At 58.2% G+C, this 53,580-nt stretch carries 65 protein-coding genes (1 of these 65 cut by a window edge); 49 read left to right on the forward strand and 16 right to left on the reverse strand.

Annotation, left to right across the window (positions count from 1 at the left end):
• From J1W56_RS10820 to J1W56_RS10965, 30 genes are all read left to right on the forward strand, one after another.
• Window positions 1-164 (forward strand): EF-Tu C-terminal domain-related protein (locus tag J1W56_RS10820; protein ID WP_450091437.1); only part of this gene is annotated, 164 nt, incomplete at its 5' end.
• Window positions 165-226: 62 nt separating this feature from the next.
• Complete coding sequence (gene rpsJ / locus J1W56_RS10825) at window positions 227-535, forward strand: 30S ribosomal protein S10 (protein ID WP_008124902.1); 309 nt, start codon at window positions 227-229, stop codon at window positions 533-535.
• A 25-nt stretch (window positions 536-560) separates the two neighbouring features.
• Window positions 561-1,298: a 50S ribosomal protein L3 gene (gene rplC, locus J1W56_RS10830; RefSeq protein WP_105732685.1), complete on the forward strand. Its 738-nt coding sequence runs from the start codon at window positions 561-563 to the stop codon at window positions 1,296-1,298.
• Window positions 1,298-1,918: a 50S ribosomal protein L4 gene (rplD, locus tag J1W56_RS10835; protein ID WP_223613264.1), complete on the forward strand. Its 621-nt coding sequence runs from the start codon at window positions 1,298-1,300 to the stop codon at window positions 1,916-1,918. Before rplC ends, rplD begins: the two co-directional genes overlap by 1 nt.
• Window positions 1,915-2,208 carry a 50S ribosomal protein L23 gene (locus J1W56_RS10840; protein ID WP_223613265.1) on the forward strand — a complete coding sequence of 98 codons (294 nt, stop codon included), beginning with the start codon at window positions 1,915-1,917 and terminating at the stop codon, window positions 2,206-2,208. Before rplD ends, J1W56_RS10840 begins: the two co-directional genes overlap by 4 nt.
• A 20-nt stretch (window positions 2,209-2,228) precedes the next feature.
• Window positions 2,229-3,062: a 50S ribosomal protein L2 gene (gene rplB / locus J1W56_RS10845; RefSeq protein WP_112526650.1), complete on the forward strand. Its 834-nt coding sequence runs from the start codon at window positions 2,229-2,231 to the stop codon at window positions 3,060-3,062.
• A gap of 15 nt (window positions 3,063-3,077) precedes the next feature.
• Entirely contained in the window at window positions 3,078-3,356 is a 279-nt protein-coding gene (gene rpsS / locus J1W56_RS10850) for a 30S ribosomal protein S19 (RefSeq protein WP_008124912.1), read from the forward strand.
• A gap of 2 nt (window positions 3,357-3,358) precedes the next feature.
• On the forward strand, window positions 3,359-3,748 hold the full coding sequence (gene rplV, locus J1W56_RS10855) for a 50S ribosomal protein L22 (protein WP_106716807.1): 390 nt from the start codon (window positions 3,359-3,361) through the stop codon (window positions 3,746-3,748).
• Window positions 3,748-4,455: a 30S ribosomal protein S3 gene (rpsC, locus tag J1W56_RS10860; protein WP_223613266.1), complete on the forward strand. Its 708-nt coding sequence runs from the start codon at window positions 3,748-3,750 to the stop codon at window positions 4,453-4,455. Before rplV ends, rpsC begins: the two co-directional genes overlap by 1 nt.
• 41 nt (window positions 4,456-4,496) lie before the next feature.
• Window positions 4,497-4,910 carry a 50S ribosomal protein L16 gene (rplP, locus tag J1W56_RS10865; protein ID WP_091877000.1) on the forward strand — a complete coding sequence of 138 codons (414 nt, stop codon included), beginning with the start codon at window positions 4,497-4,499 and terminating at the stop codon, window positions 4,908-4,910.
• A 12-nt stretch (window positions 4,911-4,922) separates the two neighbouring features.
• Window positions 4,923-5,123: a 50S ribosomal protein L29 gene (gene rpmC, locus J1W56_RS10870; protein WP_105732690.1), complete on the forward strand. Its 201-nt coding sequence runs from the start codon at window positions 4,923-4,925 to the stop codon at window positions 5,121-5,123.
• Window positions 5,124-5,134: 11 nt separating this feature from the next.
• Window positions 5,135-5,377, forward strand: a complete 243-nt coding sequence (rpsQ, locus tag J1W56_RS10875; protein WP_099999158.1) for a 30S ribosomal protein S17 — start codon at window positions 5,135-5,137, stop codon at window positions 5,375-5,377.
• A gap of 85 nt (window positions 5,378-5,462) precedes the next feature.
• Window positions 5,463-5,831, forward strand: coding sequence for a 50S ribosomal protein L14 (rplN, locus tag J1W56_RS10880; RefSeq protein ID WP_008124924.1), 369 nt, complete (start codon window positions 5,463-5,465; stop codon window positions 5,829-5,831).
• A gap of 11 nt (window positions 5,832-5,842) precedes the next feature.
• A complete protein-coding gene (rplX, locus tag J1W56_RS10885; protein WP_105732691.1) occupies window positions 5,843-6,157 on the forward strand; it encodes a 50S ribosomal protein L24 in 315 nt (104 codons plus the stop codon).
• Window positions 6,150-6,713, forward strand: a complete 564-nt coding sequence (rplE, locus tag J1W56_RS10890) for a 50S ribosomal protein L5 (protein ID WP_223613267.1) — start codon at window positions 6,150-6,152, stop codon at window positions 6,711-6,713. The genes rplX and rplE overlap by 8 nt, the downstream gene beginning before the upstream one ends.
• 25 nt (window positions 6,714-6,738) lie before the next feature.
• Complete coding sequence (gene rpsN / locus J1W56_RS10895) at window positions 6,739-7,044, forward strand: 30S ribosomal protein S14 (RefSeq protein ID WP_223613268.1); 306 nt, start codon at window positions 6,739-6,741, stop codon at window positions 7,042-7,044.
• Between the two features lie 12 nt (window positions 7,045-7,056).
• Entirely contained in the window at window positions 7,057-7,455 is a 399-nt protein-coding gene (rpsH, locus tag J1W56_RS10900) for a 30S ribosomal protein S8 (RefSeq protein ID WP_091876988.1), read from the forward strand.
• Between the two features lie 25 nt (window positions 7,456-7,480).
• Entirely contained in the window at window positions 7,481-8,014 is a 534-nt protein-coding gene (gene rplF, locus J1W56_RS10905) for a 50S ribosomal protein L6 (protein WP_223613269.1), read from the forward strand.
• Window positions 8,015-8,026: 12 nt separating this feature from the next.
• Window positions 8,027-8,389, forward strand: a complete 363-nt coding sequence (gene rplR, locus J1W56_RS10910; RefSeq protein WP_105732695.1) for a 50S ribosomal protein L18 — start codon at window positions 8,027-8,029, stop codon at window positions 8,387-8,389.
• A gap of 101 nt (window positions 8,390-8,490) precedes the next feature.
• Window positions 8,491-9,054, forward strand: a complete 564-nt coding sequence (gene rpsE, locus J1W56_RS10915; protein WP_105732696.1) for a 30S ribosomal protein S5 — start codon at window positions 8,491-8,493, stop codon at window positions 9,052-9,054.
• Window positions 9,055-9,120: 66 nt separating this feature from the next.
• Window positions 9,121-9,321, forward strand: a complete 201-nt coding sequence (gene rpmD / locus J1W56_RS10920) for a 50S ribosomal protein L30 (protein WP_105732697.1) — start codon at window positions 9,121-9,123, stop codon at window positions 9,319-9,321.
• 20 nt (window positions 9,322-9,341) lie between these two features.
• Entirely contained in the window at window positions 9,342-9,818 is a 477-nt protein-coding gene (rplO, locus tag J1W56_RS10925; protein WP_105732698.1) for a 50S ribosomal protein L15, read from the forward strand.
• Between the two features lie 217 nt (window positions 9,819-10,035).
• Window positions 10,036-11,376, forward strand: a complete 1,341-nt coding sequence (secY, locus tag J1W56_RS10930) for a preprotein translocase subunit SecY (RefSeq protein WP_223613270.1) — start codon at window positions 10,036-10,038, stop codon at window positions 11,374-11,376.
• Entirely contained in the window at window positions 11,373-12,023 is a 651-nt protein-coding gene (locus tag J1W56_RS10935) for an adenylate kinase (protein ID WP_223613271.1), read from the forward strand. The genes secY and J1W56_RS10935 overlap by 4 nt, the downstream gene beginning before the upstream one ends.
• Window positions 12,024-12,234: 211 nt before the next feature.
• Window positions 12,235-12,603 (forward strand): 30S ribosomal protein S13, encoded by a 369-nt coding sequence (gene rpsM / locus J1W56_RS10940; RefSeq protein ID WP_008124949.1) that lies wholly within the window; start codon window positions 12,235-12,237, stop codon window positions 12,601-12,603.
• 130 nt (window positions 12,604-12,733) lie between these two features.
• Window positions 12,734-13,123 carry a 30S ribosomal protein S11 gene (rpsK, locus tag J1W56_RS10945; protein WP_008124952.1) on the forward strand — a complete coding sequence of 130 codons (390 nt, stop codon included), beginning with the start codon at window positions 12,734-12,736 and terminating at the stop codon, window positions 13,121-13,123.
• 109 nt (window positions 13,124-13,232) lie between these two features.
• Window positions 13,233-14,246: a DNA-directed RNA polymerase subunit alpha gene (locus J1W56_RS10950; RefSeq protein WP_112526662.1), complete on the forward strand. Its 1,014-nt coding sequence runs from the start codon at window positions 13,233-13,235 to the stop codon at window positions 14,244-14,246.
• A gap of 67 nt (window positions 14,247-14,313) precedes the next feature.
• Window positions 14,314-14,742, forward strand: coding sequence for a 50S ribosomal protein L17 (rplQ, locus tag J1W56_RS10955; protein ID WP_223613272.1), 429 nt, complete (start codon window positions 14,314-14,316; stop codon window positions 14,740-14,742).
• 253 nt (window positions 14,743-14,995) lie between these two features.
• Window positions 14,996-16,423, forward strand: coding sequence for a DegQ family serine endoprotease (locus J1W56_RS10960; RefSeq protein ID WP_404928117.1), 1,428 nt, complete (start codon window positions 14,996-14,998; stop codon window positions 16,421-16,423).
• A 17-nt stretch (window positions 16,424-16,440) separates the two neighbouring features.
• The gene (locus J1W56_RS10965) at window positions 16,441-17,751 is read left to right on the forward strand and encodes a replication-associated recombination protein A (RefSeq protein WP_223613273.1); all 1,311 of its coding nucleotides are present in this window, start codon (window positions 16,441-16,443) and stop codon (window positions 17,749-17,751) included.
• Between the two features lie 91 nt (window positions 17,752-17,842).
• Here the strand turns inward: J1W56_RS10965 and J1W56_RS10970 are convergent, their stop codons facing one another.
• The gene (locus tag J1W56_RS10970; RefSeq protein WP_223613274.1) at window positions 17,843-19,621 is read right to left on the reverse strand and encodes a glucan ABC transporter ATP-binding protein/ permease; all 1,779 of its coding nucleotides are present in this window, start codon (window positions 19,619-19,621) and stop codon (window positions 17,843-17,845) included.
• Between the two features lie 205 nt (window positions 19,622-19,826).
• Between J1W56_RS10970 and crcB the strand changes: the two genes are divergently transcribed.
• The 3 genes from crcB (at window position 19,827) to J1W56_RS10985 (ending at window position 22,109) form a co-directional block, all read left to right on the forward strand.
• Window positions 19,827-20,204, forward strand: coding sequence for a fluoride efflux transporter CrcB (crcB, locus tag J1W56_RS10975; RefSeq protein WP_223613275.1), 378 nt, complete (start codon window positions 19,827-19,829; stop codon window positions 20,202-20,204).
• Between the two features lie 36 nt (window positions 20,205-20,240).
• Complete coding sequence (locus tag J1W56_RS10980) at window positions 20,241-21,233, forward strand: RluA family pseudouridine synthase (RefSeq protein ID WP_223613276.1); 993 nt, start codon at window positions 20,241-20,243, stop codon at window positions 21,231-21,233.
• An 81-nt stretch (window positions 21,234-21,314) separates the two neighbouring features.
• Window positions 21,315-22,109, forward strand: coding sequence for an ATP12 family chaperone protein (locus J1W56_RS10985; RefSeq protein ID WP_223613277.1), 795 nt, complete (start codon window positions 21,315-21,317; stop codon window positions 22,107-22,109).
• A 536-nt stretch (window positions 22,110-22,645) separates the two neighbouring features.
• Here J1W56_RS10985 and glnA read toward each other — a convergent pair.
• The 4 genes from glnA to uvrA form a co-directional block, all read right to left on the reverse strand.
• A complete protein-coding gene (glnA, locus tag J1W56_RS10990) occupies window positions 22,646-24,055 on the reverse strand; it encodes a type I glutamate--ammonia ligase (protein WP_223613278.1) in 1,410 nt (469 codons plus the stop codon).
• 73 nt (window positions 24,056-24,128) lie between these two features.
• Window positions 24,129-24,467 (reverse strand): P-II family nitrogen regulator, encoded by a 339-nt coding sequence (locus J1W56_RS10995; RefSeq protein ID WP_008123000.1) that lies wholly within the window; start codon window positions 24,465-24,467, stop codon window positions 24,129-24,131.
• Window positions 24,468-24,725: 258 nt separating this feature from the next.
• Window positions 24,726-25,526 carry a DUF72 domain-containing protein gene (locus tag J1W56_RS11000; RefSeq protein ID WP_223613279.1) on the reverse strand — a complete coding sequence of 267 codons (801 nt, stop codon included), beginning with the start codon at window positions 25,524-25,526 and terminating at the stop codon, window positions 24,726-24,728.
• Window positions 25,527-25,604: 78 nt separating this feature from the next.
• Window positions 25,605-28,526 (reverse strand): excinuclease ABC subunit UvrA, encoded by a 2,922-nt coding sequence (uvrA, locus tag J1W56_RS11005; protein WP_223613280.1) that lies wholly within the window; start codon window positions 28,524-28,526, stop codon window positions 25,605-25,607.
• A 435-nt stretch (window positions 28,527-28,961) separates the two neighbouring features.
• Between uvrA and J1W56_RS11010 the strand changes: the two genes are divergently transcribed.
• Both J1W56_RS11010 and J1W56_RS11015 read left to right on the forward strand, forming a co-directional pair.
• On the forward strand, window positions 28,962-29,489 hold the full coding sequence (locus tag J1W56_RS11010; RefSeq protein ID WP_223613281.1) for a single-stranded DNA-binding protein: 528 nt from the start codon (window positions 28,962-28,964) through the stop codon (window positions 29,487-29,489).
• A gap of 31 nt (window positions 29,490-29,520) precedes the next feature.
• Complete coding sequence (locus J1W56_RS11015; protein WP_223613282.1) at window positions 29,521-29,958, forward strand: YqaA family protein; 438 nt, start codon at window positions 29,521-29,523, stop codon at window positions 29,956-29,958.
• Between the two features lie 8 nt (window positions 29,959-29,966).
• On the opposite strand, the gene J1W56_RS11020 is transcribed toward J1W56_RS11015, so the two are convergent.
• The gene (locus J1W56_RS11020) at window positions 29,967-30,374 is read right to left on the reverse strand and encodes a DUF2000 family protein (protein WP_223613283.1); all 408 of its coding nucleotides are present in this window, start codon (window positions 30,372-30,374) and stop codon (window positions 29,967-29,969) included.
• 19 nt (window positions 30,375-30,393) lie between these two features.
• On the opposite strand from J1W56_RS11020, the gene J1W56_RS11025 reads away from it, so the two are divergent.
• Window positions 30,394-31,287 carry an AraC family transcriptional regulator gene (locus J1W56_RS11025; RefSeq protein ID WP_223613284.1) on the forward strand — a complete coding sequence of 298 codons (894 nt, stop codon included), beginning with the start codon at window positions 30,394-30,396 and terminating at the stop codon, window positions 31,285-31,287.
• Window positions 31,288-31,338: 51 nt separating this feature from the next.
• Complete coding sequence (locus J1W56_RS11030; protein WP_223613285.1) at window positions 31,339-32,634, forward strand: NAD(P)/FAD-dependent oxidoreductase; 1,296 nt, start codon at window positions 31,339-31,341, stop codon at window positions 32,632-32,634.
• A 1-nt stretch (window position 32,635) separates the two neighbouring features.
• Here the strand turns inward: J1W56_RS11030 and J1W56_RS11035 are convergent, their stop codons facing one another.
• On the reverse strand, window positions 32,636-33,265 hold the full coding sequence (locus tag J1W56_RS11035; protein WP_223613286.1) for a MarC family protein: 630 nt from the start codon (window positions 33,263-33,265) through the stop codon (window positions 32,636-32,638).
• Between the two features lie 229 nt (window positions 33,266-33,494).
• Here J1W56_RS11035 and gyrA point away from each other — a divergent pair, with 229 nt between their 5' ends.
• Complete coding sequence (gene gyrA, locus J1W56_RS11040; protein WP_223613287.1) at window positions 33,495-36,305, forward strand: DNA gyrase subunit A; 2,811 nt, start codon at window positions 33,495-33,497, stop codon at window positions 36,303-36,305.
• Here gyrA and J1W56_RS11045 read toward each other — a convergent pair.
• Window positions 36,302-36,457, reverse strand: a complete 156-nt coding sequence (locus tag J1W56_RS11045; RefSeq protein ID WP_223613288.1) for a hypothetical protein — start codon at window positions 36,455-36,457, stop codon at window positions 36,302-36,304. The genes gyrA and J1W56_RS11045 overlap by 4 nt on opposite strands.
• A 197-nt stretch (window positions 36,458-36,654) precedes the next feature.
• Here J1W56_RS11045 and coaD point away from each other — a divergent pair, with 197 nt between their 5' ends.
• From coaD to tgt, 5 genes are read left to right on the forward strand one after another with little or no spacing between them, the layout of a single operon-like run.
• Window positions 36,655-37,146, forward strand: coding sequence for a pantetheine-phosphate adenylyltransferase (gene coaD / locus J1W56_RS11050; protein WP_223613289.1), 492 nt, complete (start codon window positions 36,655-36,657; stop codon window positions 37,144-37,146).
• A gap of 38 nt (window positions 37,147-37,184) precedes the next feature.
• Window positions 37,185-37,769, forward strand: coding sequence for a peptidylprolyl isomerase (locus tag J1W56_RS11055; RefSeq protein ID WP_223613290.1), 585 nt, complete (start codon window positions 37,185-37,187; stop codon window positions 37,767-37,769).
• 22 nt (window positions 37,770-37,791) lie between these two features.
• On the forward strand, window positions 37,792-38,301 hold the full coding sequence (locus J1W56_RS11060) for a peptidylprolyl isomerase (protein WP_223613291.1): 510 nt from the start codon (window positions 37,792-37,794) through the stop codon (window positions 38,299-38,301).
• Between the two features lie 17 nt (window positions 38,302-38,318).
• Window positions 38,319-39,398 carry a tRNA preQ1(34) S-adenosylmethionine ribosyltransferase-isomerase QueA gene (gene queA, locus J1W56_RS11065; RefSeq protein ID WP_223613292.1) on the forward strand — a complete coding sequence of 360 codons (1,080 nt, stop codon included), beginning with the start codon at window positions 38,319-38,321 and terminating at the stop codon, window positions 39,396-39,398.
• Entirely contained in the window at window positions 39,395-40,528 is a 1,134-nt protein-coding gene (gene tgt, locus J1W56_RS11070) for a tRNA guanosine(34) transglycosylase Tgt (protein WP_223613293.1), read from the forward strand. The genes queA and tgt overlap by 4 nt, the downstream gene beginning before the upstream one ends.
• Here the strand turns inward: tgt and J1W56_RS11075 are convergent, their stop codons facing one another.
• Window positions 40,529-41,107: a TetR/AcrR family transcriptional regulator gene (locus J1W56_RS11075; protein WP_223613294.1), complete on the reverse strand. Its 579-nt coding sequence runs from the start codon at window positions 41,105-41,107 to the stop codon at window positions 40,529-40,531.
• Window positions 41,108-41,280: 173 nt separating this feature from the next.
• On the opposite strand from J1W56_RS11075, the gene J1W56_RS11080 reads away from it, so the two are divergent.
• Together J1W56_RS11080 and J1W56_RS11085 are read left to right on the forward strand one after the other, a co-directional pair.
• Window positions 41,281-42,504, forward strand: a complete 1,224-nt coding sequence (locus J1W56_RS11080; protein WP_223613295.1) for an efflux RND transporter periplasmic adaptor subunit — start codon at window positions 41,281-41,283, stop codon at window positions 42,502-42,504.
• Entirely contained in the window at window positions 42,501-45,584 is a 3,084-nt protein-coding gene (locus J1W56_RS11085; RefSeq protein WP_223613296.1) for an efflux RND transporter permease subunit, read from the forward strand. The genes J1W56_RS11080 and J1W56_RS11085 overlap by 4 nt, the downstream gene beginning before the upstream one ends.
• A 78-nt stretch (window positions 45,585-45,662) precedes the next feature.
• Here the strand turns inward: J1W56_RS11085 and J1W56_RS11090 are convergent, their stop codons facing one another.
• The 3 genes from J1W56_RS11090 to J1W56_RS11100 all read right to left on the reverse strand — a co-directional run bounded on the left by J1W56_RS11090 (window position 45,663) and on the right by J1W56_RS11100 (window position 46,828).
• Window positions 45,663-45,917 carry a GlsB/YeaQ/YmgE family stress response membrane protein gene (locus J1W56_RS11090; protein WP_105732726.1) on the reverse strand — a complete coding sequence of 85 codons (255 nt, stop codon included), beginning with the start codon at window positions 45,915-45,917 and terminating at the stop codon, window positions 45,663-45,665.
• Between the two features lie 347 nt (window positions 45,918-46,264).
• A complete protein-coding gene (locus J1W56_RS11095; protein ID WP_223613297.1) occupies window positions 46,265-46,492 on the reverse strand; it encodes a hypothetical protein in 228 nt (75 codons plus the stop codon).
• A gap of 42 nt (window positions 46,493-46,534) precedes the next feature.
• Window positions 46,535-46,828 (reverse strand): hypothetical protein, encoded by a 294-nt coding sequence (locus J1W56_RS11100; RefSeq protein ID WP_223613298.1) that lies wholly within the window; start codon window positions 46,826-46,828, stop codon window positions 46,535-46,537.
• Between the two features lie 247 nt (window positions 46,829-47,075).
• On the opposite strand from J1W56_RS11100, the gene J1W56_RS11105 reads away from it, so the two are divergent.
• Together J1W56_RS11105 and J1W56_RS11110 are read left to right on the forward strand one after the other, a co-directional pair.
• Window positions 47,076-47,792 (forward strand): response regulator, encoded by a 717-nt coding sequence (locus J1W56_RS11105; protein ID WP_105732728.1) that lies wholly within the window; start codon window positions 47,076-47,078, stop codon window positions 47,790-47,792.
• Window positions 47,789-49,201, forward strand: coding sequence for a sensor histidine kinase (locus J1W56_RS11110; protein WP_223613299.1), 1,413 nt, complete (start codon window positions 47,789-47,791; stop codon window positions 49,199-49,201). Before J1W56_RS11105 ends, J1W56_RS11110 begins: the two co-directional genes overlap by 4 nt.
• A gap of 3 nt (window positions 49,202-49,204) precedes the next feature.
• On the opposite strand, the gene J1W56_RS11115 is transcribed toward J1W56_RS11110, so the two are convergent.
• The gene (locus J1W56_RS11115) at window positions 49,205-49,744 is read right to left on the reverse strand and encodes a TetR/AcrR family transcriptional regulator (protein WP_223613300.1); all 540 of its coding nucleotides are present in this window, start codon (window positions 49,742-49,744) and stop codon (window positions 49,205-49,207) included.
• A gap of 119 nt (window positions 49,745-49,863) precedes the next feature.
• Here J1W56_RS11115 and J1W56_RS11120 point away from each other — a divergent pair, with 119 nt between their 5' ends.
• Window positions 49,864-51,345: an MFS transporter gene (locus tag J1W56_RS11120; RefSeq protein WP_223613301.1), complete on the forward strand. Its 1,482-nt coding sequence runs from the start codon at window positions 49,864-49,866 to the stop codon at window positions 51,343-51,345.
• Window positions 51,346-51,354: 9 nt separating this feature from the next.
• Here the strand turns inward: J1W56_RS11120 and J1W56_RS11125 are convergent, their stop codons facing one another.
• From J1W56_RS11125 to J1W56_RS11135, 3 genes are all read right to left on the reverse strand, one after another.
• A complete protein-coding gene (locus J1W56_RS11125; protein WP_223613302.1) occupies window positions 51,355-51,732 on the reverse strand; it encodes a nuclear transport factor 2 family protein in 378 nt (125 codons plus the stop codon).
• Window positions 51,733-51,812: 80 nt separating this feature from the next.
• Window positions 51,813-52,601, reverse strand: coding sequence for an SDR family oxidoreductase (locus J1W56_RS11130; protein WP_223613303.1), 789 nt, complete (start codon window positions 52,599-52,601; stop codon window positions 51,813-51,815).
• A 26-nt stretch (window positions 52,602-52,627) separates the two neighbouring features.
• The gene (locus tag J1W56_RS11135; RefSeq protein WP_223613304.1) at window positions 52,628-53,092 is read right to left on the reverse strand and encodes a RidA family protein; all 465 of its coding nucleotides are present in this window, start codon (window positions 53,090-53,092) and stop codon (window positions 52,628-52,630) included.
• Window positions 53,093-53,182: 90 nt separating this feature from the next.
• Between J1W56_RS11135 and J1W56_RS11140 the strand changes: the two genes are divergently transcribed.
• On the forward strand, window positions 53,183-53,580 hold the 5' end (the start) of the coding sequence (locus tag J1W56_RS11140; RefSeq protein ID WP_223613305.1) for a LysR family transcriptional regulator. The gene runs 454 nt beyond the window's last position; the window shows 398 of its 852 coding nt (coding positions 1-398); it begins with the start codon at window positions 53,183-53,185; the stop codon falls past the right edge of the window.

Here is a 53,580-nt window from a genome sequence, read left to right on the forward strand (position 1 = left end):
TGGTGACGCTGCCGGAAGGCACGGAAATGGTCATGCCCGGCGACAACATCTCGGTTGATGTGACGCTGATCGTGCCGATCGCAATGGAAGAGAAGCTGCGCTTCGCTATCCGTGAAGGTGGCCGCACCGTCGGTGCAGGCATCGTCGCTTCGATCATTGAATAATATTAAGGTTTTATGCAGAGGCGCCTGCTATAGGCGTCTCCGCTAAACAAGGAAAAGATGAAATGAACGGTCAAAACATCCGCATTCGCCTCAAGGCGTTTGATCATCGGATCCTTGACGATTCGACGCGGGAAATCGTGTCGACTGCCAAGCGTACCGGTGCCAATGTGCGCGGACCGATCCCGCTTCCTACACGGATCGAGAAGTTCACAGTAAACCGCTCGCCGCACATCGACAAGAAGAGCCGCGAACAGTTCGAGATGCGCACTCATAAGCGTCTTCTCGATATCGTAGACCCAACCCCGCAGACAGTAGACGCGCTGATGAAGCTCGATCTTTCCGCTGGTGTTGATGTCGAGATCAAGCTGTAAGGCTTGAGGACGGAAGGACGAACCGATGCGTTCAGGTGTAATTGCACAGAAGCTGGGCATGACTCGCGTCTACAATGACGCAGGCGAGCATGTACCTGTGACAGTTCTTCGTATGGAGAATTGCCATGTCGTGGCTCAGCGTACAGTCGAGAAGAATGGCTACACAGCTGTTCAGCTCGGTGTTGGACTGGCCAAAGTAAAGAATACAACGCAGGCATTGCGCGGTCATTTCGCGAAGGCCTCCGTTGAGCCAAAGGCGAAAGTGGCTGAGTTCCGCGTTTCTGCCGACAACCTCTTGGATGTCGGTGTTGAGATCACGGCCGAGCATTTCGTTGCTGGTCAGAAGGTTGATGTGACGGGTACGTCGATCGGTAAAGGTTTTGCCGGTTCGATGAAGCGCCACAACTTCGGTGGTCACCGCGCCACACACGGTAACTCGGTAACACACCGCGCTCACGGTTCGACCGGTCAGCGTCAGGACCCGGGTAAAGTGTTCAAGGGCAAGAAGATGGCCGGTCACATGGGTCAGACCCGCGTGACGACCCAGAACATCGAAGTCGTTTCGACGGATCTGGATCGTGGTCTTATTCTCGTTCGTGGTGCTGTTCCTGGCTCCAAGGGTGCATGGATCCTGGTACGCGATGCCGTCAAGGTAGCGCTGCCGGCAACGGCCCCCAAGCCAGCTGGTGTTCGCCAGGCCGCAAACGCCGCAGCAGCTGTGTCTGATGCAGAAGTAGCTCAGACGACTGAGGGAGCCGTATAATGGATCTCACAATTACAACACTTGAAGGCAAAGACGCCGGCAAGGTGAAGCTCTCGGAAGAGATTTTCGGCCTTGAGCCACGCGACGACATCCTTCAGCGCATGGTCCGTTACCAGCTCGCCCGCAAGCAGCAGGGAACACACAAGGCAAAGGGTCGTTCGGAAATCGCACGCACCGGCGCCAAGATGTACAAGCAGAAGGGTACGGGCCGCGCCCGTCACCATTCGGCACGTGCTCCGCAGTTCCGCGGCGGTGGTAAGGCGCATGGTCCGGTTGTTCACAGCCACGAACATGACCTGCCGAAGAAGGTACGCGCTCTTGCGCTCCGTCATGCCCTGTCTGCCAAGGTAAAGGCTTCCGAGCTCATCATCATCGATGAGCTGGCCGCTACCGATGCCAAGACAAAGGTACTTGTTTCGCAGTTCGCCAAGCTGGGCTTCGAAAATGCGCTTCTCATCGGCGGTGCCGAGATTGATGCGAATTTCCGTCGCGCTGCTTCGAACATCCCGAACATCGATGTTCTGCCAATTCAGGGCATCAATGTTTATGACATCCTGCGTCGCGGCAAGCTCGTGCTTTCCAAGGCTGCAGTTGAAGCTCTCGAGGAGCGTTTCAAATGACCGATCTTCGCCATTACGACGTGATCGTCAGCCCGGTTATCACCGAAAAGTCGACCCTGGTTTCCGAACATAACCAGGTCGTCTTCAACGTGGCCCGCAAGGCAACGAAGCCGGAAATCAAGGCCGCAGTCGAAGCGCTGTTTCGCGTGAAGGTAACTGCAGTCAATACAGCTGTGCGCAAAGGCAAGGTGAAGCGGTTCCGCGGCATCGTCGGGCGCCAGAGTGATGTCAAGAAAGCTATCGTGACGCTTGCCGAAGGGCAGTCGATCGATGTTTCGACTGGTCTCTGAGGGGCCGTGGAGTAAAGACAATGGCACTCAAACATTATAATCCAACCACACCAAGCCAGCGTCAGCTGGTCATCGTGGATCGCTCGGAGCTCTACAAGGGCAAGCCTGTCAAGGCGCTGACCGAAGGTCTTCATTCAAAGGGTGGTCGTAACAACTCCGGTCGCGTCACTGCACGCTACCAGGGTGGTGGTCACAAGCGCACATACCGCTTTGTAGATTTCAAGCGCCGCAAGCATGACGTGGCTGCCAAGGTTGAACGCCTTGAATACGATCCGAACCGGACCGCATTCATTGCGCTCATCCGCTACGAAGACGGTGAGCTGAGCTACATCCTGGCTCCGCAGCGTCTGGCTGTCGGCGACAGCGTTATCGCTGGCGCACAGACGGACGTGAAGCCAGGCAATGCGATGCCATTGTCGTCGATCCCGGTGGGCACCATCATCCACAATGTGGAGATGAAGCCAGGCAAGGGCGGTCAGATCGCCCGTTCCGCCGGTACCTATGCGCAGCTCGTCGGCCGCGACCAGGGCATGGCAATCCTTCGCCTGAATTCGGGTGAACAGCGCCTCGTCCACGGTTCGTGCTTCGCCACGGTCGGTGCAGTATCCAATCCTGACCATGGCAATATCAGCCTTGGTAAGGCCGGCCGCAGTCGTTGGCTTGGCAAGCGCCCGCACGTTCGCGGTGTTGCCATGAACCCGGTTGATCACCCGCACGGTGGTGGTGAAGGTCGTACGTCAGGTGGTCGTCATCCTGTTTCTCCGTGGGGCAAACCCACGAAGGGCAAGAAGACGCGCTCCAACAAGTCGACGGACAAGTTCATCGCTCGTTCGCGTCATCAGCGCAAGAAGTAAGAGAGGTAGTCTGAAATGGCTCGTTCAGTTTGGAAAGGCCCGTTCATCGATGGCTATCTTCTCAAGAAGGCTGAGAAGGTACGTGAGGGCGGTCGCAGTGAAGTTATCAAGATCTGGAGCCGTCGCTCCACGATCCTGCCACAGTTCGTCGGTCTGACCTTCGGTGTGTATAATGGTAACAAGCATGTGCCGGTTTCGGTCAACGAAGAGATGATCGGACACAAGTTCGGTGAATTCGCTCCGACGCGTACCTATTACGGTCACGGCGCGGACAAGAAAGCGAAGAGGAAATAAAGATGGGCAAGGCTAAGGCTCCGCGCCAGCTTAAGGACAACGAGGCGAAAGCCGTTGCCCGTACGCTCCGCATCAGCCCTCAGAAGCTAAATCTGGTGGCTGCTCTGATCCGTGGCAAGAAGGTTAACGCCGCTCTTGCCGATCTGGAATTTTCGCGCAAGCGGATTGCAGGAACGGTGAAAAAGACTCTCGAATCAGCTATCGCCAACGCTGAAAACAACCATGACCTGGATGTTGACACACTGGTTGTTGCTGAAGCCTACGTAGGCAAGTCAATCGTGATGAAGCGTTTCCACGTTCGTGGCCGCGGTCGTGCAAGCCGGATCGAGAAGCCATTCTCGCATCTGACGATCGTTGTCCGCGAAGCAGAGGAAAAAGGGGAGGCCGCATAATGGGCCAGAAGATTAATCCGATTGGTTTCCGCCTTGGCATCAATCGGACCTGGGACTCGCGTTGGTACGCGAACACGGGTGAATACGGCAAGCTGCTGCATGAAGACCTGAAGATCCGCAAGTATCTGATGGACGAGCTGAAGCAGGCTGCCATTTCCAAGGTGGTGATCGAGCGTCCGCACAAGAAGTGCCGCGTGACGATCCACGCTGCACGTCCGGGTCTGATCATCGGCAAGAAGGGCGCCGATATCGAGAAGTTGCGCCGCAAGCTGTCAGAAATGACGAATGCAGACACAACGCTCAATATCGTTGAAGTCCGCAAGCCGGAAACAGATGCAGTCCTGGTTGCGCAGTCTATCGCTCAGCAGCTGGAACGCCGTGTTGCATTCCGCCGTGCCATGAAGCGTGCCGTTCAGTCGGCCATGCGTCTTGGTGCAGAAGGCATTCGTATCAATTGCTCGGGTCGTCTCGGCGGCGCGGAAATTGCGCGTATGGAATGGTACCGTGAAGGCCGTGTGCCTTTGCATACACTTCGTGCCGATATCGACTACGGAACTGCTGAAGCACACACCGCCTACGGCATCTGCGGCGTCAAGGTCTGGGTATTCAAGGGCGAGATCCTTGAGCATGACCCAATGGCCTCCGAACGTCGCGCTGTTGAAGGTGATGGTCATCAGGGTCAGAACCGTCGCCGCGAAAACGCTTAAAATAGCGTCTTTCCGGAAAGAGAATTTTGGAGTAGAGAACAATGCTGCAGCCTAAGCGCACAAAGTTCCGCAAGCAGTTCAAGGGCCGTATCCACGGCGCGTCGAAAGGCGGCACGGATCTTAATTTTGGTGCTTTCGGCCTGAAGGCCCTCGAGCCGAACCGCGTTACCGCGCGTGAGATCGAAGCCGCTCGCCGTGCAATTACCCGTCACATGAAACGTGCCGGCCGTGTGTGGATCCGGATTTTCCCGGATGTGCCCGTAACATCGAAGCCTACCGAAGTCCGCATGGGTAAAGGTAAGGGTTCCGTGGACTACTGGGCATCTCGTGTAGCACCAGGCCGCGTCATGTTTGAACTCGACGGCGTTCCGGAAGATGTGGCTCGTGAGGCTCTTCGCCTTGGTGCTGCCAAGCTTTCGGTCAAGACGCGCTTTATTCAGCGCATCGCAGAATAAGGGGTGGATGCTATGAAATCCGCAGAAGTCCGGGCCTTGAGCCTCGATCAGTTGAATGAAGAGTTGGCTACGCTGAAGAAAGAGCAGTTCAACCTGCGCTTCCAGAAGGCGACTGGCCAGTTGGAAAAAACCGCACGTGTCCGGCAGATCCGCCGTGATATCGCGCGCATCAAGACAGTCGCCCGCCAGAAAGCGGTCGAGAGCAAGGCTTAAGGAAGAAAACCATGCCTAAACGCATTCTGCAGGGCGTTGTCGTCAGCGACAAAAACGACAAGACCGTCGTGGTCAAGGTCGAGCGGCGCTATTCGCACCCGCTCCTCCAGAAGACTGTGCGCCAGTCCAAGAAGTACAAGGCGCACGACGAGAATAACCAGTTCAAAGTCGGCGATGCCGTTTCCATCCAGGAATCGAAGCCGATTTCGAAAGACAAGCGTTGGGTTGTCGTTACAGACGCCCCAGCAAGTTAATATTAATTATCTGTATGTAAGTACGCAACAATCGCGAGGGGCAAGGAAAGCCCAGTCCGGTTGAACAAGAAGAAGGCGGCTAGTCATGATTCAGATGCAAACAAACCTCGACGTCGCGGATAATTCCGGCGCACGTCGTGTCATGTGCATCAAGGTGCTGGGCGGCTCGAAGCGGAAATATGCTTCGGTCGGCGACATTATTGTCGTTTCGATCAAGGAAGCAATTCCGCGCGGCCGTGTTAAAAAAGGTGACGTGATGAAGGCGGTGGTTGTTCGTACCGCCAAGGATATCCGTCGCGCGGATGGGAGCGTTATTCGTTTCGACAAGAACGCCGCCGTCCTGATCGACAACAAGAAAGAGCCTATCGGCACGCGTATCTTCGGACCGGTTCCGCGCGAACTCCGCGCAAAGAGCCATATGAAGATCATCTCGCTGGCTCCAGAAGTACTCTAAAGGAGCAGACGATGCAGAAGATCCGTAAAGGCGACCGCGTTGTCGTTCTTGCTGGTAAGGACAAGGGCCGTACCGGCGAAGTAATCAAAGTTTTGCCGAAGGACGAGCAGGCGCTCGTTCGCGGCGTTAATGTTGTCAAGCGTCACCAGAAGCAGACACAGACCCAGGAAGCCGGCATCATTTCGAAAGAAGCGCCGCTCCATCTGTCGAACCTCGCGATCGCCGACCCCAAGGATGGCAAGCCGACCCGCGTTGGCTTCAAGGTTCTTGAAGACGGCAAGAAGGTACGTGTAGCAAAGCGCTCAGGAGACCTGATCGATGGCTAATACCAGTGCAAAGATCGAACCACGCTTGAAGAAGCAGTACCTGGAAGTGGTACGTAAAGACCTTCTCGAGCAGTTCAAATATGACAACGAGATGCAGATTCCCCGCATCACCAAAGTTGTTCTCAACATGGGCGTTGGTGAAGCTACGGCTGATTCCAAGAAGCCAACTGTCGCAGCTGAAGATCTGGCATTGATTGCTGGTCAGAAGCCGGTTATTACCCGGGCGCGTAATTCGATCGCTACCTTCAAGGTACGTGAGAATATGCCGATCGGCACGAAGGTTACCCTTCGTAAAGAGCGCATGTATGAATTCCTGGATCGCCTGATCACGATCGCGCTGCCGCGCGTTCGAGATTTCCGCGGTCTGAACCCGAAGAGCTTTGACGGTCGTGGCAACTTCGCCATGGGCATCAAGGAACACATCGTGTTCCCGGAGATCAACTACGATAAGGTTGATCAGATCTGGGGCATGGACATCATCGTTTGCACGACTGCAAAGACGGATGATGAAGCCCGCGCTCTCCTGCGCGCCTTCAACTTCCCTTTCCGGCAGTAACGGCAAGCGTAGCGAGGTATTTGAAATGGCAAAGACTAGCGCAGTCGAAAAGAACAAGCGCCGTGGTTTGCTCGTCAAGCAGTATGCTGCAAAGCGTGCCCGTTTGAAGGCAATCGTGATGAACCAGTCGCTTCCGCTGGATGAGCGCTTCCGCGCGACAATCCAGCTGGCAGAACTGCCACGGAATTCGACCAAGGTTCGCATTCGCAATCGTTGCGAAGTATCCGGTCGTCCACGCGGTTATTACCGCAAACTGAAAATGTCGCGTATCGCATTGCGCCAGCTGGGTTCGCTCGGCCAGGTGCCCGGCGTCGTGAAGTCGAGCTGGTAAGGGAGAAGACGGATGTCTATGACAGATCCTCTCGGCGATATGCTGACACGTATCCGCAACGCCATCATGCGCAAAAAGGGCAAGGTTTCCACACCTGCCTCCAAGCTGCGCGCACGCGTTCTGGATGTTCTGCAGTCTGAAGGTTATATCCGCGGATACAGCCAGGTAGATTTTGAAAACGGCAAGTCCGAGATCGAAATCGAACTGAAGTATTTTGAGAACGTACCTGTAATCCGTGAGATTACCCGTATTTCGAAGCCTGGCCGTCGCGTTTACGTTTCGGTCAAGTCGATTCCGCAGGTTGCTAACGGTCTTGGTATTTCGATCCTGTCGACGCCGAAGGGCGTGATGGCAGACCACGAGGCACGTGAACAGAATGTCGGCGGCGAATTGCTCTGCCGTATATTCTAACCGCTGGCTTGAAAAGGTTTGAAAAATGTCTCGTATCGGTAAAAAACCAGTGGCAGTCCCGCCAGGCGTAACAGCCAGCGTTGACGGCCAGACCATTAAGGCCAAGGGCCCCAAAGGTGAACTGAGCTTTGTCGCCAACGACGAAGTTCTGGTCAAGTTCGAAGATAATGCCGTTCGCGTTGATCCGCGTGACAGCAGCAAGACCGCCCGGTCGAAGTGGGGCATGAGCCGCACGATGATCGTCAACATCTTCGCAGGTGTTAAGGACGGTTTTGAAAAGCGCCTTGAGATCAACGGCGTTGGTTATCGTGCGGCCATGCAGGGCAAGAACCTGCAGCTGTCGCTCGGTTTCAGCCACGAAGTGATCTATGACGTACCAGCTGGCATCACAGTTGCTGTACCGAAGCCGACGGAAATCGTCGTCACGGGCATCGACAAGCAGCAGGTCGGCCAGGTCGCCGCTGAGATCCGCGAATATCGTGGTCCAGAACCCTACAAGGGCAAGGGCGTTAAATATGCGGGCGAGAAGATCGTTCGCAAAGAAGGTAAGAAGAAGTAAGGAATTCGTGTCATGGCATCGCCGAAAGAAATTATTCAGCGTCGCGCTGCGCGTGTTCGCCGCCAGCTCAAGGCGGTTGCCGGTGACCGTCCGCGGCTCAGCGTCCACCGTTCTTCAAAGAATATCTATGCGCAGATCATCGATGATGCGCGTGGACATACGATTGCATCCGCATCGACACTTGATCTTGACCTGAAGGGTCAGCTCAAGACCGGTGCAGACCAGGGTGCAGCAGCACTCGTCGGCAAGCTCGTTGCAGAGCGTGCCGTCAAGGCTGGCATCAAGGAAGTTGTCTTCGATCGTGGCGCCTACATTTACCACGGCCGTGTAAAGGCACTTGCTGAAGCTGCTCGCGAAGCTGGTCTCAGCTTCTAAGGCAAGACATCCGAAATCCGGAACTGCAGGAGCTTGTCTCCTGCAAGCCGGATTTCGTTACTATCATTCGTGCTACCGGAAAAGAAAAAGGAATTAGGAGCATGGCACAGGAAAAACGGAACCGCGAGGATCGCGGCCGCAACGAAGAGCGCGATAGCGAATTCGTTGACAAGCTTGTTCACATCAACCGCGTCGCCAAGGTCGTCAAGGGCGGCCGGCGTTTTGGTTTCGCAGCTCTCGTCGTCGTTGGCGACCAGAAGGGTCGCGTTGGTTTCGGTCATGGCAAGGCGCGCGAAGTGCCGGAAGCCATCCGCAAGGCAACCGAATCCGCCAAGCGCGAAATGATTTTCGTACCGCTGCGTTCGGGCCGTACCCTTCACCACGATGTTGAAGGCCGTCATGGCGCCGGCAAGGTTCTGCTTCGTGCAGCCACAGCTGGTACAGGTATCATCGCCGGCGGTCCAATGCGCGCTGTCTTCGAGACACTGGGCGTACAGGACGTTGTTGCCAAGTCGCTCGGCTCGTCGAACCCATACAACATGGTTCGTGCGACATTCGATGCCTTGAAGCACCAGATGCACCCCAAGGACATCGCTGCCCAGCGCGGTATCAAGTACTCCACACTGCAGGCTCGTCGCCGCGACGTGGTCGGTTCGGAAGAATAGGCCAGAAGCTGGCGCAGCAGGGCAGGGATCTCGGTCCCGCTAGCTGTAGACTAAAGGATATAAGTCATGGTTGAGAAGAAGAAGGGTAAGACGGTTACGGTCGAACAGATCGGCAGCCCTATCCGCCGTCCGGCAGAACAGCGCGCAACGCTGATCGGCCTGGGCCTCAATAAGATGCATCGTCGCCGGGTTCTGGAAGATACGCCTTCCGTCCGTGGCATGATTGCGAAAGTTCAGCATCTCGTCCGCGTTGTGGACGAGGCTTAAGAACTCCGGAGATTGATCAAATGAAACTCAATGATCTGAGTGAAAACCCAGGCGCCACCAAAGCGCGCAAGCGCGTTGGCCGTGGTATCGGCTCCGGCTCCGGCAAGACTGCCGGTCGCGGTGTGAAGGGCCAGAAGTCGCGTTCCGGCGTTGCCATCAACGGCTTCGAAGGCGGCCAGATGCCGGTTTACCGTCGCTTGCCAAAGCGCGGCTTTACCAACATCTTCATGAAGAACTTCAATGAAGTATCCGTTGGCCGTATCCAGACAGCCATCGATGCCAAGAAGCTCGATGCCAAGGTTGCGATCACGATTGAAACCCTGAAGGCTGCCGGTGTTATCCGCCGCGCCAAGGACGGCGTTCGCCTGCTTTCCGGTGGTGATATCACAACTGCGGTAACGATCGAAGTTGCTGGTGCCTCCAAGGCCGCGATCGAAAAGATCGAAAAGGCCGGCGGTTCGGTCAAGCTTCCTGCTGTTGCAGCGGCTGCAGAATAATTCTATTGAATGAGCGGCGGCCCTCCGGGTCGCCGCTTGTATCTTGTCTTCCCCGATCATATTTACCAAAACAATCCGCATCATTCTTTTGGTAAATATGATGGGTAAATCCTAGTGTTGATGCATTCCCTGCACGTTTTGGGAAAGCACGGCGCAGTAACGGCACATATCTGGGTAGGACCGTCAGTGCCTGACGGGCGCAGACCGGAGATTACTTATGGCATCAGCCGCTGAACAGCTCGCCTCCAATCTTAATTTCTCTGCTTTTTCCAAAGCTGAAGAGCTTAAAAAGCGCATCTGGTTTACACTTGGGGCATTGCTGGTTTACCGGCTTGGCACCTATATCCCGCTTCCGGGTATCAATCTCGGCGCCTATGCCCAGGCCTTCAACCATCAGGCGCAGGGCATCCTCGGCATGTTCAACATGTTCGCCGGCGGTGCCGTGGCCCGTATGGCGATTTTTGCCCTGGGCATCATGCCCTACATCTCCGCATCGATCATTGTTCAGCTGATGACCTCGGTCATCCCGGCTCTGGAACAGCTGAAGAAAGACGGAGAGCAGGGCCGCAAGGTCATCAATCAGTATACGCGCTATGGCACCGTGCTTCTGGCAACGGTCCAGGCCTATGCGATTGCGGTCGGCCTGCAGGGAAGTCAGGGTATCGTGACCAATCCCGGACCGTTCTTCCTGTTTTCCACCGTTATCACGCTCGTCGGCGGAACCATGTTCCTGATGTGGCTGGGCGAACAGATCACGGCGCGCGGTATCGGCAACGGTATTTCGCTGATCATCTTCTCCGGTATTGTCGCCAACCTGCCGCAGGCCATTTCCGGCACGCTGGAACTCGGCCGTACCGGCGCCCTGTCCACTCCGGTTATTCTGGCGATCATCATCCTGACCATCGCCGTCATCGGTATCATTGTCTTCGTCGAACGCGCACAGCGCCGCCTGCTGATCCAGTATCCGAAGCGCCAGGTCGGCAACCGCATGTTCCAGGGCGATACGTCGCACCTGCCGCTGAAGCTCAATACGGCGGGTGTTATTCCTCCGATCTTCGCGTCCTCGCTGCTGCTGTTGCCTGCGACCATTGCCGGCTTTGCCAAGAGTGAGGGTCTTCCCGGCTGGGCGACGACGATTCTTTCCTCGCTTGGCCATGGCCAGCCGCTCTATATGGCGTCCTATGCCGCGATGATCGTGTTCTTTGCCTTCTTCTACACAGCGCTCGTCTTCAACCCGAAGGACACCGCCGATCAGCTGAAGAAGCATTCCGGCTTTATTCCCGGCATTCGCCCCGGCGAACGCACTGCCGAATATATCGACTACGTTCTGACCCGCATTACAGTTCTTGGCGCAGCCTATCTCGTGTTGATCTGCATGCTGCCGGAGTTCCTGATTTCCTGGGCTGGCGTTCCTTTCTATCTCGGCGGTACATCGCTGCTGATTGTCGTGAGCGTTACGCTCGATACGGTTGCACAGATCCAGGGTCACCTGATCGCGCATCAATATGAGGGGCTTATCAAGAAGTCTAAGCTCCGTGGAGGGAAGCGGAACAGATGAGATTAATACTTCTCGGACCACCGGGGGCAGGTAAGGGAACTCAGTCTCAGCGCTTGGTAGAAAAACTAGGGATACCGCAGCTCTCCACCGGGGACATGTTGCGGGACGCAGTCAAAGCCGGAACCGATGTCGGTTTGCGCGCCAAGGCTGTGATGGATGCCGGCAAGCTGGTATCCGACGAAATTGTCAATGCGATCGTTTCAGAGCGCATTGATCAGCCCGATGCAGCCAATGGCTTCATTCTCGATGGTTACCCGCGGACACTTGTCCAGGCGGATGCGGTCGAGGACATGCTGTCGGACAAGGGATTTGAGCTGGATTGCGTCATCGAGCTCGAGGTCGACGACAATGTGCTCGTCGAGCGGATCTCGGGTCGATATACCTGTGCCAAGTGCGGTACCGGTTATCACGACACCAACAAGCAGCCCAAGGTACCGGGTGTGTGCGACAAATGCGGTTCGACGGAATTCAAGCGGCGTCCCGATGACAATGCTGAAACGGTCCGCACGCGGCTCGAGGCTTACTACAAGCAGACTTCGCCCCTGATCGGCTATTACTACGCCAAGGGCAAGTTGAAGAAGGTCGATGGCATGGCGGACTTCGAAGAAGTCACCAAATCGATCGAAAAGATTTTGGCGGAACTTTAGATTCCGACAAAAATGTACGGGAGGAGTTGACTTTTCGGAGCGATTCCTTCAAAGACGGCGGAAATTCGCTTGGATATGAAGCGATCGGCGCCGATCCGGTAAAGCAGGTTCGGGGCTGATCGTTTGTGTTTGTCCCGGATATCATTTTCATCCCGTCATCTGGCCGGTCGCGTTGACTGCCCAGCTCTGCCGGTTAACAAGGAGAACAGACGTGGCTCGTATTGCTGGCGTCAACATCCCGACGAACAAGCGCGTTGTTATCGCGCTTCAGTACATTCACGGGATTGGTCAAAAGTTTGCACAGGAAATCGTCGAGAAAGTCGGCATTCCTGCAGAGCGTCGTGTCAATCAGTTGACCGATGCCGAAGTCTTGCAGATTCGTGAAACGATCGACCGCGATTACCACGTTGAGGGTGATCTGCGTCGTGAAGTTTCGATGAACATCAAGCGTCTGATGGATCTGGGCTGCTACCGCGGTCTGCGTCATCGCCGCTCCCTGCCGGTTCGCGGCCAGCGTACGCATACCAATGCGCGTACCCGCAAGGGTCCTGCCAAGGCAATCGCCGGCAAGAAGAAGTAAGATCACGCCGGCGCGGTTCGCTGCGCCGGTTCTGCTGTTGCAGAGACAAGTGCCGGTTTCGCACTTTAACTGAAACCATGGTGGAGCCTCTGGAAATACGGAGGCGTCGAGATCAACTGAAAGGACTACTATGGCCAAGGAAGCCACACGCGTTCGCCGCCGCGAGCGTAAAAATATTTCGTCGGGTGTTGCCCACGTTAATTCGACATTCAACAACACGATGATCACCATCACGGATGCGCAGGGCAATGCGATTGCCTGGTCCTCCGCCGGTGCGCAGGGCTTCAAGGGTTCGCGTAAATCCACGCCTTTCGCTGCACAGATGGCTGCTGAAGATTGTGCCAAGAAGGCACAGGAACATGGCATGCGTTCGCTCGAAGTTGAAGTTTGCGGACCGGGCTCCGGCCGTGAATCGGCTCTGCGCGCGCTCCAGGCTGCTGGTTTCACGATCACGTCGATCCGCGATGTGACCCCGATCCCGCACAATGGCTGCCGCCCGCGCAAGCGTCGCCGCGTCTAATCTGTTTCGACAAGATTTGGCCGCATGAGCTGACATTCAGCTCCTCTGCGGTTTCCACGCTTCATTGCCACGATTGGATGGTGGCAAGGCAAGGATAGGGAAAAACTAGATGATCCAGAAAAACTGGCAAGAACTGATCAAGCCGAACAAGGTCGAGTTTCAGACCTCCGGCTCGAAGACAAAGGCAACGGTCGTCGCCGAGCCGCTTGAACGCGGCTTCGGCTTGACGCTCGGTAATGCTCTGCGCCGTGTGCTTCTGTCTTCGCTGCGCGGCGCTGCCGTGACTGCCGTACAGATCGATGGCGTTCTGCATGAATTCTCGTCGATCCCCGGCGTTCGTGAAGATGTGACGGACATTGTCCTGAACATCAAGGAAATCGCGATCCACATGGAAAGCGACGGTCCCAAGCGCATGGTCGTCCGCAAGGAAGGCCCAGGCGTTGTGACGGCTGGCGACATTCAGACGGTTGGCGATATCGAAATCCTCAATCCGGAACACGTTATCTGCACGCTGGACGAAGGCGCTGAAATCCGCATGGAATTCACCGTCAACACCGGCAAGGGCTACGTTCCGGCTGACCGCAACCGTGCAGAAGATGCGCCAATCGGTCTGATCCCGGTTGACAGCCTCTACTCACCGGTTCGCAAAGTATCGTACAAGATCGAAAACACCCGCGAGGGACAGGTTCTCGATTATGACAAGCTGATCCTTTCCATCGAGACCGATGGTTCGATCTCCGGCGAAGATGCCGTTGCCTATGCAGCACGCATCCTGCAGGACCAGCTGGCGATCTTCGTCAACTTTGACGAGCCACAGAAAGAAGTACAGCAGGAACAGGTCACTGAACTTGCGTTCAATCCGGCTCTGCTCAAGAAGGTCGACGAACTCGAACTTTCCGTACGCTCGGCAAACTGCCTGAAGAATGATAACATCGTCTATATCGGCGATCTTATTCAGAAGACAGAAGCAGAAATGCTGCGCACACCGAACTTTGGTCGCAAGTCGCTGAACGAAATCAAGGAAGTTCTGGCTTCCATGGGTCTCCATCTCGGTATGGAAGTCCCATCCTGGCCGCCAGAAAACATTGAAGACCTCGCGAAGCGTTACGAAGACCAGTATTAATCCGGGCTCTGCCCGACAACCAAGCCCGGGCAATGAGCCCGAACTGAGAAATTGAAGGAGAAGGCTCATGCGCCACGGTAATTCAGGCCGCAAGCTTAACCGGACTGCCAGCCATCGTAAGGCGATGTTTGCCAATATGGCTGCATCATTGATTGAGCATGAGCAGATCGTTACAACGCTGCCCAAGGCCAAGGAAATTCGTCCCATCGTTGAAAAGCTTGTCACGCTTGGCAAGCGCGGTGATCTGCACGCTCGTCGTCAGGCCATTTCGGCGATCCGCGATGCCAAGCTCGTAGCAAAGCTGTTTGACACGCTTGCTCCGCGCTACGGTCAGCGCAACGGCGGTTACATCCGCATCATGAAGGCAGGCTTCCGCACCGGTGACAATGCACCGCTCGCCGTTGTCGAATTCGTCGATCGCGATGTCAGCGCCAAGGGTTCCAAGGATCTGGCCCGCGTTGCTGCCGAACAGGCAAACGAAGCCGAAGCCGCATAATCCAGCGCTTCCGCATCGATGATTTGGGACAGGGGCCTTTGCGGGCCCCTTTTCTGTTTTTGCTCGACTTTCATCACGGCGCCACCATCTATACCCTGGACCACAAATTTGCTGAAGCGGGCGAGAATATCGGTGCAATGACGAAGCTGCTTTGAATGTCTCAAATTTGCTTTGTTTCATGGCTGGTATCCGCGTTGAAATTCAGCACATTGGGTTAACACGTTTTACTGATTCATCAGTTCGGGAGATCGACATGGGTTGTTCCAAAATCGCGCAATCGGCCCGGGCGCTGCTCGTCACCTCCGCACTCGTTTCCGCCATGATCGTGCCGGTGCATGCGCAGACGGCGGCTGATACGGCAAAGCAGGTTCCGGCATCACGTGTGGATACACAATTGTCGTTTGCGCCGCTCGTCAAGCAGACTGCCGGGGCGGTGGTCAACGTCTATGCGGCGCGGGAAGTACAGCAGCGTTCGCCCTTTGCCGGCGATCCGTTTTTCGAGCAGTTCTTTGGCGGCCAGTTCAATGGCCCGCCGCGCATCCAGTCATCGCTCGGTTCCGGCGTTATCGTCGACGCCTCGGGCATCGTGGTCACCAACAACCACGTCATCCGCGATGCGGAAACGGTCAAGATTGCCCTCTCGGATGGCCGCGAGTTTGAATCGCGCATTCTCCTGAAGGATGAATCGACGGATCTCGCCATCCTCAAGATCGAGGCCGGAGAGCAATTGCCGATCCTGCAGCTGGCGGATTCGGACAAGGTTGAGGTGGGTGATCTGGTTCTTGCCATCGGCAATCCCTTTGGCGTGGGCCAGACCGTCACCAGCGGCATCGTCTCGGCGCAGGCGCGTACCCGGGTGGGGATTTCGGATTTCGATTTCTTCATCCAGACGGATGCGGCGATCAATCCCGGCAATTCCGGTGGCGCGCTCATCGGCATGGATGGCAAGCTTGTCGGCATCAACACGGCGATCTTTTCCCGCTCCGGCGGTTCGGTGGGGATCGGCTTCGCCATCCCGTCGAACATGGTGCGGGCCGTGGTTGAAACGGCAAAGCAGGGCGGCGACAAGTTCGAGCGCCCGTATATCGGCGCGACCTTCCAGAACGTGACGTCCGATGTGGCCGAAGGCCTGGGCATGAAGCAGCCCTATGGCGCGCTTGTCACGAACGTTGCCAAGGATGGACCGGCTGAGAAAGGCGGACTGCAGGTTGGCGACGTGATTCTGGCGGTTGATGATTTCCGCATCGAGAATTTCGACGGCCTGGGCTATCGCCTGTCGACCGCCGGGATCGGCAAGACCGTCAAGCTCAACGTCTTGAGCCGGTCGAAGGAGAAGGTGATTTCCCTCGTTCTGGAAAAGCCGCGGCCGGACGATCCCGCCAACAAGACGGTGATCCAGGGCAAGAATCCGCTTTCCGGCGCGCAGGTCATCACACTCACGCCCAGCAGCGCGACAAGACTGCACCTGTCGGCGGAAACGACCGGCGTTGCGGTGGAAAAGATTTTTGCCAATACACCGGCAGCGCGGATCGGCTTGCAGCCCGGCGATATCGTGCGCAAGGTCAATGGTCGCGATATTGCGACCGCCGCCGATCTGGCGACTGTGATGGCAACCAAGCCGGTCCTGTGGCGCTTTGAATTCGAGCGGGATGGCGCAATCATCCGGCAGATCATTCGATAGATGAGGCAGATGGGACAATGACGGATCTGTTTGCAGCAAAGGAGGATTCGGCTTCGGACCGGAGCAGGCCGCTTGCTGACCGTTTGCGTCCGCGCTCGCTTGGCGAAGTCACCGGCCAGGAGCACCTGACCGGACCGGAAGGCGCGCTGACGCGCATGATCGAATCCGGTTCGCTGGGATCGATGATTTTCTGGGGACCGCCTGGAACGGGTAAAACCACCGTGGCGCGGTTGCTGGCAGGTGAGACCAATCTTGCCTTCGAACAGATATCGGCCATTTTTTCCGGTGTTGCCGACCTGAAGAAGGTTTTTGACATGGCCCGTGCCCGCAAAATGTCGGGCCGCCAGACCCTGTTGTTCGTCGACGAGATTCACCGCTTCAACCGTGCCCAGCAGGATTCGTTTCTGCCTGTCATGGAGGACGGGACGATTGTGCTCGTGGGAGCCACCACCGAAAACCCGTCCTTCGAGCTCAATGCCGCTCTCTTGTCCCGTGCGCGCGTCCTTGTGTTTCATCCGCACGACGAAGCCAGCCTGATGGCGCTGATGCAGCGCGCCGAGGAACATGAAGGCAAGCCGCTGCCACTGGACGAGGAGGCGCGGGCGAGCCTGGTGCGCATGGCGGACGGCGATGGCCGGGCGATCCTGACACTGGCCGAGGAAGTCTGGCGCGCGGCCCGCACCGGCGAAATCTTCAATGTCGAGCGTGTGCAGCAGATCGTGCAGCGGCGGGCTCCGGTCTATGACAAGGGGCAGGACGGGCACTACAATCTGATCTCGGCCCTGCACAAATCCGTGCGCGGGTCCGATCCCGATGCGGCGCTGTATTATCTCTGCCGCATGTTCGATGCGGGCGAAGACCCGCTGTTTATCGGCAGGCGTCTGGTGCGGATGGCGAGTGAGGATATCGGGCTCGCCGATCCGCAGGCTCTGGTCATCTGCAATGCCGCCAAGGATGCCTATGACTATCTCGGTTCACCAGAGGGCGAACTCGCCCTGGCGCAGGCCTGCGTCTATCTGGCGACAGCTCCCAAATCGAACGCGGTCTATACGGCGTTTGCTGCGGCCATGCGCACGGCCAAGGAAAACGGCTCGCTTGTGCCGCCCAAGCATATCCTGAATGCGCCGACCAAGCTGATGAAGGGCGAGGGCTACGGCAAGGGGTATGCCTATGACCACGACCAGCCGGATGCATTTTCCGGGCAGAACTATTTTCCCGACGCGCTTGGCCGTCAGACCTTTTACAATCCGCCCGAGCGCGGCTTCGAACGCGAAATCCGCAAACGGATCGAATACTGGAACCGGCTGAGGGTCGAGCGCGGCGAATAGGCCGCGCCTGGCGTTTGCACGTCCGATTGGGATCAAGAAAAAGGCCGCTTCATTTGAAGCGGCCTTTTTATCGGGTTGATCATGTCAAGGCTTACGCGGCTTCCGGCGGCTTGCGCGGGAAGGGCGTGACGTTTGCCGTGTCATCATCCAGCTTCAGCCCACCGGCCTTGAGCAGCGCCGTGAAGCGGCCATTCTGGTGTGCCAGCTCGTCAAAGCTGCCGGACTCGACGATCTCGCCATGATCCATGAAGAGCACGATGTCAGCGTCGCGAACCGTCGACAGGCGGTGGGCGATGATGAACGTCGTGCGGTTCTGGCACAGCTTGTCGACGGCCGCCTTGACGCGTGCCTCGGTTTCGACGTCAAGCGCACTGGTTGCCTCGTCGAGAACGAGGATCGGTGCGTCCTTCAGGATGGCGCGGGCAATGGCAACACGCTGGCGTTCACCGCCGGACAGCTGCGAACCGCGTTCACCAACCATCGTGTCGAAACCGGCTGACTTCGACAGGATGAAGTCGCTGGCATCGGCTGCTGCTGCCGCTGCCGCAACATCCTCGTCCGAAGCCTTCGGACGGCCGACGCGGATGTTCTCCTCGATGCTGCGGTTGAACATGCCTGCATCCTGAAACACCGTGGCGATTGCATTGCGCAACGAGCGGCGGCTGATCGTGCGCGTATCGATGCCATCGACAAGCACACGGCCTTCCTTGGGATCGTAGACGCGCTGCAGCACGTTGATCAGCGTCGTCTTGCCTGCGCCTGTCGGACCGACGATGGCAACCGTCTGGCCGGCTTTCGCCTTGAACGATACATTCTTCAGGCCCTGTGTGGACTTGGCAAATTCGAACGACACGTTCTGGAATTCGACTTCGCCGCTGATGTTGTCGAGGTCATGCACGGCCTTCGGTTCGGCCTGGTAGGCGGCGGAATCTTCCATTTCGTAGAAGTCTTCCAGCTTGGCGCGGGCAGCAAAAATCTGGTTCACAAAGGCGCTGAGCTGGTCAAGACGGCCGATGAGCAGGGCGGCGAAGCCGGTGAAGGCAACAACCTGGCCGACATTCATCTGGTTGTGCATGACGAAATAGGAGCCGAGGAACAGGATGACGACCATCGAAATGATGGAGGCCATGCGGTTGATACCGGCAGCCAGGGCCCACCAGTTGAGAACCGGATACTGCGAGTCCAGCAACTGCTTTGTATAGGACTGCAAGGCACGGGTTTCTTCGTCGATGCGGTTATAACTCTGCAGGACGGAGATATTGCCCATGGAGTCAGTCACATGGCTGAATGCCTTGATATGATGACGCTCGACCTGAGCCTGACCGTCCTTGGTCTTGGCTGTGACAACACGGCTGACGATGACATAGATGACGCCAAGCACGGCCAGAACCGAAGCGAGGCGCCAATCCTGGGCCAAAGCCAGCGGAACAAGCCCGACCAGAGCAACGGTGGTGGCAAGGTGGGTGCGCATGAATTCAAGCCAGAGGCTGAACAGGGTTTCAATCGCGCGCAGAAGGGTGTGCATGGCGTTGGATGTGCCGCGCTGATGATGCCATGCGAGCGGCATGCTGATCACGCGGTTGTACGATTCCGTCAGCACCGACAGTTTGCGGCGATGCGCAAGCCGGTCCGCTTCACGCGAAACCAGAACATTGGCGACGATATGGAACAAACCAACACCAGCCAGCTGGCTCAGAGGCGGCCATATGGCTGTCTTGGTCGAGATGGCCTGAATGACGCGGCCCACAAGTACGGGCTCAAACAGCATGGTCAGGGCCAACGCAACGTTGACCAGGCAGATAAACGTGGTCGCACGCTTTTCCGCCCCAAGATATTGGAGAGATTTCCAATAGATCTGTATCAATGACACTTTGCCACTCCGCTCGTTATGCCCGCTTCTGCGCACATTCCTCAATTTTTGACTCTGCATGAGGTGCTTGTGCGCTGCAATATTCAATGCTCTAAAGTTGTGTCAGTTCCGCGTCTGTTCAAGGAACATTTTTCTACGTTTGTTAACGTCCCGTGATGAGTCAAATATTTGACTTCATAGAATAAACTGCCGGAGGTGAGGCAAAGTGAACGCAATATTACTGGTTGCATCAGGCGGAGCTATCGGTTCGGTTGCCCGATATCTCGTGGGCGTGCTGATGACCCGGATTTTTGGCATGGGTTTTCCCTGGGGAACGCTGACCGTGAATGTGGCTGGCGGATTGCTGATGGGCCTGTTCATTGAGCTTCTGGCCCGGCGTTTCAACGGTTCCACCGAGCTGCGCCTGTTTGTTGCGGTCGGCATTATGGGAGGCTTCACCACCTTTTCCTCGTTCTCGCTCGATGTTGCGCTGCTGTGGAACCGCGGAGAAGCACTTTTCACGCTGATTTATGTGCTTGCGAGCGTCATCTTGAGCATTGGGGCGTTGTTTTTCGGATTATGGCTCGCAAGAGCGGTCGCTTAGTGCTAAGCGCATGCCTGATTAGACAAGGTATGACTTATGGCAGTGGTAGAGCAGAAGACAGTTGACACCGGCGAAGCGGAAATGCGTCTCGACCGATGGTTCAAGGTACATTATCCGGGATTGGGCTTCGGACACCTGCAGAAATTGCTGCGGTCCGGGCAGATCCGGGTGGATGGCTCGCGCGCCAAGTCCGATACGCGGCTGCAGGCCGGCCAGACCGTGCGCATTCCGCCATTGCAGGTGGACGCCAAGGCCGAAGGCCAGCATCTGACCGGCAAGAGCATTCGCGGCCGGGAAGATGGTGACGTCCTCTCCCAGATGCTGCTCTACGAAGATCCCAAGGTTTTCGTGTTCAACAAGCCGGCTGGACTGGCGGTGCAGGGCGGTTCCGGCGTCAATCGCCATGTGGACGACATGCTGGAAGCATGGCGCAACAAGAAGGGTGAAAAACCCCGGCTTGTGCACCGGCTTGACCGCGATACGTCGGGCGTTCTCGTGGTTGCGCGCACGCGCGGTGCCGCGCAGGCTTTGACCGCGGCGTTCCGTGAGCGCGAGACCAAGAAAACCTACTGGGCACTGGTCAAGGGTATTCCACGCAAGCGCGAGGACAAGATCACGACCTGGCTGGTCAAGGAAACAACGCCCGATGGCGACCGGATGCGTGTTGCCCAGCACGGCGAGCCGGACTCCGATCATGCGGTTTCCTATTACCGGGTGATCGAATCCGCCGGGCAGGTGCTGACCTGGCTGGAAATGGAGCCCTATACGGGCCGTACGCATCAGTTGCGCGTCCATGCGGCCCATATCGGCTGCCCCATCATCGGCGATCCCAAATATTTCGAGGCCGACACCAACTGGTCTTTCCCCGGCGGCATCCAGAACCGCCTGCACCTGCACGCGCGCCGTATCCGCGTGCCCAATCCGTCGGGTAGCGGCATCATCGATGTGACGGCACCGCTGCCGCCACATATGGTGCAGACGTGGAACCTTCTGGGACTCGATGAGAGTGACGGCGACGAAGACAATTAGAACAGGCCGATTGCAAGGTGTGGCTGTCGGTCGGGAAAATCGGCGGTTGCAGCAATCCGGCAAGGCATACGGACGATGACGATGAACAATGACCTTTTCAACATGGACACGCCGGAAGGTCCGTCGGATGCAGATCCGGTGCGCCGGGCGCAGGTCCAGTCGAACCTGCCGTTTCCCAAACGGTTCTACAAGGCTGTAGCGGTTGTTGAGCGGGATGGTCAGTTTGCCGTCGAACTGGATGGCAAACGCGTCAAGACGCCGGCACGGCAGGATCTGCTGCTGCCAAATCGCGCTTTGGCGCAGATGATTGCCGATGAATTCGCTGCACAGGACAATGATATCGTCCCGGCGCGGATGCCTGCCACCCGTCTGGCCAACACGGCGATCGACGGGATCGTCAGCGACCCCCAGGTCGTGCTTGAGGATGTGCTGCGTTTCGCCTCCTCGGACATGCTGTGCTACCGCGCGGGTTCGCCCGAACGGCTGGTCAAGCGCCAGACGGAACTCTGGGATCCCATGATCGATTGGGCAGCCTTCGATCTCGGCGCACGTTTCGTCCTTGCCGAGGGCGTCATGCATGTGGAACAGCCGCGCGAGACGCTTGCCGCGCTCGGCGTGCATCTCGGACAATTCAGGGATGCCTTTACCGTTGCCGCCCTGCACACGATCACGACACTGACCGGATCGGCCATTCTGGCGCTTGCCGTGGCAAAGGGCCGTATTACCGGCGATGAAGCCTGGATGCTGGCGCATGTCGATGAAGACTGGACCATCGAGCAGTGGGGCGAAGATGCGGAAGCGTCGGCCCGGCGGGCTTTGCGTGAGCGCGAGATGGTTGCCGCAGTGAAGGTGCTTCAGGGGCTCTCCGGCTCTTGATCAAAGAAGCCGATTTTTCATCCAAGATCTATCAGAACTTTCCCGTATCGCGTTGATTCAACTGTACGTTTATTGCTTTCACCAAAACTGAGCGCAATAATTTCAATACAGGGTTTCAAGGGTGAAGCAGGATGCGCTGTGCCAGCAGCGTGTCGGAAAGATGGGCCTTCCGACATGCAGCGCCACGCGCCACGTGCGCGTAAAGGACGCTGCAAAACTTAGATTTTGCGTGATCTCTTCGAAAATCATTCTGATTTTCAGATCACGCAAGGGCCAATGGCCTTGCCTTTGAACTTGGAGGTGAAGCGATGTGGTTTAAACCGCTTGTCATCACCCTGGAAATGAAAAGAACCCGGACAGGCTTGCAAATCTTGCTCCGGGTTCGATTCATAATCTAGGAAAGGGAGGCGGGCGAAAGCTCGCCTCTCACTCCAAGGCAAATATATCATTCTTCCGCGAATTTTAAAGACCATACCTTGGTCTAACGTAAAAACCCCGGGCATGCCCGGGGTTTCCATGTCGACAGACCGGTCCCGTCAGACCGAGTAGTACATGTCGTATTCGACGGGATGCGGGGTCATTTCGTAGCGCATCACTTCGGCCATCTTCAGCTCGATGAAGCTGTCGATCTGGTCATCGTCGAACACGCCGCCGGCCTTGAGGAAGCCGCGATCCTTGTCGAGACTCTGAAGCGCTTCACGCAGCGAACCGCAGACGGTCGGGATCTTCTTGAGTTCCTTGGCAGGAAGATCATAGAGATCCTTGTCCATCGGCTGGCCGGGATGGATCTTGTTCTTGATGCCGTCGAGACCGGCCATCAGCATTGCGGCAAAGCCGAGATAGGGGTTGGCTGTCGGATCCGGGAAGCGGATTTCAACGCGCTTCGACTTCGGCGAGGAGCCGAACGGAATACGGCAGGACGCCGAACGGTTGCGGGCGGAGTAAGCCAGCAGAACCGGAGCTTCGTAACCTGGGACCAGACGCTTGTAGGAGTTGGTCGACGGGTTGGTGAAGGCATTGATTGCCTTGGCATGCTTGATGATGCCGCCGATGAAGAACAGGCAGTTTTCCGACAGACCGGCATATTCATTGCCGGCGAAGGTTGGCTTGCCATCCTTCCAGATCGACATGTGCACGTGCATGCCCGAGCCGTTGTCACCGAAAATCGGCTTCGGCATGAAGGTGGCTGTCTTGCCATAGGCATTGGCAACCTGATGCACGACGTACTTGTAGATCAGCATCTTGTCGGCGTTGCGGGTGAGGGCGTCGAACTTGATGCCCAGCTCGTGCTGTGCCGCAGCCACTTCGTGGTGATGCTTTTCAACGCGAACGCCCATTTCGGTCAGAACCGTGAGCATTTCCGAGCGCATGTCCTGGCAGGAATCGACCGGAGGAACCGGGAAATAACCGCCCTTGACGCGCGGGCGGTGGCCAAGGTTGCCGGTTTCGTAGTCGGTATCGTCGTTGGACGGCAGTTCGGTGGAGTCGAGCTTGAAGCCTGTGTTGTACGGATCGGCCTTGTACTTCACGTCGTCGAAGACGAAGAATTCAGCTTCCGGGCCAACGAAGATGGTGTCGCCAACGCCTTCCGCCTTCATGTAGGCTTCGGCTTTCTTGGCGGTGCCGCGCGGGTCGCGGTTGTAGGCTTCGCCGGAGATCGGGTCGAGAATGTCGCAGAGAATGACCATGGTCGACTGCGCGAAGAACGGATCCATGTGCACCGTGTCGGTGTCAGGCATGAGAACCATGTCGGATTCGTTGATGGCCTTCCAGCCGGCAATGGAGGAACCATCGAACATGACGCCATCGGCAAACATGTCTTCGTCGACTTCGGCAACGTCCATCGTCACGTGCTGCAGCTTGCCCTTCGGATCCGTGAAGCGAAGGTCAAGGAATTTTACATCATTGTCTTTGATCTGTTTGAGAATGTCTTTTGCGGTCGTCATGTCAATTTTCCTTGTTCAGCGACGATGATAGCGGATGGGCCGGTGCGGGAGCACCGGCAATGGGATAGCAGGACTAGATGGCGTCGATACCGGATTCACCGGTACGGATGCGCACGACTTCCTCGATGTTGGAAACGAATATCTTTCCATCGCCGATACGGCCGGTCTGTGCGGCCTTGCGGATCGCCTCGATGGCTGCTTCGACAGACTCGTCGCCCAGAACGATCTCGACTTTCACCTTTGGCAGGAAGTCGACGACATATTCAGCGCCGCGATACAGTTCCGTATGGCCTTTCTGGCGGCCAAAACCCTTGGCTTCCGTCACGGTAATGCCCTGAAGCCCCACTTCCTGCAGTGCCTCTTTCACCTCATCCAGCTTGAATGGTTTGATGATGGCTTCAATTTTCTTCATCAGAGAATAAACTCCCTATGTATGGCGAGCGGACCTCTTGCCCGCTTGCACAACAAAAAGCAGGAAGCATGCCAAGTCGACCCCTAAAGCGAATTTATTCGAGGAATGGGATTTTACCGATGACAGAGCGGGGAGTTTTCTGAACTCCCTGCGATTTAGCCATGACAACAAACATTCAGAAAAAGGCAGCTCTGATTAAATTCTAATCAATCTGCTTGTTTTTTGTGCTGTCTGACCTGCGACTTGACCTGCCTCTCGTCAGAGGCGGTCCTTCAGCGCCTGGGCTGCCTGCGGCGCGCGCACTTTGCCCTCATGGATGAAATAGGCAAAAACATCGCGCGGCTGCTTGTCCGGTTTGACCAAGGGAGCGGCTAGGGGCAGGTCATCCGGCGCATCGCCCTTTGCCCAACGTTTAACCCGCTCTGCCCACTGATCGAGCTCCTTGGCCGGATAGGCGGTCTCGACGGCATCGTCGCCCTTCTGCAGGCGGGCATAGACGAAATCGGCGGTCACATCGGCGATCTCGGGGTAGTCGAAATGATGGGCATAGACCACGGCGACATTCTTCTGGCGCAGGAGCGCGATGAAATCGGGATCGATGAACGAGGGATGGCGCACCTCGACCGCGTGACGCAGCGGAATACCGCCTTCCTTCTCCGGCAGGAGATCAAGGAAGGCGCCAAAATCTTCGGCATCGAATTTCTTGGTCGGGGCAAACTGCCAGAGCAGCGGCCCCAGCCGGTCGGCGAGTTCGGCGATGCCGGACTTGATGAAACGTTCCATCGACTCGCCAGCCTCCGCCAGAACGCGGCGATTGGTGACGAACCGGTTGCCCTTGACCGAGAAAATAAAACCGTTCGGCACCGAGCTTGCCCATTTGGCAAAAGTTTCCGGCTTCTGGGTACCGTAATAGGTGCTGTTGATCTCGATCGTGCTCAGGTGCTGCCCGGCATATTCGAGCTCCTTGGCCTTCGACAGGCCCTTGGGATAGAAGGTGCCGCGCCAGGGTTCGAAAATCCAGCCGCCGATACCTGTTCTGATCGTTCCGCTTGCGGTCATGATGGTGTCCTCCCGTCAATCCGTATTCATTCAAACCGGCCCATAAACAAAACCCGCCGTTTCCGGCGGGTTTGTCTGCTATTCCGCCGCCGCCTGGGCGCGATTGCCCGGTCGCCGTTGCAGCAGTTCCTTCAGGAACCTGCCGGTATAGGAGCGCGGCTCGGCCACGATATCCTCGGGACGCCCGAGGGCAACGATCTCGCCGCCGCCATCGCCGCCTTCGGGGCCAAGATCGATGACCCAGTCCGCCGTCTTGATGACTTCGAGATTGTGCTCGATCACCACCACTGTATTGCCCTGGTCGACGAGCTCATGCAGCACTTCAAGAAGCTTGGCCACATCGTGGAAATGCAAGCCGGTTGTCGGTTCGTCGAGGATGTAGAGCGTGCGTCCGGTTGCCTTGCGCGACAATTCCTTGGCGAGCTTGATGCGCTGGGCCTCGCCGCCGGACAGCGTGTTGGCCTGCTGGCCGACATGGATGTAGCCAAGGCCGACTTTTGCCAGCGTCTGCAGTTTATCGCGCACGGCGGGAACGGCAGCGAAGAACTCCGCGCCTTCCTCAACCGTCATGTCGAGCACATCGGCAATCGATTTGCCCTTGAACAGCACTTCCAATGTTTCGCGGTTGTAGCGCTTGCCGTGGCAGACGTCGCAGGTGACATAGACATCGGGCAGGAAGTGCATCTCGATCTTGATCACGCCATCGCCCTGGCAGGCTTCGCAGCGGCCGCCCTTGACGTTGAACGAGAAACGGCCCGGCTGATAGCCGCGCGCCTTGGCCTCAGGCAAACCGGCAAACCAGTCGCGGATCGGGGTGAACGCGCCGGTATAGGTGGCCGGGTTGGAGCGCGGCGTGCGGCCGATTGGCGACTGGTCGATATCGATGACCTTGTCGAGGAATTCCAGGCCGTCGATGCGGTCATGATCTGCCGGTTGCTCGCGCGACCCCATGATGCGGCGTGAGGCCGACTTGAACAGGGTTTCAATCAGGAAGGTGGATTTGCCGCCGCCGGAAACACCGGTCACAGCCGTAAAGGTGCCAAGCGGAATTTCCGCCGACACATTCTTCAGGTTGTTGCCGCGCGCGCCGACGATCTTGATGCGCTTCTTGTTCAGCTTGCGCCGTTCGGACGGCACGGCCACCTCGATCGCGCCGGACAGATATTTGCCGGTCAGCGACTTCGGGCTTGCCATGATATCGGCTGGCGTCCCGGAAGCGATGATTTCACCGCCATGGATACCGGCAGCCGGTCCGATATCGACGACATAGTCGGCGGTGAGGATCGCGTCTTCGTCGTGTTCCACCACGATCACGGTGTTGCCGAGATCGCGCAGGTGCCGCAACGTCTTCAGAAGCTGCTCGTTGTCGCGCTGATGCAGGCCGATGGACGGCTCATCCAGAACGTAGAGCACGCCGGTCAACCCGGAGCCGATCTGCGACGCCAGCCGGATGCGCTGGCTCTCGCCGCCCGAGAGCGTGCCGGAATTGCGCGACAAGGCGAGGTAATCCAACCCGACATCGTTCAAAAAGCGCAGGCGCTCGCGAATTTCCTTGAGGATGCGTGCCGCGATTTCCGTCTGCTTGTCATTGAAACTCTTGTCGATGTCACTGAACCAGGCATCCGCATGGCGGATCGACTTTTCCGTGATCTGGCCGATATGCAGACCGCCGATCTTCACCGCCAGCGCTTCCGGCTTCAGGCGATAGCCGCCGCAGGCCGGGCAGGGCGTGCCGGACATGAAGCGCTCGATTTCCTCGCGCGACCAGGCCGAATCCGTTTCCTTCCAGCGGCGCTCCAGATTGGGAATGACGCCTTCGAAAGGTTTCGTCGTCTTGTAGGAGCGCAGGCCGTCATCGTAGGAAAAATGCACCTCGCGGCTGCCGGTACCGTAAAGAATGGCCTTTTGCGCGTCTTCATTGATGTCGCGCCAGCGGTCGCCCAGCTTGAAGCCGTAGCTGCTGCCCAGGGCGTCCAATGTCTGGTTGTAATAGGGCGAGCTCGACTTCGACCACGGGGCAATGGCGCCATTCTTCAGCGTCAGGCTTTCATCAGGCACGATCAGGTTGGGATCGATGGCCTTCTGGGTGCCGAGACCATCGCAGGTCGGACAGGCGCCGAACGGATTGTTGAACGAGAACAGGCGCGGTTCGATTTCGGCAATGGTGAAGCCGGAAACCGGACAGGCAAACTTTTCCGAGAACATCAAACGCATATGCGTTTCGTTCTTGGATTTGTTGGCGGATTCCCCGGATGTCTCGTCGGCGGGCAGCGGCTTGTCGGCGAACTCCGCCAGGGCAATGCCGTCGGCGAGTTTGAGCGCGGTTTCAAGGCTGTCCGCCAGACGTGCGGAGATGTCCGGGCGGACGACAACGCGGTCGACCACCACATCGATGTCGTGCTTGTATTTCTTGTCGAGGGCCGGAACGTCGGCGATCTCGTAGAATATCCCGTCGACCTTCACGCGCTGGAAGCCGCGCTTCTGCAGATCGGCGAGTTCCTTGCGGTACTCGCCTTTGCGGCCGCGCACGATGGGAGCGAGAATGAACAGGCGTGTGCCTTCATCCTGCGCCAGAACACGATCCACCATCTGGCTGACGGTCTGGCTTTCAATCGGCAGGCCGGTTGCCGGTGAATAGGGGATGCCGACGCGCGCATAGAGCAGGCGCAGATAATCGTAGATTTCGGTGACGGTGCCGACGGTGGAGCGCGGGTTGCGGCTCGTCGTCTTCTGCTCGATGGAGATGGCCGGAGACAGGCCGTCGATCTGGTCGACATCGGGCTTCTGCATCATCTCCAGAAACTGCCGGGCATAGGCCGACAGGCTCTCGACATAACGCCGCTGGCCTTCCGCATAGATGGTATCGAAGGCAAGCGAAGATTTGCCCGATCCCGACAGGCCGGTCATGACAATCAGCTTGTCGCGCGGCAGATCGAGGTCGATGTTCTTCAAATTGTGTTCGCGGGCACCACGAATGGATATAAATTTCTGATCGCTCATGACTGTCACGCCGTTATGGGGGAGGAACTGGCTCGCTGGCCGGAGTCTTTCCCTTATTTAGAAAGTTTCCAGCAGATTGCGAGGCCGTACCTGGGTTGGAATCACCATAGCCATGTTGACATCCATAGAGCAAGTGATAGAACAAAAAAAGAACAAATATTGCGGGCGGGGTAAAACCGGCGTAAAATCCGGGAGTTCCGTGCCTGACAAGCCAGACAGGCACGGGATAAGGGCATTGAACGGATAAGTGCGCGTGCAAGCCTACTGACAGATTTGTCAGGAGAGTGTCAGTTGCCACTGAATTGTCAGGAGGCTGGCGGCATTGGAGGTCGGAGCGAGCAGTATTTTGTGGATAGAGCCAGACAGTTGCCCGCGCAATGAGCGGCTTCTGTATGATGGCGCCAAATCGAAAAGCTAATTTTGTGGAGTATTTTTATGGCTGGCAGTGTCAACAAGGTAATTTTGGTCGGTAATCTTGGCGCTGATCCGGAAGTCCGGCGTCTCGGTTCGGGCGATCCGGTGGTCAATCTGCGCATTGCCACCTCGGAAAGCTGGCGCGACAAGAACAGCGGCGAGCGCAAGGAAAAGACCGAATGGCACAGCGTCGTCATTTTCAACGACAACCTGGCCAAGGTGGCTGAACAGTACCTCAAGAAGGGTATGAAGGTTTATCTGGAAGGCGCGCTGCAGACCCGCAAGTGGCAGGACCAGACGGGCAATGACCGTTATTCGACGGAAATCGTCCTGCAGAAATTCCGTGGTGAATTGCAGATGCTCGATTCACGCGGCGAGGGTGCCGGTTCCGGCGGCGGCCGCTCGTTCGACAATTCGAGCCGGGGCCAGGTCTCCGACAATGGCGATTATGGTTCGGATTTCGGCCGCTCCAGCGCTTCGCCGTCCAGCGGCGGCGGCAATGCAGGCGGCAACTTCTCGCGCGATCTCGACGACGAGATTCCGTTCTGAGCCTGTTCTGTAAGTCATTACCGGTTTGATCATGCTTGTTGATCTGGGCGTGTATGCCGGATTGTTCGCGGCCGCTTTTGCGGCCGCAACCATTTTGCCGATGCAGTCGGAGGCGCTGCTTGCCGGACTGCTGCTCTCGCATTCCTATCCGGCCGTCGCATTGATCGCCGTTGCCAGCGTGGGCAATGTCCTTGGCTCGGTGGTCAATTGGCTGCTCGGGCGCGGGATCGATCAGTTCCGCCACAGCAAATGGTTCCCGGCCAGCGAGGCACAGCTCGACCGTGCCACAGGCTGGTACCAGCGCTATGGCAAGTGGACCCTGCTGTTGAGCTGGGTACCCGTGATCGGCGATCCGCTGACGCTGATTGCCGGGGTGTTGCGCGAGCCGCTCTGGAGTTTTGTGCTGCTGGTCTCCATTGCCAAGACTGTGCGGTATCTTGTTGTATTCGCGCTTGTATCCGGCTGGTAGCGCCGGTGCTAGGGGTGCATTCTGGCGCCCTTGGTGATCTTGTCGACGAGCTTCTTCTCCGCGTGCAGCGCAATGCCGACAACCCTCGCATCATCCGGTGCAAACCGGGCAAACACGGCGCGATTGGCCTGATCATATCCGGTAGAAAACATCTCCTCGATATACAGGCAGGATTTGACCTCGCGTTCGAGCGAGCGGCGGTGGATGGCCGACAGGGTTGCCTGATCCGCCGTGAGCACGATCATCGGCTGGATGGGCAAGGGATGATAGTGATGGCCAGCCCGATCCATATAGGGGTCGCCGATCAATCCGGGGGACTGGGCGACAACGCCGCTTGCCAGGAACGACGAGACGTTGAGTTTCTGCCATGTCGCAAGATCGTCACGTACGACAATTGTAATTTTCGTATCAAACACCAAATCTAGGTCTCCATTCATGGATCGAGTCTGCCGGATGCCGGGTGAAAATCTAAAAGAGGAAGTGCTGCGCGGTCTTGGACGTTTGTGCGAGCGTCCGGCGCACGATGCCATCCTGTCGGCGCCATCCAATCCGGGTGTCGAGCGCATGGAAGCGCGTTTCACCGGCGATGCCTTCGAACCGCACCGGCACGATACCTATGCCATCGGCGTGACGCTGCACGGCGTCCAGACATTCCGCTATCGCGGGGAAAAGCGGCAAAGCCTTCCCGGCAACATCATGGTTCTGCATCCCGATGAGGTGCATGATGGCGGGGCAGGCACCGAGGACGGCCTGCGTTACCGGATGATCTATCTCGAACCGGCGCTGGCTATCGAGGCGCTTGGCGGCAATCATGCCGCGCTGCCTTTCGTGCGGGAGCCGGTTTTTTCCGATGTGCCGCTTGTCTCGGCCATATCGGCCGCGTTCGGCAATCCCGATGCGGAAATGGATGAACTGCTGGTGGATGACATCGTATCGCGGCTGACGCTGGGATTGGCGCGCCATGCAAAGCAGCCGTTGAAACCGATGGGCAGGCCTGCGGCGCGGCAGGCGGGCATGGCCCGCGACTATCTTGCGGACAATGCCTTGCGGCTGGTGCGCTCGCGGGAGCTGGAGGCCGTCAGCGGCCTTGACCGTTATGCGCTGTCACGGCACTTCCGCGCCCTCTATGCCACGAGCCCGCATCGCTTCCTGCTGATGCGCCGCCTGCAGCGCGCGAAAGATCTGATGAAACTGGGCGTGCCGCTGGCGGAAATCGCGGTGGAAACCGGATTTACCGACCAGAGCCATCTCAACCGGCAGTTCAAGAAAGCCTATGGCATCACGCCCGGACGGTGGGCCGCGCTGACCACAGCGAGCCGCGATGTTTGACCTTTCCACCCGAGGTCTGATACGTGTTGTGCAGTGCACAAGGAACCTGCCATGACAGACACCGCGACGCCCTCGAACACCCCGCACCGGGTGGTTATCGTCGGTGCCGGATTCGGCGGGCTGGAAGCCGCCAATTCGCTGCGCAATGCGGATGTCGCCGTCACCGTGGTCGACCAGCGCAATCACCATCTTTTCCAGCCGCTGCTCTATCAGGTCGCAACGTCGACGCTGGCGACGTCGGAAATTGCCTGGCCTATCCGGCATCTCCTGCGCAAATACAGCAATATCAAGACATTGCTTGGAACTGTTGAAAGCGCGGATACAGCTGCGCGGACCATTTCGACCGCCGATGGCGAGGTCATTCCCTATGACACGCTGGTGCTGGCGACAGGAGCCCGCCATGCCTATTTCGGCCATGACGACTGGGAGCCCTTTGCGCCGGGATTGAAGACGCTTGAAGATGCCACGACGATCCGCAGGCGTATTCTGACCGCCTTTGAAAAGGCCGAACGTGAGCCCGATCCGGCGCGCCGGGCGGCATTGCTGACCTTCGTCATCATCGGCGCCGGGCCGACGGGTGTGGAAATCGCCGGAACCATTGCCGATCTGGCGAGGGATACGCTGAAAGGTGAATTCCGGGTGATTGATCCCGCCATGGCGCGGGTGATCCTGATCGAAGGCGGGGAGCGCGTGCTTGGCGCCTTCGCGCCTGACCTTTCCGCCTATGCGCAGCGGGCGCTCGAACAGCTCGGCGTGCAGGTGCATCTGGGCAATCCGGTGACAAGCTGCACGGCGGATGGCGTGGAATATGCAGGGCAATTTGTCGGCGCGGCGACGATCATCTGGGCTGCGGGTGTCCAGGCCTCTCCAGCGGCAAAATGGCTCGACGTACCGGCGGACCGGGCAGGGCGTGTTGCCGTCAACGACGATCTGACCGCTCCGGGGCATCCGGATATCTTTGTCATCGGCGATACGGCAACCGTCAAAAATGACGGCAAGGGCATGGTTCCCGGCATTGCGCCCGCTGCCAAGCAGCAGGGAATCCATGTGGCAAAAACAATCAGGGCGCGATTGGCCGGCGATGCCGCGCCAAAGCCTTTCCGCTATCGCCATGCGGGCGATCTTGCAACAATCGGCAAGCGCGCGGCGGTGACGGATTTCGGCTGGATCAAGCTCAAGGGCTATGTCGCCTGGTGGCTATGGGGACTTGCCCATATCTACTTCCTCATCGGCGTGCGCAACCGTCTTGCCGTGGCCATGAGCTGGCTGTGGATTTCCGTCAGCGGCACGCGCAGCGCCCGCCTGATCACGCAGAAGGACGCGGCGGAGGAAGATCACCTGAAATGATTCATGTCGTGATGAAGGTCTTGATGCCGTCCGCCACGAATTGCACCGCCAATGCCGCGAGGATGACCCCCAGAAGGCGTGTCAGGATCGAGCGGCCTGTTTCACCCAGAAAGCGGTCGACGCGCTCAGCGAGGAAAAACACGACATAGGATGCGGCGATGCAGATCAGGATGATGCCGATCAGCGCCAGCCGCGATGTCGGCTCGGACAAGGTGCCGGCCAGCAGGATGGTCGCGGAGATGGCGCCGGGACCGGCAATCAGCGGAATGGCGAGCGGAAAGGCGGCGATATTACGGATATGATCCTTGGTGATGGCAACGGTGGCGCTCTTCTCGTGCCGCTCCTGGCGTTTTTCGAAAATCATCTCGAAGGCGATCCAGAACAGGAGCAGGCCGCCGGCAATCCGGAAGGCGCCGATGGTGATGCCGAACAGCGCCAGGATCTGTGCGCCCGCTACGGCGAAGATCGTCAGCACGACAAAGGCGGTGATGCTGGCACGCAGGGCAACCTGGCCGCGCTCCTTGCGATTCATGCCCCTGGTCAGCGCCAGAAACAGCGGCGCCAGTCCCGGTGGATCGATCGTCACCATGAGGGTAACGAGCGCATTGAGCAGGGTGTCATAAAGCGCCACGATTTTGCTTTTCTTCTCTGATTGAAGCTGAGCCAGAGTAGCGGATTCGGGGTTAAGCGTCGATAAAGTTGGGATTTTGCAACCAAGTTTTTCACCGATTGAAATGAACTGTTGTATCTTATTGAAAACAAAGGGTTTTCATCTGTGTACTGTGGCGCCGCCGGTTGGCTTTTACGTTGAAAAGCCGCTATAAGATGAAGATTGATTCTATACGAAAGATGAGTGCCTCGTGTCTGAACTAACCCCACCATCCGGCCCAGAAGACGATAAACCAGGCGGAAATTTCGGCATTGAGCCAATTTCCATTATCGAGGAGATGCAAAGCTCCTATCTCTCCTATGCCATGAGCGTGATTGTCAGCCGCGCACTGCCTGACGTGCGTGATGGTCTGAAGCCGGTGCACCGGCGCATCCTGCATGCGATGAACGAAATGGGCCTGTCCTGGAACAGATCCTACCGTAAATCCGCCGGTGTGGTCGGTGAGGTCATGGGTAAATACCATCCCCACGGCGACGCCTCGATCTACGACGCTTTGGTGCGCATGGCGCAGGACTGGTCGCTGCGCGATCCGCTGGTCGACGGGCAGGGCAATTTCGGCTCCATCGATGGCGATTCCCCGGCGGCGATGCGTTACACCGAGTGCCGTCTCGAAAAAGTGACGGAATCCCTGCTTGAGGATATCGACAAGGAAACGGTCGATTTCCAGGACAATTATGACGGCCGCGAGCAGGAGCCGGTGGTTCTCCCCGCCCGTTTCCCCAACCTGCTGGTCAATGGCTCCGGCGGTATTGCCGTGGGTATGGCGACCAATGTTCCGCCGCACAATCTGGCCGAGGTCATCAATGGCTGTATTGCCCTGATCGACAATCCGGCCATCGACCTGCCGGAACTGATGGAAATCATTCCGGGTCCGGATTTCCCGACGGGCGGCATTGTTCTCGGCCGTTCCGGCATTCATTCGGCCTACAGCACCGGCCGCGGCTCGATCCTGATGCGCGGCAAGGTCGCCATCGAAGCCATGCGCGGCGACCGCGAAGCCATCATCATCACCGAAGTGCCCTATCAGGTGAACAAGGCGACGATGATCGAAAAGATGGCCGATCTCGTGCGCGAAAAGCGCATCGAGGGCATTTCGGACATTCGCGACGAGTCCGACCGCGACGGTTACCGCGTGGTCGTCGAGCTGAAGCGCGATGCCGTTGCCGATGTCATCGTCAACCAGCTCTATCGCTTTACCCCGCTGCAATCCTCGTTCGGCGCCAATATGGTGGCGCTCAATGGCGGCAAGCCGGGCCTGCTGAACCTGATGGACATTCTGCGCGCCTTTGTCGCCTTCCGTGAGGAAGTCGTCAGCCGCCGCACGAAATTCCTGCTGCGCAAGGCGCGCGACCGCGCGCATGTGTTGGTTGGTCTGGCGATTGCCGTTGCCAATATCGACGAGATCATCGCGCTGATCCGCCAGGCGCCCGATCCGGCAACGGCGCGCGATCAGTTGATGGAACGCCGCTGGCCGGCCAACGATGTGGCACCGCTGATCACGCTGATCGCCGATCCGCGCCACACGCTCAATGACGACAACACCTACAATCTGTCGGAAGAGCAGGCACGCGCCATTCTCGATCTGCGCCTGCAGCGCCTGACCGCCCTCGGACGCGATGAAATCGCCGATGAACTCAATAGGATCGGCGTTGAAATCAAGGATTATCTCGAAATCCTCGCGTCGCGTCTGCGCATCATGACCATCGTCAAGGACGAACTTGCCGCCATCCGCGACGAGTTTGGTACACCACGCCGCACGGAACTGACCGATGGCGGCGCTGACATGGACGACGAGGACCTGATCGCCCGGGAAGACATGGTCGTGACCGTCAGCCATGCGGGTTACATCAAGCGTGTACCATTGACGACCTATCGCGCGCAGCGCCGTGGCGGCAAGGGCCGGTCCGGCGTGACCATGAAGGACGAGGATTTCGTCACACGGCTGTTCGTGGCCAATACCCACACGCCGATGCTGTTCTTCTCGTCGCGCGGCATTGTTTATAAGGAAAAGGTCTGGCGCCTGCCGATCGGCACGCCGCAGTCCCGCGGCAAGGCACTGATCAATATGCTGCCGCTGGAACAGGGCGAGCGCATCACGACAATCATGCCGCTGCCCGAAGACGAGACAAGCTGGACCAATCTCGACGTCATGTTTGCCACGACGCGCGGCACCGTGCGCCGTAACAAGCTCTCTGACTTCGTTCAGGTCAATCGCAACGGCAAGATTGCGATGAAGCTGGAAGAAGAAGGCGATGAAATCCTCGGCGTGGATACCTGTGACGAGTTCGACGATGTGCTGCTGACCGCTGCCGGCGGCCAGTGCATCCGTTTCCCCGTCACTGACGTACGCGTCTTTGCCGGCCGTAACTCCATCGGTGTCCGCGGTATCACGCTTGCCAAGGGCGATACGCTGATTTCGATGGCTATTCTGGCGCACGTGGATGCAACGCCAGCCGAACGCTCGGCCTATCTGAAGCAGGCAGCAGCGGACCGGCGTGCGCAGGGTGCGGATGATGTCGAGGAAATCGCGCTGGTCGGCGAAGAAGCCACGGATGTGGCTGATCTCAATGCCGAGCGTTATGCGGAACTGCGTGATCGTGAAGAGACCGTTCTGACCGTCAGCGAGTTCGGTTATGGCAAGCGTTCGTCATCCTACGAATTCCGTGTCTCGGGACGCGGCGGCAAGGGTATCCGCGCAACGGATACATCGAAGACCGATGAAATCGGCAAGCTCGTGTCGCTGTTCCCGGTCGAGGCGTCGGATCAGATCCTGCTCGTCTCTGATCGCGGTCAGCTGATCCGCGTTCCGGTCAACGGCATTCGCATCGCCGGACGTTCCACAAAGGGCGTAACGATCTTCAATACAGCCGATGGCGAGAAGGTTGTGTCGGTCGAGCGGATTTCGGAAACCGATAGCGATGACGAAGAGCTCGAGGCGATTGTGCCGACCGAAGGCGGGGCGGATATAGTCGCTCCTGAGAGCGGTTCTGACGAGAGTTAGAACCGCGAGCGGTCGTTCTGACCGTTCATGGGATAAACACCGAAGCGGGATGTCTTAACTTTGGCTTCCCGCTTTTTGTTTTCTTCCAACATCATGACGACGGCGGAAACCATCATCGCGATCATCATGCCTACACTCAGAAGTACAAACATTCATTTATCCCTTCAATCTTCAGCTTTCCTGTGATTAACAACGCAATAGGGGCCGAAAGGTTTCATTTTCTGCGTTCTTTATAGTTGGCGGGAACTGAATGCTTGCTGATACGCCCGTTCATCTTCCGTTCATTTATCCTGAAGGGAGGACTCTTTCCGGCCATTGAAAGCGCCCGATAAAACGGCTAGGAGACGGTATGACAATCGCAATTTACGCCGGATCCTTCGACCCGATCACCAATGGACATATGGATGTCCTGCAGGGCTCGTTGCGCCTTGCCGACAAGGTATTTGTGGCCATCGGGATTCATCCGGGCAAGGCGCCGCTGTTTTCCTTCGACGAGCGCGTGGACCTGATCAAACGGGTTGCTGCGGATGTTTTCGGCAAGGACAGCCAGCGGCTCGAGGTGGTGTCCTTCGATGGTCTGCTGATTGATGCCGCCCGCAAACACGGCGCTTTCCTGATGGTGCGTGGCCTGCGGGACGGCACGGATCTCGATTACGAGATGCAGATGGCCGGCATGAACGGCACGATGGCGCCGGAGCTGCAAACCGTGTTCCTGCCGGCTGATCCTTCGGTCCGCACGATTACTGCCACATTGGTCCGCCAGATTGCGGCCATGGGCGGCGACGTCCGGCATTTTGCTCCCGCTCTTGTCGCCGAGGCGCTCAGGGCCAAATTCAAATAGGGCTTTCTTCTCATCCCCATCCGTTGGAGACTTTCTGTATGTCCGTATTTCGCACTGCGCTTCTTGTGGCAGCCGTTTCTTCCCTGTCTTTTGCTGCTTTGACCCCAAGCTGGGCCGATGACCAGAACACCATGACGATCAAGCTGAAGGACGGCGACGTCAAGATCGAGCTGCGTCCCGACCTTGCGCCGAAACATGTCGAGCAGATCAAGGCGCTGGCCAAGGAAGGTGCCTACAACAATGTCGTGTTCCACCGCGTCATTCCCGGCTTCATGGCCCAGACCGGTGACGTGCAGTATGGCAATACCGAAAAGGGCTACAATCAGGCAGCCGCTGGAACCGGCGGGTCGAAGCGTCCGGACCTGCCTGCCGAGTTCTCGAAGGAACCCTTCGTGCGCGGCACCGTCGGCATGGCACGCTCGTCCAACCCGAATTCGGCCAATTCGCAGTTCTTCATCATGTTCGACAAGGGCGCATTCCTGAACGGCCAGTATACGGTCGTGGGCAAAGTGACGAGCGGCATGGAAGCTGTCGACAAGATCAAAAAAGGCAATGAAGCGCAGAATGGCGCCGTTGAAAATCCGGACAAGATGATCAAGGTCACTGTCGGTCCGGCAAAATAATCTAACAAAGGAGATGCCGGAAATGGCTTACAAAGATCCAGAAAACACGATCCTGCTCGAAACCACCAAGGGCAATGTCGTCATCGAACTCTACCCAGATCTCGCACCCGGCCATGTCGAGCGCATCAAGGAACTGGCACGCGAAGGCGCCTATGACGGCGTCGTCTTCCACCGCGTCATCGATGGTTTCATGGCGCAGACCGGCGACGTGAAGTTCGGCAAGAAGGGCGGTTCGTCGTTCAATCCGTCGCGTGCGGGCATGGGCGGTTCGGAAAGGCCGGACCTGAAGGCAGAGTTCTCCAACGCCAATCACGGCCGCGGCGCGTGCTCGATGGCCCGTTCGCAGAACCCGAATTCGGCCAATTCCCAGTTCTTCATCTGCTTCGACGATGCGGGCTTCCTCAATCGCCAGTACACGGTTTGGGGCCAGGTCATCGAAGGCATGGACAATGTCGACAAGATCAAGCGCGGCGAGCCCGTACAGGATCCGGATTCGATCGTTTCCATGCGCGTTGCCGCAGACGCCGAATAAGATCGCATTGACAGACCATGCGTGTTGATCTTTTCGATTTTGATCTGCCGGAAGAAAACATCGCATTGAGACCTGCAGAGCCGCGCGATTCAGCGCGGCTTTTGCTTGTGAAAGCGGACAGTTCCGGATTTGACGACAGTACCGTTCGCAATCTCGGCGATTTTCTGCGCCCTGGCGATGCTCTCGTTTTCAATGATACCAAGGTGATACCCGCACAGCTTGAAGGGTTTCGCGAGCGCGAGGGTGTAAAGGCTCAGATCAGTGCGACGCTGCATATGCGGGCGGGACCGGATCGCTGGAAAGCGTTCCTGCGTCCGGCAAAACGCATCAAGCAGGGCGAGAGGATCGATTTCGGTCACGGTAACAATGCCTGCCTGCTCGGGTCGTTGCAGGCCACTGTCGCCGAAAAGGGCGATGCGGGCGAAGTCCTGCTGGTGTTTGATTTCAGCGGCGCCGATCTTGATCAGGCCATTGCGGCGGTCGGGCATATCCCGCTGCCGCCCTATATCGCCTCCAAGCGGGCGGAAGATGGCCGCGACAAGGAGGATTACCAGACCGTTTATGCCCGCGAGGAAGGTGCCGTTGCCGCACCCACGGCGGGACTGCACTTTACCCCTGATTTGCTGGACGATCTGAAAAAGCGCGGCATCGAAGAGCACTTCGTCACGCTGCATGTGGGCGCGGGCACATTTCTGCCTGTCAAGGCGGACGATACGGCAGACCACAAGATGCATGCGGAAATCGGCCATGTGGACCAGAAGACGGCGGATGCACTCAACGCCGTGAAGGCGCGGGGCGGGCGCATTGTCAGCGTCGGCACGACCTCGCTGCGTTTGCTGGAAAGCGCGACGGGCGAAGATGGTATCATCCGGGCATGGTCGGGCCCGACGGATATTTTCATCACGCCGGGTTACAGGTTCCGGGCGGTTGACCTGCTGATGACCAATTTCCACCTGCCGAAATCGACACTGTTCATGCTGGTGTCAGCCTTCAGCGGCTTCGAGCGCATGCATGCGGCCTATGCCCATGCGATCAAAAATCACTACCGCTTCTATTCCTATGGCGATGCAAGCCTGTTATGGCGATCCGCATCATGACAGAAAATTTTGAATTCAAACTGATCGCAACCGATGGCAAGGCCCGGCGCGGTGAAATCACCATGCCGCGCGGCACTGTCCGCACGCCCGCCTTCATGCCGGTCGGCACGGCGGGCACGGTCAAGGCCATGTATATGGACCAGGTTGCCGAACTCGGCGCCGATATCATTCTCGGCAACACCTATCACCTGATGCTGCGCCCGAGCGCCGAACGGATTGCAAAACTCGGCGGACTGCACGATTTTGCCCGCTGGCCCGGACCGATCCTGACGGATTCCGGCGGTTTCCAGGTCATGTCGCTGGCGCAACTGCGCAAGCTCGACGAAAAGGGCGTGACTTTCCGCTCGCATATCGACGGGCGTGCCCATGAGATGAGCCCGGAACGCTCGATTGAAATCCAGGGGCTGCTGGATTCCGATATCCAGATGCAGCTGGACGAATGCGTTGCCCTGCCGTCAACACCGAAAGATATCCAGCGCGCCATGGAACTGTCGCTGCGCTGGGCGGAACGCTGCAAGACGGCATTCGGCAACCAGCCGGGGAAAGCCATGTTCGGCATCGTGCAGGGCGGCGATGTGCCGGATCTGCGCATCCGCTCGGCGCAGGCGCTGAAGGCGATGGATCTGAAGGGATATGCCGTCGGCGGTCTCGCGGTCGGCGAACCGCAGGAGGTCATGCTCGACATGCTGGATGTGACCTGTCCCGAACTTCCCCAGGAAAAGCCGCGCTATCTCATGGGTGTGGGCACGCCCGACGACATCCTGAAATCAGTGGCGCGCGGCATCGACATGTTCGATTGCGTGATGCCGACACGGGCAGGGCGGCATGGCCTGGCCTTTACCCGCCGCGGCAAGGTCAATCTGCGCAATGCGCGCCATGCGGATGATCCGCGCCCGCTGGATGAGGAATCCTCATGCCCGGCCGCACGCGATTACAGCCGCGCCTATCTGCATCATCTGGTCAAATCGGGTGAAGCGCTGGGCGGCATGCTGCTGACATGGAACAATCTGGCCTATTACCAGCAGCATATGCAGGGTATCCGCGATGCCATCGAAGCAAAGCGCTTTGATGCTTTCAGCGCGGAAACCCAGGCCGCCTGGGCCGAGGGTGACATTAAGCCCTATGCCTGATCAGCCGGTAGCCGGTTGGGACGGCTTGTCGGGGTCGCACGGCGCGAAGAGCTGACGCAGGCCGTCAATGGCCGCGATCTGGTCTTCGTGGGTGAGGGTATCCATATCCAGCAGTTTCAAACTGCGCAAACCCTCGATGGTCAGGAACGCGATGAGGGCCATGGTCGGGTCCTCCGAGTTCTCCTTCATGCGGTCCAGCAATTGCTTGTTGTAGCGACGGATCGGATCAATGAAGCTTGGATCATTGGCAATGGCTGCCAGAATGCCAGAAGGCTCCGGCTCATTGAGCACAAATTCAGCGCGATAGACCTCGATGCAGGCCTGAACCACACTGTTCACCTTGTGGTTGCGGCGTGCTTCCTGCATGCGCAGGGATTCGTCGAATTCAGCGACGTGGTGTTCGACCAGCGCTTCCAGAAGCTTGGCTTTGGTCGGGAAGGTGTAGAGCAGGCCGCCCTTCGACAGCCCGGCGCGCCGTGCGACGGCATCAAGGGAGAGATGGACCGGACCAACCTCCATGGCAATCTCCGCAGCAGCCTGCAGAATCTTATCTTTGGTGGTGAGAGTGGCCGCCCGCATTCCGTTCCTTTTTCTACAACTTTGGGTCCATAAGGGATTCCGCTTCTATTGACTTTACCGTCCGGACGGTACAGTAAAGTGCGCGTGGCAATCAAGTCCACATCACGTTATTCTCATTTGACAGGCTAGCAACAAACTTTGCTGGCCATTGTTTTGTTGCGGAGCGGTTCCTGATGATTAAGCGCTACATTCTACCCGTGATCATTCTCATTTTGGTCGTGGTGCTTGCCGGAGGGCTGGTCTGGTTCAACTTTTTCCGCGATGGAATGATCAAGCAGTTCTTCGCGACCATGCAGCAGCCGGCGCAATCCGTCTCGACCTATACGGTCGAGCCCGCCGTCTGGACGCCGAATATCGAAGCCATCGGTACCGTCAGCGCCATTCAGGGTGTCGAGCTGGCCGTGGAAGTCGCGGGTATCGTCAAGGACATCCCGTTCACAGCCAACGATATCCTCGAGAAGGGCGCATCGCTGCTGCAGCTGGATGACGCCATCGAAAAGGCCGATATTGTCGCCGCCAAGGCGCAGGATGTGCTGAACGACCAGACATTGGCGCGTGCCCGCACCCTGAATACACGCGGTGTCGGCGCGGAATCCAATGTGGATACGGCCCAGGCCGCATCGCTGGCCAAGAAGGCTGAAATTGCCAAGCTGGAAGCTGTCATGGAGCAGAAACTGCTCAAGGCACCGTTCAAGGGCACGGTCGGTATTCCGCGCATCGAACTCGGCCAGTATCTGTCGCCGGGCACAGTCGTCGTTTCGCTGCAGGACCTGTCCACCATGCGTGTGGATTTCACCGTCAACGAACAGAATCTCAATCTGATCAAGATGGGCCAGTTGATCAAGCTCAGCCTTTCGGATGCCGATCAGCCCTATGAAGGCCAGATCACGGCGATCGAACCGCGTATTGATCCGTCGACGCGTCTGGTGTCGGTGCGTGCGAAAGTCGATAATCCCGAAGGCAAGTTGCGGCCCGGCCAGTTCGCGCAGGTTCGCGTCGAGCTTCCCAAGGAAGAAGGCGTGTTCACCTTGCCGCAGACGGCGCTCGTCTCCAGCCTTTACGGCGACTACATCTATGTCGTTCGCCCGGCACCCGACGCAGCCAAGCCGGCAGACGCGGCCAAGCCAGCAGCGGATGCGGCCAAGCCTGCCGATGCGGCGAAGCCTGCTGCCGCCGGTGCGACTGCAGAGAAGAAAGAGCCCAAGCTTGTCGTTGCACAGGTTTTCGTCAAGCCCGGCCGCCGTTCCGGCCTTCTGGTTGAAATCACCAAGGGTCTGAACAAAGGCGACATCGTTGTGACGGCCGGTCAGAACCGCCTAAACGCCGGTTCGGTGGTCACAATCGCCAATGACGTGAACCCAGCAAATACAACCGATTCAGGACTGCCCAAGAAATGAATTTTTCAGAAGTTTTCATTCGCCGCCCCGTTCTATCGACGGTTGTCGCTTTGATGATCATTCTGCTTGGCGCGCAGGGTTTGACGAATCTTTCGATTCGCCAATACCCGAAGGTCGAGGAAACGGCCATCACCGTGACAACGGCCTATGCTGGGGCAAGTGCCGATCTTATTCAGGGATTCATCTCTGCACCCATCGCCAATGCGGTGACCACGACGGAAAACATCGACTACGTGACGTCATCGTCGTCACCGTCGTCGAGCACCGTCACCGTTCACATGAAGCTTGGCTCCAATCCTGATGCTGCTTTGACCGAGGTCATTTCCAAGGTCAACCAGGTGCGCGGCAATCTGCCCAAGGAGGCGGACGACCCTGTCATCACCAAGGGCACGGGGCAGAATTTTGCGACGATGTACCTCGCCGTGCAGAACCCGAACATGACGAGCGAGCAGATTACCGAATATCTGCAGCGCGTCATCCAGCCGCGCATGTCGACCATTCAGGGCGTTGCCAACGCGCAGATCCTGGGCGGTCAGGTTTTCTCGATGCGCGTCTGGATCGATCCGGTCAAGATGGCGGCGCATACGACGACGGCTTCGGAAGTATTGGCTGCCATCAATCAGTCCAACTTCCTGTCGGCGCCGGGCAAGGTGCAGAACCTGTACACGGCTTCGCCGATCACGCTGAAGACCACATTGCAGACGCCAGAGGCATTCGGTGCCCTGCCGATCAAATCCGACGCCAAGAGCATCGTGCGGTTGCGCGATATCGCGCGGATCGAGCTTGGCGCGGTGAGCACGGATACGCGCGTGACCTTCAACGGCTCGAGTGGTACGTTTATCGGTATTTTCCCGACACCTTCGGCGAACCCGCTGGATATGACGGCGGCCGTGCGCAAGGAATTGCCGGCGATCCAGGCAACTCTGCCCGATGGCATGACCATGATCATGCTTTACGATTCGACGGAACAGATCAGTTCGTCGGTCGATGAAGTGTACAAGACCATCGGTGAAGCCGTGCTCATCGTTGTTCTGGTGATCCTTCTCTTCCTTGGTTCGTTCCGCTCCGTCATCATTCCGGTCGTCACGATTCCGATTTCGCTGGTCGGCGTGTGCTTCTTCCTGTTCCTGCTGGGCTATTCGATCAACCTTCTCTCCCTGCTGGCGATGGTTCTGGCCATCGGTCTCGTCGTGGACGACGCGATCGTTGTTCTGGAAAACATCCATCGCCACATCGAAGAGGGGCTGAAGCCGCTCGATGCCTCGCTCAAGGGCATGAAGGAAATCACCGGGCCGATCATCGCGATGACGATCACGCTTGCTGCTGTGTTCGCACCGCTCGGCTTTACCGCCGGTCTTACCGGGGCGCTGTTCCGCGAGTTCGCGTTTACGCTCGCCGGTGCGGTTATCATTTCCGGTGTCGCGGCTTTGACGGTTTCGCCGATGATGTGCGCGCTGCTGCTGAAACCCGGCAATCACAGCCGTTTCCAGCGCATCGTGGACAGAAGCTTCGGCTGGCTTGAAGGTGTCTATGAACGGCGCGTTGCCGGGTCGTTGGCCTTCCGGCCGGTGACATTGCTGATCGTTATCATTCTGGTGGCTTTGACAGGATTTCTGTTTACCAAAACGGCATCCGAACTGGCACCGGAAGAAGATGGCGGCTTCCTGGTCTCGCTGGTCAATGCCCCGCAATATGCAACGACCGACTATACCCTGCTCTATGCCAACCAGATCGATGCGCTGACGAAGGATCTGCCGGAGCTCAAGGCCCGCTTCAATATTGCTGGTCTTGGCACGACGAATTCCGCCTTCGCCATCTGGGTCTTCAAGGATTGGTCACAGCGCACCAAGTCGCAGAAGCAGCTTCAGCAGGAACTGCAGAAGATGATTGCTCCGGTGGCGGGTGCGCAGGCCTATATCTTTGCCCTGCCGACACTTCCGGGCAGCGGCGGCGGCTTGCCGATCTCCGTGGTTCTTCAATCAACCGGTCCGTCGGACAAGGTGTTTGAAATCGCCGAAGAGGTAAAGCGGCAGGCTCAGGCGTCCGGCAAGTTCATTGTCGTGCAGAATTCCCTGTCCTTCAACGCACCGCAGACGACGGTAACGATCGATCGTGACCGTGCGGCGGCTCTCGGCGTGCCGGTGAGCGACATCGGCCAGACGCTTGGATTGCTGGTCGGCGGCGGCAAGATCGCCAAGTTCGACCGCGATTCCAACAGCTACGACATCATTCCGCAGGTGCCGCAGGATTTCAGATCGAATCCTGAAAACCTCGGCCAGTATTTTGTCAAAAGCGCTTCGGGTGACATGGTGCCTTTGTCGGCTGTGGTCAAAATCGTGCAGAATGCGGCACCGGCAGCCATCGAGCAGTTCAACCAGTTGAATTCCGCAACGATCAGTGCCTTGCCGATGCCGGGCGTCTCCACAGGTGAAGGCCTGCAGACGGTCATCAACACGGCACGCCCCTTGATGCCGGATGGGTTCTTCCTCGATTACATCGGCCAGTCGCGTCTGGAAATCACCCAGGGCAACACGATCCTCATTGCCTTCATTCTGGCGGTTGTCGTGATTTACCTGGTGCTTGCGGCGCAGTTCGAAAGCTTCCGCGATCCGTTCATCATCATGATGTCGGTGCCCTTGTCGATCTTCGGTGCGATTGTTCCGCTGAACATGGGGCTGGGAACGCTGAACATCTACACGCAGGTAGGGCTGATCACACTGGTCGGGCTGATTACCAAGCACGGCATTCTCATGGTGGAATTTGCCAACCAGCAGCGGGAACTGCATGGGATATCGCGGCATGATGCGATCATTCTGGCCGCCAAGACCCGTCTTCGCCCGATCCTGATGACGACCGCCGCCATGGCGCTCGGCGTTATCCCGCTGATCACGGCGACCGGTGCGGGTGCGGCAGCCCGTTATTCCATCGGCCTGGTGATTTTCTCCGGCATTCTGGTCGGCACGATCTTCACGCTCTTCGTGGTGCCGATGTTCTACACCTTCATTTCACACAGGGATCACACGGCTGAGCCAGCCGCGGCGCCTGTGTCGAACGGGGATGCGCAATTCGGCCGTACCTGACCGGTTGAACGCTGCACAACAAAAAGCCTCCGAACCTTGCCGGTTCGGAGGCTTTGTCGTTTCAAATAGCTGGTATCGTCAGGCTCGCTTGACGGCGCGAAGAATGATGAGGAGGATGACGGCGCCGATTGTCGCCGAAATAACAGCGCCCAGAATTCCGGCACCCAGCGATATGCCCAGACGCGGCAGGAGATATCCCGCTATGAATGCGCCGATAACGCCGATGATCAGATCGCCGATGAGGCCAAAGCCGCCCCCACTGACAAGCTGACTCGCCAGCCACCCAGCGATCAGTCCCACTAACAGGAAAATAAGAAGTGATTCTCCACCCATAGTCGTCTCTCCACATGCCGGTTGCGTTACGATGGTCCTGCAGACCGTGGATGCCGCTCTTCATGGGCGATCCGGGATCGGCCGTAGAATCATCACAAGGATTTTACGATGGGAAATCTGTTTTGGATAATAAAACTTGTATGGTTGGCGATCAAACACCGCAATATATAGTGCATTGAGGCAATCTGGCGGGCGACCAAGGCACTATCATCCGGAAATCATTGCGCTTCTTGCGGTCTTAGAAAAATTTGGGAAGAAGCGGAGAAACACGTGAAAAAGCTATGCCGGCTATGGTTTCCCACGACCGGCATAGTTGCAGGCAATTCAAGAATTGCGGGCCAGGAAGATTACATTTTCTTGGCAGGGGCCTTCTTGGCAGCGGCCTTCTTGTGGGTCTTGTGCTTGTGGGTCTTCTTAACAACATGCTTCTTTGCAGTGTGCTTGGTAGCAGTTGTTGCTGCTGCGGCTGCCGGTGCGGCAGCAGTGGCTGCGTTGGCGCTGGAAGCTGTCAGAACCGGAGCCGAAACAGCGAGAGCAACAGCAAGGCCGAGAGCTGTGTAGAGGGACTTTTTCATAGGTCAGTTTCCTTTTGATATGGGCTCATGGGACACAGTCGATCAGTCATCAATCGGCTGCACACCGAGCAGTTTCAACGCTTGTGCGAACGTTCTGATGCCTTGTGCCTGCTTGTTGCTTGCACAAAACCTTGTTGCCCTGCGTTGAAGTGCTCTCGCCTTGGCTGCCCGTTTTGCCTCGGCGTGTTCGGTGATGGCTTGTTGAGTTTGCAGCTGAAGTTTGCCGCAAAGCTCGGAACGGGTCAGCGTTTCGTCGGCCATCGACAGGTCGACTGGCACAGCGGCATACAGCGCGCCGGTCAGAATGAGTGTCGATATGGTCAGGACGTTGCGCATAAAACCCTTTGGCGTTCGAGTGTTGTCCTGTTCAGTGATTGCGAACAGGTCCGGTGTGCCTGTTATCGGGCATGACTATTGCGCGCGTTTTTCCGCTCTGTAGTGTTTTGTTTCTGGATTGTTTCTGAAAGCGGGAAGCGGCGGTAAATCGCCGGGAAGTGATCAGGAGCAGCTGGTCAATGCGGATTTCGGCCTTTATCTTGTTGCCGGATAATCAAAGTTGGGCCTGACACGTTGAAAGATTCGCATGAAATCTGAGCCGCATATCCTGATTGTCGACGATGACGATGCCATTCGCGATTTGCTGCACGAGTTTTTGAAAAAGCGCGGCATGCGTGTCTCCGTCGCCAGGGACAGTGAAGAGATGCAGGCCATCTTTTCGCGCACGCCCGTCGACCTGCTCATTCTCGATGTGATGCTGCCGGGCAAGAGCGGCATGGAGATTTGCCGGGATATCCGCATGCACTCACGCGTGCCGATCATCATGCTGACGGCCATCACGGAAACCACGGACCGCGTCGTCGGGCTGGAGATGGGGGCGGATGACTATGTGTCGAAACCGTTCGATCCGCGCGAGCTGCTGGCACGGGTGAGGGCGGTTCTGCGCCGTCTGGACGGCCCGGGCCCGGACCGGCGGATCGAGCCGCAGGTTTACAAATTTGCCGGATGGACGATGGATTGCTCGCGCCGCCGGCTGGTCTCGCCCGACAATGTGCGGGTGGAACTGACCAGCGGCGAATTCAATCTGCTGGAAACGCTGGTGAAGAGTGCGCAGCGCATGCTCAGCCGCGATCAGCTGCTGGAACTTGCCGGAAGCAATGTCGCTTACGGATATGACCGCAGCATCGATATCCTGATCAGCCGGCTGCGCCGCAAGATGGAAGACGATCCGCGGTCGCCGAAACTGATCCTGACCATTCGCGGCGGCGGGTATCAGTTCGTGCCGGAAGTCGTGGCGGAATGAAGCGGTTTCTGCCCCAGTCCCTGCCAAGCTGGATCCTGCTGATCCTGATTGCCGGACTGATCACCACGCAGATCGCGACGCTGTCCATCGTCTCGCGTGACCGCAGCGAAGGCAACAATATCCTTGAGCTGTTTCGCCTGAGCGAGCGTGCGTACACGCTGGTCAAGCTGCTCTACGCCGCGCCGCCGCCGGAGCGCACCCGGCTTGCCGGCGCCATGTCGAATGCGTCCAGCCCGCTCTATATGTCGGATGATCCGGCCGTGACATCGGCGATTGCATCCGATGACAATCTGGCCGAGCTTGAAGACGTGCTTGTCGCGCGGTTTTCAGCCTTTGGCGTGACGGATGCGCGGGTTCGCCGCGAATCGCCCAACGCCACACCGGAAACCGATACGGATTCCAGCACGCCCGGTGCGGATGTCGGCGTTGTCGAAAAGCAGCTGTCGGCGCTCGCGCAGGATTTCAGCAAGAGCGGCGGCCTGATCGCATCCATCGAATTCAGCGATGGCCAATGGCTGAATTTCGTGACGCCGGTTTCGCCCATCGATCCGATCCTCACCGTGCAGACGCTGCCATTGTTCGGCGCCGTCGCGGCCATTGTCATCATCTTGTCGATCTGGGCGATGCGCCGGCTGACGGCGCCGTATCGTGCATTGGAAAGCGCGGTCAAGCGCATCGGCGAGGATGTCAAAATTCCGCCTTTGCCGGAATTCGGCAGCACCGAGTACAAATCGGCGGCGCGGGCCGTCAATGCCATGCAGGCGCAACTGCGCGAATATGTGGCCGACCGTGAACAATTGGCGGCGGCGCTTGCCCATGATTTGCGCACGCCGTTGACCCGCATCCGCCTGCGGCTCGAATTGCTGCGCAAATCCCAGCTGCGCCAGTCGCTGATGCAGGATCTCAACGATATCGAGGCGATTTCCCGTTCGGTCATCGACTTCGCCACCTATGAAGTGGTCGATGAAGAACAGGAAAAGATCGATTTCTGGTCTCTGGTCGACTCGATTGTCGATAATTATCCGCAAGTGACGTTTGAAAAGAAAGGCATCGGCGCGCGCAAGCTCATCTGCACCGGGCGGCCGATCGCCTTGCGCCGCTGTGTCACCAATCTGATCGACAATGCGGTGGCCTATGGCGAAAGAGCCGATATCAGTCTGAAGCTGGCCGGCAATGAGATTATCCTGGTAATCAAGGATCATGGTCCCGGTATTCCGCAGGCCAAGCTGGATGAGGTGTTCCAGCCATTCCGCCGGGTGGAGGGGTCGCGCAACCGGCAAACGGGCGGGTTTGGTCTCGGCCTGACCATTGCCCGCAACATTGCCCGGCGCAGCGGCGGCGACATCAAGCTTGAAAACGATCCGGAGGGCGGATTGCGGGCGGAGCTGACAATCCCTCTGGCATCCTGACGCCTATTCCCCAGTCAGCACAAAGGACTGGATATCGTCAAAGACGGCATTCCAGTCCCGGTCCCCGATCTCCATGAAGCCGAAGAAGCGCAGCATGAAAACGCCTTCCGTGGCGATAAAGGCGATGCGCGCACGGCGGCCCGCTTCGGTTGACAGGTCGAAATCCGCCATTCTGGTTTTGTACCAGGCGCGGGTGCTGGCAAGGTGCTCCGGCGTCTGGATCAGGGACGACATCAGGCTTGCCGCCTTGGCGTTGGAGCTTTCGTCGCCTTTGCGCGTGGCTTCCAGGTGGGCGCGGATCGGCGAAACCGGGGTTCCCTGGGTGAGTTGCACGACTTCCGCATCGTAGGCTTCGCCCCAGCGTTCCAGCATCGCATCGATAAGGGCGCCCTTGGTGCCAAAGCAATATTGCACGCCGCCCTTGGTGATCCCGGCCGCTTTCGCCACCGCATCGATGGTGAGCGCCGCAGCGCCCACCTTGCTCACCACGGCTTCCGCCGCATCGAGAACCTTGCCCCGATCAATCGTGCGTTTCCGGCCCAAAACAGTCTTCCTCTTCCATTTCAATACGAACGTATTTATATATGCCACGATGCAGCGATACCCAATCAATGCATGACCGCAAATATAACGGGAGCGGCAAATGCTCCAATGGTGAAAAAATGCTACCCCAAAACCGCTGGCTGGTCCTTGCGATCGTCTCCAGCGCGCTGTTCCTCGTCGTCATCGACATGACAGTTCTCTACACGGCTCTGCCGCGTCTGACCCATGATCTTCATGCTTCGGCCTCGGCCAAGCTGTGGATCGTCAACGCCTATCCGCTGGTTGTCGCCGGCCTATTGCCCGGTGCCGGCGCGCTTGGCGACCGGATCGGCAACAAGAAATTGTTTGCCGGCGGTCTCGTCGTGTTCGGCCTTGCCTCGCTGGCAGCCGCATTCTCCCCGACAAGCGGGGTGCTCATCGCTTCGCGCGCCTTGCTGGCCGTGGGTGCAGCCATGATGATGCCGGCCACGCTTTCCATCGTCCGGCAGACCTTTGCCGACGAGCGGGAGCGCGCCTTTGCCATTGGCATCTGGGCGGCGATTGCATCGGGCGGCGCGGCCGTCGGCCCCGTGCTGGGCGGTGTCCTGCTCGAATATTTTTGGTGGGGCTCGGTTTTCCTGATCAACGTCCCTATCGTGATCGTGGCGCTGGTTTTCACGCTGTGGATCATTCCCAACCGCGCGGGCGATACGACGCGCCCCTGGGATCTCGTCGCGTCCGCGCAGATCATGGTCGGGCTTGTCGGCGTGACCTATGCGATCAAGGAATTCGGCAAGCAAACACCGGTTTACGCGGCGGCACTGGTTGCTGCGATGATCGGCATCGTCTTCCTGTGGCTGTTTGTCCGGCGGCAGGGACGCTCGGCGCAACCGATGATCGATTTCAGATTGTTCCGGAACCGGAGATTCTCCTCGGGTGTCGCGACCGCCTTCATCGCCTCTCTCACGCTCGTGGGCATGGAGCTGGTGTTGAGCCAGCGTTTCCAGCTGGTCATGGGCCTGTCGCCGCTCGAAGCAGGGCTTCTGATCCTGCCGGTGCCGCTCGCTGCCTTTGCGGCGGGTCCGCTGGCGGGCCTGGCGCTGCCGCGCCTTGGCTCGGAACCCATCATGTGGGTCAGCCTTACAGCGGCGGGGCTCGGTGTTGCCAGCCTGCTCTATGTCCATGACGCAAGGCCGCTCGTGCAGATCGCAAGCCTTGCCATTCTCGGTTTTGGCTTCGGTGCGGCCATGACGGCGGCGTCGAGCGCCATCATGCTCAACACGCCGGAAGAAAGCGCCGGTACGGTGGCGTCGATTGAAGAAGTGTCCTACGAACTCGGCGGCGCCATGGGTGTCGCCTTGCTCGGCAGTCTCATGTCGACGATCTACAGCATCAGCCTGACGCTGCCTGACAGCATGAATGCGCCGGTGATGGTCTATGACAGCCTCGATGAGGCGTTGATCTATGCGAAGGGGCTCGCACCGGACGTCGCACCCGCCGTGGTCGGCTTTGCCCGGGATGCCTTCGAAAGTGCGTTCACATCGGTCATTGTTGTGGCTTCCGCCACGCTGATCCTCACGGCAACGGCAATCAAGCTGGCAACACGGGCAGGCAGGAGCTGATTTGCAGCGTTATGGCTGGACCACGGCCCATGCCGACGCGGTGTCATAGAAGAAGCGTTCTTCGATGATGCGGTCACCCTGCCAGCGCTGCAGCGCGAGTTCTTCGAGACGCCGGGTCACGCCATCCCTGGATGTCGCGTCGAATATCCACTGAATGACGACGTTGTCGCCGTCGATCAGGACAGCGCGGGCCGGGTGCGTATACATCCGGTCCAGCCGGTCGAGCGCGTTCTGTTCGTGGTTTTCAAGCAACTCGCGGCCGCGGCGCGGTTCCTTGCCGGGCTCCTGCATGGAGGCATTTTCATGATAGAAATCGGTGATTGCTTTCACATGATCACCGCTGACGACAGTTGCAACAAAAGCATCGACGCGGCTGCGTTCCGGCATGGGGCTGTTCCTTCGATTGGATGATTTTTGCGGTGGCCGGCCCATGATACAGGTCCGGCTCCGCATAAACAAAGCTTGATTCAGATGATCGCGTGCGACAAGCCGCCATCCACCGGTATTGCCGCCCCGGTGACGTAGGAAGCCTTTTCGCTGGCGAGAAAGGCAGCCACGGCGCCGAACTCATCCGCCGTTCCGTAGCGGCCGACAGGCACATCCGCCTGGCTCTCTGCGGCAATGACGGCGACGTCAACACCCCGTGCTTCGGCATCCATGCGATCCAGCATGTCGGTGCGTGCCGTGGCGAGGCGTCCCGCGAGCAGCAGATTGACCGTTATCCCATCGGCAGCGACTTCTCCGGCGAGGCTCTTGGCCCAGCCGGCAACGGCAGCGCGCAACGCGTTGGATGCGGTCAGGCCGGCAATCGGCTCCCGGACGCTCGTCGACGACACCACGAGGATGCGGCCCCAATGCCGCTCGCGCATCCCCGGCAGAAAATGCGCGGCGATACGCACGCCGGACAGGAACATGGCTTCGAACTGGGTGCGCCATTGGACAATATTCAGCGAAGCCGCCGGAAACGGCGGCGGCCCGCCGCCATTCAGCAGCAGGATATCGATGCCGCCCATCGCCTCATCAACACGGTCAAGCATGGCGGCCAAAGCCACCGGATCGGCAAGATCGGCGTTGAGGGCGAAGGAGCGGGGCGAATGCACGCGCAGCGCACTGGCCGTGGTGTTCAACGCCGCATCGTCCCGTCCGGCAATGGCAACAACCGCGCCGTTTTCGGCCAGGGCGCTGGCGACGCCGCGGCCAAGCCCCTTATTGCCGCCGAGCACAAGAGCCCGTTTTCCTTCCAGTCCAAGGTTCATGGTAGAGATCTCACTTTTTCAATGGGTTAGCGGACATGGATGATGGCATCCACTTCGACCGGGACATTCAGGGGCAGGCCCGCCATGCCGATCGCCGCGCGGGCATGTCTGCCCCTGTCACCCAGCACTTTGAGCAACAGTTCGGATGCGCCATTGCCGACCGTTGAATAATCGCTGAACCCGGCGGCGGCGTTCACGTAAACCGTGATCCTGGCCACCTGGACAACCCGGCTCAGATCGCCGTCCAATTCCCTGCTCAGCCAGAACAGGATGTTGGCAGCGCACATCGCAGCCGCCTGTTTCGCCTCTTCGAGGCTGATCGTTTCGCCGACTTTGCCTGTGTAGGCAATGTCTTCTCCCGCCTCGGGTATCTGGCCAGAGATATAGACAACATTGTCGACGCGGATAGCCGGTGCGAACGGAAAGTCGGCTGGTGCGATTTCCGGCCAGGTCAGGCCGGTCTGTTCAAAACGGTCACGGAAACTCGTCAAGGCAATCTCCTTATGCTGGGGAGCATTCCTTGCCATGCTTGGTAGAGATAATGTATCTTGATATTGCTTATATCGATATAAGGTTTCTTGATGGACATGAATCTTGATCCGCACCTGTTGCGAGCGCTGCTCGTGGTTGCCGAAACGGGTACCGTCAGCGGTGCGGCGGAGAAACTGGCGCGCACGCAGGCGGCGGTCAGCATGCAGCTCAAGCGGCTGGAGGCGGATCTTGGCACGCAGCTTCTCAAGCGTTCGTCACGCGGTGTGTCGCTGACCGATTCAGGTGAAATTCTCGTCGCTTACGCCCGCAAGCTCATTGCGCTTGGCGAAGATGCACGTCAGCAGATCGAGGGACGCCAGCTGGTCGGGCGGGTGAGGCTCGGGCTGATTGAAGACCTTGTCGTTACACGGTTGCCCATTCTTCTAGCGGAATTTCGCAAGAGATTTCCGCAGGTGGAACTTGATCTCGTCACGGCGCACAGCGGAGA

The sequence above is a fragment of the Phyllobacterium calauticae genome (assembly GCF_019991125.1).
Classification (GTDB): domain Bacteria; phylum Pseudomonadota; class Alphaproteobacteria; order Rhizobiales; family Rhizobiaceae; genus Phyllobacterium; species Phyllobacterium calauticae.

What these genes read in the sequence shown, in the direction of transcription:
- rpsJ (WP_008124902.1), top strand. Translation starts at nt 227, where the DNA reads ATGAACGGTCAAAACATCCGCATTCGCCTCAAGGCGTTTGATCATCGG.
- rplC (WP_105732685.1), top strand. Translation starts at nt 561, where the DNA reads ATGCGTTCAGGTGTAATTGCACAGAAGCTGGGCATGACTCGCGTCTAC.
- rplD (WP_223613264.1), top strand. Translation starts at nt 1,298, where the DNA reads ATGGATCTCACAATTACAACACTTGAAGGCAAAGACGCCGGCAAGGTG.
- J1W56_RS10840 (WP_223613265.1), top strand. Translation starts at nt 1,915, where the DNA reads ATGACCGATCTTCGCCATTACGACGTGATCGTCAGCCCGGTTATCACC.
- rplB (WP_112526650.1), top strand. Translation starts at nt 2,229, where the DNA reads ATGGCACTCAAACATTATAATCCAACCACACCAAGCCAGCGTCAGCTG.
- rpsS (WP_008124912.1), top strand. Translation starts at nt 3,078, where the DNA reads ATGGCTCGTTCAGTTTGGAAAGGCCCGTTCATCGATGGCTATCTTCTC.
- rplV (WP_106716807.1), top strand. Translation starts at nt 3,359, where the DNA reads ATGGGCAAGGCTAAGGCTCCGCGCCAGCTTAAGGACAACGAGGCGAAA.
- rpsC (WP_223613266.1), top strand. Translation starts at nt 3,748, where the DNA reads ATGGGCCAGAAGATTAATCCGATTGGTTTCCGCCTTGGCATCAATCGG.
- rplP (WP_091877000.1), top strand. Translation starts at nt 4,497, where the DNA reads ATGCTGCAGCCTAAGCGCACAAAGTTCCGCAAGCAGTTCAAGGGCCGT.
- rpmC (WP_105732690.1), top strand. Translation starts at nt 4,923, where the DNA reads ATGAAATCCGCAGAAGTCCGGGCCTTGAGCCTCGATCAGTTGAATGAA.
- rpsQ (WP_099999158.1), top strand. Translation starts at nt 5,135, where the DNA reads ATGCCTAAACGCATTCTGCAGGGCGTTGTCGTCAGCGACAAAAACGAC.
- rplN (WP_008124924.1), top strand. Translation starts at nt 5,463, where the DNA reads ATGATTCAGATGCAAACAAACCTCGACGTCGCGGATAATTCCGGCGCA.
- rplX (WP_105732691.1), top strand. Translation starts at nt 5,843, where the DNA reads ATGCAGAAGATCCGTAAAGGCGACCGCGTTGTCGTTCTTGCTGGTAAG.
- rplE (WP_223613267.1), top strand. Translation starts at nt 6,150, where the DNA reads ATGGCTAATACCAGTGCAAAGATCGAACCACGCTTGAAGAAGCAGTAC.
- rpsN (WP_223613268.1), top strand. Translation starts at nt 6,739, where the DNA reads ATGGCAAAGACTAGCGCAGTCGAAAAGAACAAGCGCCGTGGTTTGCTC.
- rpsH (WP_091876988.1), top strand. Translation starts at nt 7,057, where the DNA reads ATGTCTATGACAGATCCTCTCGGCGATATGCTGACACGTATCCGCAAC.
- rplF (WP_223613269.1), top strand. Translation starts at nt 7,481, where the DNA reads ATGTCTCGTATCGGTAAAAAACCAGTGGCAGTCCCGCCAGGCGTAACA.
- rplR (WP_105732695.1), top strand. Translation starts at nt 8,027, where the DNA reads ATGGCATCGCCGAAAGAAATTATTCAGCGTCGCGCTGCGCGTGTTCGC.
- rpsE (WP_105732696.1), top strand. Translation starts at nt 8,491, where the DNA reads ATGGCACAGGAAAAACGGAACCGCGAGGATCGCGGCCGCAACGAAGAG.
- rpmD (WP_105732697.1), top strand. Translation starts at nt 9,121, where the DNA reads ATGGTTGAGAAGAAGAAGGGTAAGACGGTTACGGTCGAACAGATCGGC.
- rplO (WP_105732698.1), top strand. Translation starts at nt 9,342, where the DNA reads ATGAAACTCAATGATCTGAGTGAAAACCCAGGCGCCACCAAAGCGCGC.
- secY (WP_223613270.1), top strand. Translation starts at nt 10,036, where the DNA reads ATGGCATCAGCCGCTGAACAGCTCGCCTCCAATCTTAATTTCTCTGCT.
- J1W56_RS10935 (WP_223613271.1), top strand. Translation starts at nt 11,373, where the DNA reads ATGAGATTAATACTTCTCGGACCACCGGGGGCAGGTAAGGGAACTCAG.
- rpsK (WP_008124952.1), top strand. Translation starts at nt 12,734, where the DNA reads ATGGCCAAGGAAGCCACACGCGTTCGCCGCCGCGAGCGTAAAAATATT.
- J1W56_RS10950 (WP_112526662.1), top strand. Translation starts at nt 13,233, where the DNA reads ATGATCCAGAAAAACTGGCAAGAACTGATCAAGCCGAACAAGGTCGAG.
- rplQ (WP_223613272.1), top strand. Translation starts at nt 14,314, where the DNA reads ATGCGCCACGGTAATTCAGGCCGCAAGCTTAACCGGACTGCCAGCCAT.
- J1W56_RS10960 (WP_404928117.1), top strand. Translation starts at nt 14,996, where the DNA reads ATGGGTTGTTCCAAAATCGCGCAATCGGCCCGGGCGCTGCTCGTCACC.
- J1W56_RS10965 (WP_223613273.1), top strand. Translation starts at nt 16,441, where the DNA reads ATGACGGATCTGTTTGCAGCAAAGGAGGATTCGGCTTCGGACCGGAGC.
- J1W56_RS10980 (WP_223613276.1), top strand. Translation starts at nt 20,241, where the DNA reads ATGGCAGTGGTAGAGCAGAAGACAGTTGACACCGGCGAAGCGGAAATG.
- J1W56_RS10985 (WP_223613277.1), top strand. Translation starts at nt 21,315, where the DNA reads ATGAACAATGACCTTTTCAACATGGACACGCCGGAAGGTCCGTCGGAT.
- glnA (WP_223613278.1), bottom strand. Translation starts at nt 24,055, where the DNA reads ATGACGACCGCAAAAGACATTCTCAAACAGATCAAAGACAATGATGTA.
- J1W56_RS10995 (WP_008123000.1), bottom strand. Translation starts at nt 24,467, where the DNA reads ATGAAGAAAATTGAAGCCATCATCAAACCATTCAAGCTGGATGAGGTG.
- J1W56_RS11000 (WP_223613279.1), bottom strand. Translation starts at nt 25,526, where the DNA reads ATGACCGCAAGCGGAACGATCAGAACAGGTATCGGCGGCTGGATTTTC.
- uvrA (WP_223613280.1), bottom strand. Translation starts at nt 28,526, where the DNA reads ATGAGCGATCAGAAATTTATATCCATTCGTGGTGCCCGCGAACACAAT.
- J1W56_RS11010 (WP_223613281.1), top strand. Translation starts at nt 28,962, where the DNA reads ATGGCTGGCAGTGTCAACAAGGTAATTTTGGTCGGTAATCTTGGCGCT.
- J1W56_RS11015 (WP_223613282.1), top strand. Translation starts at nt 29,521, where the DNA reads ATGCTTGTTGATCTGGGCGTGTATGCCGGATTGTTCGCGGCCGCTTTT.
- J1W56_RS11025 (WP_223613284.1), top strand. Translation starts at nt 30,394, where the DNA reads ATGGATCGAGTCTGCCGGATGCCGGGTGAAAATCTAAAAGAGGAAGTG.
- J1W56_RS11030 (WP_223613285.1), top strand. Translation starts at nt 31,339, where the DNA reads ATGACAGACACCGCGACGCCCTCGAACACCCCGCACCGGGTGGTTATC.
- J1W56_RS11045 (WP_223613288.1), bottom strand. Translation starts at nt 36,457, where the DNA reads ATGTTTGTACTTCTGAGTGTAGGCATGATGATCGCGATGATGGTTTCC.
- coaD (WP_223613289.1), top strand. Translation starts at nt 36,655, where the DNA reads ATGACAATCGCAATTTACGCCGGATCCTTCGACCCGATCACCAATGGA.
- J1W56_RS11055 (WP_223613290.1), top strand. Translation starts at nt 37,185, where the DNA reads ATGTCCGTATTTCGCACTGCGCTTCTTGTGGCAGCCGTTTCTTCCCTG.
- J1W56_RS11060 (WP_223613291.1), top strand. Translation starts at nt 37,792, where the DNA reads ATGGCTTACAAAGATCCAGAAAACACGATCCTGCTCGAAACCACCAAG.
- queA (WP_223613292.1), top strand. Translation starts at nt 38,319, where the DNA reads ATGCGTGTTGATCTTTTCGATTTTGATCTGCCGGAAGAAAACATCGCA.
- tgt (WP_223613293.1), top strand. Translation starts at nt 39,395, where the DNA reads ATGACAGAAAATTTTGAATTCAAACTGATCGCAACCGATGGCAAGGCC.
- J1W56_RS11075 (WP_223613294.1), bottom strand. Translation starts at nt 41,107, where the DNA reads ATGCGGGCGGCCACTCTCACCACCAAAGATAAGATTCTGCAGGCTGCT.
- J1W56_RS11080 (WP_223613295.1), top strand. Translation starts at nt 41,281, where the DNA reads ATGATTAAGCGCTACATTCTACCCGTGATCATTCTCATTTTGGTCGTG.
- J1W56_RS11085 (WP_223613296.1), top strand. Translation starts at nt 42,501, where the DNA reads ATGAATTTTTCAGAAGTTTTCATTCGCCGCCCCGTTCTATCGACGGTT.
- J1W56_RS11090 (WP_105732726.1), bottom strand. Translation starts at nt 45,917, where the DNA reads ATGGGTGGAGAATCACTTCTTATTTTCCTGTTAGTGGGACTGATCGCT.
- J1W56_RS11095 (WP_223613297.1), bottom strand. Translation starts at nt 46,492, where the DNA reads ATGAAAAAGTCCCTCTACACAGCTCTCGGCCTTGCTGTTGCTCTCGCT.
- J1W56_RS11100 (WP_223613298.1), bottom strand. Translation starts at nt 46,828, where the DNA reads ATGCGCAACGTCCTGACCATATCGACACTCATTCTGACCGGCGCGCTG.
- J1W56_RS11105 (WP_105732728.1), top strand. Translation starts at nt 47,076, where the DNA reads ATGAAATCTGAGCCGCATATCCTGATTGTCGACGATGACGATGCCATT.
- J1W56_RS11110 (WP_223613299.1), top strand. Translation starts at nt 47,789, where the DNA reads ATGAAGCGGTTTCTGCCCCAGTCCCTGCCAAGCTGGATCCTGCTGATC.
- J1W56_RS11120 (WP_223613301.1), top strand. Translation starts at nt 49,864, where the DNA reads ATGCTACCCCAAAACCGCTGGCTGGTCCTTGCGATCGTCTCCAGCGCG.
- J1W56_RS11125 (WP_223613302.1), bottom strand. Translation starts at nt 51,732, where the DNA reads ATGCCGGAACGCAGCCGCGTCGATGCTTTTGTTGCAACTGTCGTCAGC.
- J1W56_RS11130 (WP_223613303.1), bottom strand. Translation starts at nt 52,601, where the DNA reads ATGAACCTTGGACTGGAAGGAAAACGGGCTCTTGTGCTCGGCGGCAAT.